This window comes from Chloracidobacterium sp., from assembly GCA_016715795.1.
Classification (GTDB): Bacteria; Acidobacteriota; Blastocatellia; order Pyrinomonadales; family Pyrinomonadaceae; genus OLB17.
On sequence record JADJXP010000001.1, the window covers coordinates 229,907 to 287,577 of the forward strand.

Here is a 57,671-nt window from a genome sequence, read left to right on the forward strand (position 1 = left end):
CCACGACGGTCGATAGCAATCCGCACCTCGACGACCTTCATAACGCCGACTGGAAAGAGATACTACCGCTGTCGGATCTGAACGGCGATTCGCAGAATCGGTTTGAGATCGATGGCACCGGTCGCGTCACGCATCTGCGGTTCAAGATCTACCCCGACGGCGGCGTCGCGCGGCTGCGTGTTCATGGACATGTGATGCCCGACTGGGAGGCCCTGCGAAGGCGCGACAGCGAGATCGACCTCGCGGCGGCCGAGAACGGCGGCGATGTCACGCACGCGTCGGACGAATTCTTTGGCCACCGCCAGAACCTCATCATGCCCGGCCTCGCCCGCGATATGAGCGACGGCTGGGAATCGCGACGCCGACGCGGCCCCGGCCACGATTGGTGCGTTGTTCGACTCGGAAACGCCGGGAGCATCACGCGCGTCGAGGTCGATACGTCTTATTTTCGCGGCAATTATCCCGAAAGCTGCACGCTAGAGGGCGGTAACGGCAGCGAATGGCGCGAGCTCCTGCCGATGACGTCTCTGCAAGCACACACGCGGCATGTATTCAATGACGTGGCCGATCTCGGTGCCGTGACGCATTGTCGATTTAACATTTACCCCGACGGCGGCGTCAGTCGCCTGCGCCTGTTTGGACGGATCGCTTGAGCTTTCACGTTTACAAGAATCTGGCCGAACTGAACGAGCTTGCAAACGAGGCGGCTGAGGCAGCATTTCTCGATTGCTGCGGTTCTCGCGAGTGGGCGGCTCGAATGACGGCATCGCGGCCGTTCGCTATGCTTGAAGACCTGTTCGAAACAGGTGAGCGGACATGGTTCTCGCTCCCGATCAACGACCACCTCGAAGCCTTTGCCGCCCACCCAAAGATCGGTTCGACAAAAGCCGCAGCATCCCAAAAGAAACGCGCCGCCGACTGGTCAGCGGGCGAACAGTCAGGGGCAGCAGACGCGACCGACGATGTGAAACAGCAACTCGCCGAGGCCAACCGCTTGTATCAAGAGAAGTTCGGATTTATATTTATTGTCTGTGCTACCGGAAGATCGGCCGACGAGATGCTGGCAATTTGCCGGGCACGCACACGCAATTCTGTCGAAACCGAATTGAAGCTCGCCGCGATCGAGCAATGGCAGATAACCGAGATACGGCTTAATAAGCTATTGGAAAAATGAGCGCAATCACGACACACGTACTCGACACGACATCGGGCAAGCCCGGCGCAGGAATTCCGGCCGTGCTTGAGCGAAAAACGCACACTTCCGGCTGGCAGGCAATTGCCGAGGGAATTACCGATGTGGACGGCCGCATCAACGACTTTCTCTCAACGCGCGAGGCCTTTTTGCCTGGACACTATCGGCTGATATTCGAGATCGGGCCGTATTTCCTGCTGCAGAATATCGAGTGCTTCTTTCCGCAGGTGACAGTGAGTTTTGTCGTCAAGGACACTGTCCAGCACTATCACGTGCCGCTGCTGATGAGCCCATTCGGCTACTCGACCTATCGCGGAAGCTAATGTATGGCGGCTCGCATCGTCAAGGACAATTACGGCAAATCGCGCGTCCGCCTGCTCAAGGTCGATAAGCGTTCGCCCCGTCACGAGATCCAAAGTCTCACGCTAGCGATCGCGCTAGAGGGCGACTTTGACGCGATCCACACCGACGGCGATAACAGCCTCTGCCTGCCGACAGACACGATGAAAAATACCGTCTACGCCCTCGCCGGCCAGACGGATGAGATCGAATCGCCCGAGCAGTTCGGCCTGCGGCTCGCACGGCATTTCCTGTCGAATTGCGACCACGTTAGCCGGGCACGGATCGATATCAACGAACACTCGTGGAAGCGGATGAAGTTCAACGACGCCGAGCACGACCACTCGTTCATCCGCGGCTCAAAAGAGAAACGGACGGCAAAGATCGATGTCACCCGCGACGCCGAAAGGATCGAATCGGGCGTCGAGGACCTTGTCGTTCTCAAGTCGGCACAGTCGGGTTTTGTCGGGTTTATCAAGGATTCCTACACGACGCTGCCCGAGGTCGGCGATCGCATTTTGGCGACATCGATCAAGGCAAATTGGCGATATGGCAAGGTTGAGGACGCAACTGATGACGTTTTTCAGGGCATCCGGCGAACGATACTGAGGGTTTTTGCCGATCACGACAGCCTTTCGGTTCAGCACACGCTTTATGCCATCGGCGATGCTGTGTTGACCGAATTCGCGCAGATCTACGAGATCGCATTTTCGCTGCCAAATATCCATTGCCTGCCCGTCGACGTCTCAAAATTCGGTGTCGAGGACAAGAACTGCATCTTTATCCCGACTGACGAACCACACGGCCTGATCGAGGCGCGAATGACCCGATAATCTATGAAAACCTCGCTCTCCGAAGCCTCGTTCGGCAAATTCTCCTCCGATCTGCGCACGACGTTGGCCGAATTCGCTCTTCGCTATCCAGGCGAATCGGGCAGGCGTCAGCCCGTCCACACGGTTTACGGCGGGGCACATCTGTTCAAGTCAGATACGACGGTAAAACTCGGACAGCTTGCGGTGCGATCGTTCGAGGCATTTGCGCCGGATGCCGATGTTTTTGGTGGAGCCCTCGATCTGCCGGTCGCGTTGCGTGAGACCATTCATGCGCGGGTTCGCGATAAGCTCGGCCGCGAGGCCGTCGAGGATTTTCGCATCGACTTTGAGGACGGCTATGGCACGCGCAGTGATGCTGAAGAGGACGGGCACACCGTTGCTGCCGCCGAGGAAGTCGCAAAGGGCATGGCCGACGGCACGCTGCCGCCGTTCATCGGTATTCGGATAAAGACGTTTAGTGAGGAGCTGCACGCACGGGCTATTCGCACACTCGATATTTTCCTGACAACGCTGCTCGACCGAACCAGTGGCAAGCTGCCCGACAATTTTGTCATCACGCAGCCAAAGATCGTCACGCCAGCACAGGTCACGACACTGGTCGATATCCTTGACGAGATTGAGCCAAAGCTTGGCCTCGCGGCGGGCACACTCAAAATGGAAATGATGATCGAGACGACGCAATCGATCATCGCTGCTGACGGCTCTTCAGGCTTGCCAAAGATGCTCGATGCCGCTCGCGGCCGCTGCGTGGCGGCGCATTTTGGAACGTACGACTACACCGCCAGTTGCTCGATCACGGCCGCGTATCAAGACATGCTGCATCCGGCGTGCGATTTTGCCCGCCACATGATGCAGGTCGCATTCGGCGGCACCGGCGTATGGCTTTCGGACGGTGCGACAAACATAATGCCCGTCGCCCCGCATCGCGGCGATAATCTCTCGGCCGAGCAGATCGCGGAGAACAACGGCGTCGTTCACCGCGCGTGGCGACTGCACTACGACCATTGCCGCCATTCGCTCGCAAACGCCTATTACCAGGGCTGGGACCTGCATCCCGGACAACTGCCGACACGTTACGCGGCGGTGTTCACCTTCTTTCTCGAAGGGCTCGACGCCGCCAGCGAACGCCTGCGTAACTTTGTCGAGAAAGCCGCCCAGGCGACGCTCGTCGGCGATGTTTTTGACGACGCCGCGACGGGCCAGGGCTTGTTGAATTACTTCCTCCGGGCGATCAACTGCGGTGCGATCTCAGAGGCCGAGGCTACGACGCGAACGAGCATCACATTGGACGAACTTCGCTCCGGCTCCTTCGTAAAGATATTAAGGAACCGGCAAGGGTGACCTTATGGATTTCTATTTCCTGCTATTTTCGCTCTTCTTTCCGCGGATCGTGATGATGGTGTATCTCTTCATGTTCCCCGAGCTGTTCCCTGCCAACGCCGTCCCGCAATGGGCCGATATTTTTCTCGGTATCTTTATGCCGCGCGTCCTGATTCTGATCTACATCTATCAGAACCTCGGCTACGAGAACATCTGGTTCGTCGCGCACCTTGCTGTCGCGATAATTGTCTATCTCGGCAGCGGCCGCAAGGCACGCGCACGCAGGCGGCGGGATGAGGCCTGATCGGCCTTGCAGCCTGATTCAGTCCTTTACGAGCTTCCTGAAACCCGTGTGCAGCGAAAATATCTCTGACGCCTGCAGCATGCCGTCGATGTCAAAGAGGAGAAATTCGATCGTCACGCTGCCGCTATAACGGATCTTGTTGCCTAGAAACAGGTTGCGCGTCTCGCGACGACTCCCGCCCGACGCCAATGAACGCAATTTAACGATACCGATACGCGAGTCCGCACCCTGGCGCAGAAAGCGGTCAAGCTTCTCAGCCCTCACAAGCTGCCTCAGGTCGCTGTACTGCTGCTGCGGCTGCGGCCGGTCGTCATCACCATCCGCGCTGTGTTCGTCCTGGCCGCCGACCTTCTCATTGGCTACGGCCAGTGACTGTAATTGGGCCTTTACGGTCCGGCCGCCTTCTATCAATGCGGCTATCATCTCCTGCTGCGCCGACGTGAGCTTATTTGCCCATGCCAGAAATCGGGTTACCTCAACGAGCGCCTGATTGATCTCAGAGACACGGAGCAGAATCGATTCCCGCCCCTCGCTCTCAAGGTCGTATTCCGGGACAAATGCCTTTGGATAAAGGACCCTTAGCCGGCTGTTCCCTTTCTTTAGCTCGCTCGCTATCGCCGCACCGAGCGCTTCGTCATCGACCGTATCAACGCTTTCGGTTATCGCCGTCTCGGTCCGGAACAGCGACAGCAGCTCGCCGACCGAACCGGCAAATGCGGTCGCGATCGTCGGAATACTGAGGCCCGCAGTGATCGGATCAAAGGCCTCTATCTTGATATCGCCCGCATTGGCTTGCCGCTGTGCCTCATCCTCAACTTTTTTTCGCCACGCCTCAAAGTTCTTTAGCGCGGTATCCGATTGGCTGCGGTAAACGCGGTATTTCGCCAGCGCCGTAAAATCTGTCTCATTGTGAATGACGATCCCTGCGTACTGCGACGTGATCGGACGAATGATCGGCTCGATCTGCACGGACAAGGCCTTGAGTGCCTCGTAGCTGAGCGACACGGTCTCGGCACTCGGCTTTGGGTCGTCGGTGAAGGTCGTCTTTGATTCCGGCACCTTGAGGCCCGTCACCTTGGGCAGTGCCTCCATGACCTCCTTCAGCCGCTGGTTGGCAAGCTCGCTCTTCGCCTTCTCGAATTCCTGCTGTTTCTTGAGCAGGTCGATCTGTTGCTGCAGTGCCGCCATCTGAGCGTCAGGTGAAAGCGGCGTGGGCGATGGCGTTTGAGAGAGAACGCAGGTTATCGGAGCAATGGTGATCGATAGGGAAAGGACAATTTTTCGAAACATCTGGCGACCTCCGATATCATGGAAAATACACCTTTACTCGTTGAGTATAACATGTGCGTCCGCACCGATCGTGACCTACGACCTCTTGTCCAGCAGGCCGACAAAACGCTCGAACAGGTATTCAGAATCATGCGGCCCCGGCGCCGATTCAGGATGGTACTGCACGGAGAAGATCGGCAGTGTCTTGTGCCGCAACCCCGCGACCGTATGGTCGTTGAGATTGATATGCGTCACCTCAACCTCGGCCGGGAGCGAGTCGGCATCGACGGCAAACCCGTGATTGTGCGCGGTGATCTCGATTCGCCCGGTTGTGAGGTCCTTGATCGGCTGGTTGCCGCCGCGATGGCCGAATTTAAGCTTAAAGGTGCTGCCCCCAAATGCTTCACCCAACAGCTGGTGCCCCAGGCAGATACCGAATATCGGCGTCTGTGAAGCCGCGAGTTTCTTTATTTCGCCGACGACATCCGCCATCGCAGCGGGATCGCCGGGTCCATTTGAGAGAAAGATGCCGTCAGGTTTGAGCGCTAGAACGGCGTCAGCCGACGTATTTGTAGGCACGACCGTCACGCGACAGCCGAACCTGGCAAACTCGCGCAAGCTATTCGTCTTCACGCCAAAATCGAATGTGACGATATGGTATTTCTCGTCGCCGGCGGCCGGATAGCAATAATCCCCTTCGACCGTTACAGAACTCGCCAACTCCCGAGCCGCCATTTCTGGCGACGCTAAAACCTTTTCCAGCAATACTTTAGGGTCAGCATTATCAGTTGAGATGCCCGCCCGCATCGCCCCCTTGTCGCGGATGTGCCGCACCAGGGCACGTGTGTCGATATGCTCGATGCCGACGATGTTGTTGTCGCGAAGATAATCCTGCAGCGACCCTGTCGAGCGAAAATTCGATGCGATCCGGCTCGCCTCGCGTACGACGAATCCCTCAACCCACGGCCGACGCGATTCGACGTCTTCGTCGTTGACGCCGTAGTTGCCGATCAACGGATACGTCATCGCGACGATCTGACCGGCGTAGCTCGGATCGGTCAGGATCTCCTGATAGCCGGTCATTGAGGTATTAAAGACCATCTCGCCGAATGACTCACCGGCTGCGCCGAATGAGCGGCCCCTAAACGCGCGGCCGTCTTCAAGCACCAATATCGCGCTCTTCATCGTCGTCAATTCTAACGCATAGAAGGCGAACTTCGTATCTGGACAGGATCGTTAGTGGAGGTCCGGCTGACCGCTCTTGATCTGAGGAGTGACGGACACGCTCGCGTCGTATTCGCCGTGTTCGAGAAAGCCCATATCCTGCGGCTTCCAATAGCGAAAAAAAGCTTTGCCGTAGATGTATTTTTCGGGCACGAGGCCCCAATACCTCGAGTCGGACGAGTTATCACGGTTATCGCCCATCACAAAATAATGATGCTCATCTACCTTCCTGACAGGATAGCTCGGGAGTGATCGGTTGTGTTCAGAATCGAGATATGGCTCCTTCAGTTCGACGCCATTGATCAGCACCTTGCCGCTGCGGACCTCGACCATCTCGCCCGGCAGCCCGATCACGCGCTTGACGTAGGATTTCTCAGGGTCGTTAGGATACCAAAAAACAACGATATCGCCGCGCTCGATATGGCCCCAACTGACCGATTGGATCTGGTAGTAGACCAGCTTATTGACAAGCAGCCGTTCGCCGTCCTGAAGCTGCGGCAGCATCGATGTGCCCTCGACAACTACGGGCTGGACAAAGAAAACACCGAAAAGGATAAAGACCACCACGATCAGGAATATGTCGCGAAAAAGCTTTAGCCCCTCGGAAAACAGACCCTGACGCGATTCGCGCTTTAACGACACAACCTCGATACCGGCGTCATCCGTCGGCGAGACAAAGCCGAAGTCAGAATGGTCTTTCTTGCCAAAATCCAACATAATCAAGACCGCGGGCGTCCTGCCGCCCTAATGTTAATAATCGGATTTAATCGAGAAGTTTGTCAAAAGAAATCTCTTAATGAACGATCACGTCCGCTCGCAATTCGCCTCGATCAGCCATCTGACTTATCTCAACAGCGCCGCCGTCTCACCATTACCCAGGAGCGCTGTCGAGGCTATCCAATGGCAGCTGAATGACGTATCGACCGCCGGCGGCCTCGGTTATCAGGGCTGGATCGATACCAAGAAACGTGCCCGCGGCCTGCTCTCCAACATGCTTGGCGTGCGTTCCGATCAGGTCGCATTTATGCGCAACACGTCGGACGGTCTTGCGACCATCGCGAATGGCCTTACATGGCGGCCGGGTGACAATATTGTCAGCTTTGCGGGGGAATTTCCGGCCAACTATTACGCCTGGCGTCGTATCCGCGACGAACAGGGCATCGAGCTTCGCCTCACTCCCGAACGCAACGGCCGCATCGATCTTGACGACTTGATCTCGATGATCGACAGCAACACAAAGGTCGTAGCGATCAGCTCGGTGCAGTACGCCTCCGGCTTTCGTGCCGACCTCGAACGTATCGGCCGCGCGGCCCGTGCGGTCGATGCCCTGTTTTGCGTTGATGTCATTCAGGGCCTCGGCGCGCGTCGTTACGACCTGCCCGCCCAGTTCGTCGATGCCGCCGGCGGGGCCAGCCACAAATGGCTCTGTGCTCCCGAAGGCTGCGGCTTTCTCTATCTATCCGACCGTGCCCGCGAACGTGTCAAACCGACGCTCGTCGGCTGGATCAGTGTGGAAACGCCTTGGGATTTTGACGACCGCGAACAGCCATTCAAACCGACCGCCCTCGCATGGGAAAGCGGTACAGGCTGCTCGTCGCTCTTCTATGGCCTCGAGCAAAGCCTAAAGCTCCTCACCGAAAGCGGCCTTGACAGTATCGAGCAATACATCGGCACCTTGACCGACGAGCTCTGTGCCGGCCTCGCCGCCAAGCCCTACGACATCGTCAGCTCTCGCGAACCCGGCGAGCGATCCGCCATCGTCTGCATCCGCCACCGCAACGGCCTCAGTCCGGACGAGGTCACCACTCATCTTGAAGAACAGGGCATTGTCGTCTCGCCCCGGGCCGACCGAGTTCGCATAGCCACGCATTACTACAATGATGCGGGAGATATCGATCGATTCTTGGAAGCCCTGCCTCAGACCAACTGACGGACATCACCGATCCAACAGAGATGATTCGAGTATTTTGTTTGACTGACGTTGTTAAAAAACTTCGCGTCGGCCGTCACGAATTGGATATCCAGTGCTAAAGCCAAAGTCAGATACATCCAGTCGTAAACCGTTTGACGTGTTTCCATCGCACATTTCACGGCTTCCTCGACCAGTGGTTGATGAGAGTGTAAAACTAATTCCCTATCTATGTCTGATTCTCTGAGGATTCTCAACACCTGACTCTCGTCAAGCTCACCTCTCGAATACTTCTTCCAAAGGATATTCCCGATCTCGGCGAGAATAAGTTGAGGGGCGTGGAGGTCAAATGAGTCATCGGTCAAATACTCTGCTTCTTGAGCAAAATCTGTTTCGGCGACATACCACTTTATTAGAACGCTCGCATCGATAACGATTCTCATCGGTCGCGATCCTCACGCAGAAGGAGCGCGGAATCAGTCTGCTGTCGCCCAGACCGTGCGATCGACTCACGTATCCTTCTCGCCACTTCACGTCTGCTCAATGTGGACGTTCTTGTTGAAGCCTCGGTGAGTATGCTCTTCACCTCGGCCTGCAATGACCTGTTTTCCCGGTTTGCGCGCGCCTTCAATCGTTCGATCACCGATGGTTCCAGACCTCTGACTAATACATCAGGCATGAATACTTCCTCCACTCAAGAATGCTATCAGATTGATAGCAAGCATTCAATTACTATTCTTTGAGTAGTTTTTCGGAGGTAAAGCCGTCCAGATTGAGCCGCGTCATGCCGCCGGCGTCAGAGAACGTCGCGAGATGTGCCCGCCGTTTTTGGCTAAACCGAAAATAAACAAGCCCAACGATCACGCCGCCGATCAACGCCACACCGATGCCGATCGTGATCACAAGCACCGTCGAGATAAAGATATCGGTCGTCGTCAGAACGAACGCCCGCTCGGCTGAGATGCGAAACGGATTGTTCCCGAGCCATTGTATCTGCTTCTCGTATCTGACCTGATCGAGCAACGCCTCGGCCTGTCCGCGATCGGCAGCATCGAACACCATCGCGTTATAATTGCCGATCCGCCGATATGCCGTGGAATCATCGCCTGCGAGAAAGCCGCTGAACTTGGCATCGGCGTCAGATGACCCTTGCGGCGATGTAAACTCAACAATGAGCAGCCGGCCCGCGGGATATGCCGCGGTCACGGCCTCGGTCCCCGCCGTCCAGTCGATCAGATCGAGCACGGGCCGCTCGCCGAGTGACGCCTTTAGTTCAGCCGTAGTATGTGCAAAGACAGTTGTCGGCCGCACAGCTTCCCAGTCGGGCAGGTGTTTTACGAGCACGGGAATGCCGTCGACCTCAGAAACCTCGAGGCTTCGTGACGCCGGCCCGTTCGCATCTTGAGCAAATGTCGAGGCGGCCGCCAAACACAGCAGCAACACAGCCCCTTTCACCTTGAGTGATCCCGCGAACATACCTATTTAGACACCTGCGCCACGATAGAAGTGTCGATTCTACCATTACAGACGCCAAAAACGACCTATCCGCAAGCGCACGAAATGGTATACGAATTAACGCACGTGCCGCATGCGAGGCGCTAAACGAATCTGTCCTTTGATGAACGGCGAAGATATGAATATGCCTGAAATAATCGCATCTTTTGCGGCTGCAAGGCGTGAATTACTGCATCGTTCATGTTGTTGATGAGTGTGGCACGGCGTTTGAAGTTATCCTGGCGGGGAGGGAAATAAAATGACTACAGAGACCTTAAACTTTCCGGTGTTCCGCAGCGAGCAGGGTGTGAGTTCGGACGAGGTCAAATTCTTTCTCGACGGTTCGATCGCCGACGTCGAAAAGGCCGATGACAAACAATTGGCACGTGCTGCCTCAAATGGCGACATCGGCTCCTTCGAGGAGCTCTACAAGCGGCACCACAGGCGTGTCTATTCGATCTGCCTCAGGATGCTGCAAAACACCAGCGAGGCCGAAGACCTGACGCAGGACGTTTTCATCCAGCTCTATCGCAAGATCGGCTCGTTCCGCGGCGACTCGGCATTCACGACGTGGCTCCACCGCATGACCGTCAACCAGGTGCTGATGCACTTTCGCAAACGGTCGGTCAAGCTTGAAAAAACGACCGAAGAAGGCGAAACGCCCGACCAGGTCGTGACCGGCACCGGCGACCCGCACAAGATGCAGATCGTCGATAAGATCGCCCTCGATAACGCGATCGAGCAGTTGCCGACCGGCTACAAGAGCGTCTTTGTCCTGCACGACGTTCAGGGCTTTGAACACGAAGAGGTCGCCCGAATTCTCGGCTGCTCCGTCGGCACCTCAAAGAGCCAGCTTCACAAGGCCCGGCTCAAGCTGCAGAAGCTGCTCAAAAAGAAGGCCAACCCACGCCTCGTCAGCGTTGACGCGTAGCGTCGGCAGCCGGTCCGCTTCAGCAGCCCGCCGGTGTCCGTAGCCCGCCCGTAAGGAAGGGCGCCGACACCCGCGGCTCAGCCCGGCAGAAAAATATTCAGGATCATAACCAAAAAGGCTTTCCCATCCGGGAAGCCTTTTTCGTTTCGTCGGATGGCGTACAGCATGCCTGCAACTCCCGCCGGACCGTAGGCCCTGCCCGTCCTGTCACCGAAGGTGACAAATCCAATAGCGCAGGGTGACACCCTACGAAACCGACGCCCAAATTGACCCGTCCCTGTGTGGGACGAATAACCACCCGAGCGCAGTTACTCCCTTACAGGGAGCGAAAACGCTTGCACCATAAACCTGGGGTTTCTGGCACACAATCCGTGCCAGTGTTGCGGAAACGCCGCAACCGGCACCCCAGGCTACTAAAGTCGTCCACTTCAGGGACCCGGCACCAGCCCGTGTAGCGGGCGACATATATGCAGCCCCACGTGAAGCGTTTTTCGCGTAACGTGGGGAAGAGGTAACCACCGGATCGAGCGTGCGTAGCATGCGGCATATGCCGTGTGTTCCACACACTCGCGAACCTATAAACGCCCAACCCCACGTTCGCACATGGGGCTACCAATATGCCGTCTGCTCCGCAGACTCAAGAATTGCTGGCCTAACCCGCTTTGCCTTCAACGTCGGTGTCAAGATGCAAGCACCCGCCCGCGTCGCGGGCGGCATATATGATTGAGCCCAGAGACTGATGAAATAGCATCTGGAAAAAACCGTCGAGGACGGTGTAATATTTGTAGTCCACATCGCGAGATGTGGGATTCGTCCAAATATACCACTGAGCCGTCGACGACGGCGGCATAAAGTCACTATGGCACGCACGCACACAAATCTATTGAGTCACATTGTTTTCAGCACGCAAGGTTTTCTCCCGTTGATCCCAATTGAGATCCGCGCGGAGTTGTTTGCATATATCGGCGGACTCGTCCGGGAGCTAAAAGGCAAAGCGATAATCGTCAACGGCGTAGTCGATCATGTGCATCTGCTGATCCTGTTGCCGCCAACCGTATCTATCTCCGACGCAATGCGGTTCGTTAAAGCCAATTCATCACGCTGGATGAAAGAGCGGTTCGGGATCAAGTTCGCGTGGCAAAAGGGCTTCGGCGCATTTAGCGTGTCGCGGTCGAACGTCGATGCCGTCGCCAAATACATCAAGGACCAGGAACGCCACCACCATGAATTTGACTTCAAAACCGAATTCGTCTCGCTCTTGGACAAACACTGCGTGGATTACGATGAACGATATTTATGGGATTGATATGCCGCCGTTTTCAACGGCTAACACCATTGGCTTGACCTTCTCCCACAGTTCGCACTGTGGGCTACAAATACATCGTCGGCTCCGCCGACTTTAAAAAAGATAACTTACCCGGCGCGTTTTGGTTGCTCCGCTTCGGCGGCCTCGGCAGCGTCGTCGTCCGCAGGTCAGCACGTTTCCCAGAGGCATGCTCAATAGCCGCCTGAAGACCAGCCTTAAGATCCTCGAAAAATTCGTTGTGTGATTCGTCGGTCACTTACCTACGACCTCAGCCGGTTCCGGTTTACCAGCCTTTGTGACCGGTTCGAGGCGGTCGGCGAATTTCTTTTGATATTCGATGTAATGGTCGATAAGCCGCTTTGTGTCGTGGTCAAATCGGGCAGAGATCTTGTGCCTCACCTCGCGGATCCAAGCAATGCCGGGGTCTTCTTTTTCACGTTTCATACCAGGTCACGCAGGCACAAGTTCGGTCGCCGCAGGCAGGCGGCCGAGGACTATTTCGTTCATGGCGAGCTTTGTGCTGGCGTGGTCGATGTCGATGCCGACCAGGTTGCCCGCTTCGTCATAATCGAGCACTACGCCGTCAGACACCTCGCGGCTCTCGGCACTCGGCCTGTGCGAAAGATCGATATAGAGCGAATCGGTTTCCGGATAATAATTGATCTTCATTCGCTAAAGCTCCTGTCAGGAAACGCATTGTGGATCGTTAGTCCGTCGTCAAGGGTCACAACCCTCAAAACCCGGCCGTCTAACTCGTCAATCCTCGCCCAATAGCGTATCCGTTCGTCATCCTGCCGTTCGACACGGATCGCGTTCTCAATAAAAAATATACACCATTCCTTTTTGAGATAGTCTCGCTTTCGCAGCACCTCATTCTCGAAATAGGCGGTGAATTTGTATTCCGGCACAGTAGATGTTTATCACATTCGCCGAGTTAGTCGAAAGCCCAAGCGACGCGCGGGCAGGGTGCCCGCGTTCCGACGGAGGTGGCGGATACGGCGGAGATGGTGCGGGACAATACTCAGGTCGGACGCGGCCGAGTCGAGGGAGAATGGGACGTGAAATCTTAACGACGATAATCGAAATTAACGGGACAAGCGGGTGGTCTTAATCACACTGAATTTGTTGATACAGTTGCTGGAAAGTGTCGATACAAATGCGGGTTCTGTCGATACAATTTTAGGTCTTAGGTCTTAGGCCTGCCTAGCGCTACTGCCAACTGGCTCTCGACTGTCTCGCGGATCTCATTCAATGCCTCGGGCGAGTCGGCTTCGAAGCGGAGGACGAGGATGGCTTGGGTGTTTGAGGCTCGGACGAGGCCCCAGCCGTGGTCGAAGAGTATGCGTGCGCCGTCGATGGTTATCACCTCGTGCGTGGCCGTAAAGTGTTTGGCTACGCGATTTACGACGTCGAATTTGGCTTCGTCGGGGCAATCGACGCGGAGCTCGGGCGTCGAGAATGTGGGCGGCAGATCGGCGAGGAGTTCTGATAGAGGTTTGTCGGTCTTTGAGAGGATCTCGAGCACGCGGCAGGCAGCGTAGGTAGCGTCGTCAAAGCCGTAAAACCTGTCAGCAAAGAAGATATGGCCGCTCATCTCGCCGGCGAGGGCGGCATTCGTCTCCTTCATCTTTGCCTTGATGAGCGAGTGGCCGGCCTTCCACATTATGGCGTTGCCACCGTGCGAAGCGATGTCATCAAACAGCCGCTGCGAGCATTTCACCTCGGCGATGATCGTCGCTCCGGGTGTGTTTTGTAGGATCGCCCGCGAGAAAAGCACCATCAGTTCGTCGCCCCAGATGATGCGGCCAGTCTCGTCAACGACGCCGATGCGGTCGCCGTCACCATCGAACGCAATGCCCAGATCGGCTTTTGTTTCCAATACTTTAGCGATCGTGTCGGCGAGGTTCTCTTCGACCGTCGGGTCGGGGTGATGGTTGGGAAATGTCGAGTCGGGCTCGGTGTAGAGCTTGACCATCTCGACGCCCAACGCCTCAAAAACCGGCACCGCCGTGACGCCCCCCATGCCGTTGCCGGCATCGACGACGGCCTTGATTCGCCGGTCGCCGAGCGTGATCCGCGAAACGATATCGCGGCAGTATTCGGCGAGGACGTCGATGGTTTCAGCCTTCCCGAGTTGTTGGGGATCGGGCACGCTCGCTACCGCTCGTGTTTCCGCCTGTGCTATCTCTTTTATTTGTTGTATTTGCGAGCCAAAGAGGGCGGCTTTGCCGAGGCAGATCTTGAAGCCGTTGTGGTCGGGCGGATTATGTGAGCCGGTGATCATCACGCCGCCGTCCACGTCGCGTGTGAAGACCGTGTGATACAGCACCGGCGTCGGCACCATCCCGATCAGCACCGCGTCGCAGCCGACAGCGTTAAAACCGGCCGTCAGCAGCTCACAAAACCGCGGGCTGCTCTCGCGTGCGTCGTATCCGATGGCGATGCGCGTTGCTCTATTCTGCCGAAAAAACGTGCCGATCGCGCGGCCCAGGACGGCAACCGTTTCGTCCGTCAGATGCCTCCCGACGATGCCGCGAATGTCGTATTCTCTGAATATATGCGGGTCCATTGGTCGAGCTATATTCTCACAGCAAAGCCCGCCGTGAGGCAAATGCCCGTTTTTGCTATACTTCTGTGTTTACAGTTGGCAACAGACGGTGCCTCGCGCGCATCGAATTTTGTGCCTTTCAGTTCCCGGCTAGTATGAAGCGTTCTATCGGTTTATTCGCCATTTTGCTCTCGCTCGCGGTAGCTGCGGCCGCCCAGCAACCGTCGCCGACGCCGCCGGGTGACGATACAGGAGCGACCAAGGTCTTTGAGGTCCGTCTGCCTGTGACCGTAACGGACAAGAAACAGTTGATAACGGGCCTGGGTCGTAGCGACTTTCTTGTTTTTGAGGACGGCCAGCCTCAGGAGGTCACATTCTTCTCGGACGAAAAGACCAATCCACCCGTTTACGTCGGCGTCCTGATGGACACCTCTCCATCGACCGCCGGCAAGCTTGGATTCTCAAAGGAAGCCGCGGCAAACTTTCTATACTCGGTCGTCCGCCTTCGCAAAGACAAGGCCGCGTTCATGACCTTTGACCACGAGATCAACCTCGTCCAGGACTTTACCGATAAGCTTGATCTGCTGCAGCGGGCTGTCGACAAGGTCAAGAAGACCGGCTCGCAAACGGCCCTCTACGATGCTGTTTGGCAGTTTGCTGATGAGAAGCTCCGGAATGTTCCGGGCCGACGCGTGATCGTCGTGATCACTGACGGAGATGACACATTCAGCCGAGCCGACCTGAAGGATGCGATCGACCTTGCCCAACGGACTGAAACGACGATCTTTGGCATCTCCACCAAGGCCGGTTTTCTCGGCACTGTTCCCGGCGTTGATGCCGGCACGGTAAAGGACCGCGGCGACCGAACGCTCACGGAACTTTGCGAGCAGACAGGCGGAGAAGCCTTTTTTACCGGTGACATGCTCGCCCTCGAAAAAGCATTCAAGAAGATCTCTGACGAGCTTCGGACACAGTATCTGATCACGTACAAACCGGGTGACCAGAGCTATGACGGACGCACAAGAAAAATTGAGGTCCGTCTCGCCGACAAAGACAAGGCCGGCAAGTATAAGTTACGAACCAAAACGAGTTACCGGGCCATTCGCGACAGTCTGAAGTAGATTTTGCCATGCGTTTTTGGATTCAAGCCGCAATTTTTGGTCTTGTCGTGATAATAACGGCCGTCGGCTTTTTGCCGGTAGCCGATGCAAGACGCTCACAGCTAGACGTGCCGATAAACTGGGCAACTTCGCCCTCGCCGACGCCGCCTCCGATCGACGATGACGAGGTCATTAAGATCGATGCCGAGGTTGTGAATGTACTGTTCACCGCACAGGACAATAATAGGCGATTATTGACAACACTCAGGCAGGAAGATGTCAGGTTGCTAGAGAATGACCAACCTCAGGAGATCACCACGTTCTCGCGTCAGGTTGACTTGCCGTTAAGCCTCGCGATCCTGATCGACGTTAGCGCATCGCAGGAGCGCACGCTGCCGGAGGAAAAGGCTGCCGCGATCTCGTTTCTCGAGACCGTGATCCGGCCGTCGAAGGATGAGGTCTGCGTGATCTCATTTACCGGCGACGCAACGCTCGAGCAGGGCATGACGAATAACCTCGCCCGACTTCGCCGATCGATCGACAGTGTCCGGTTTGTTCCGCCATCAGGATATATTGGCGGCGGCGTCCTGGCTGGCGGCACGCCACCTATCTCGGGTGATAATCAAATGGCGCAGGGGTCTACGGCGATCTGGGATGCGATCTGGGTAACTTCTGATGAGATACTGGGGCCCGCACCGGAACGCACGCGGCGCGCGATCATTCTTCTCTCTGACGGAGTCAATACTTACGGAAAGAAGAAACTGGACGATGCGGTGCAGGCCGCCCTTCGATCCGAGGCGACGATATATTCAGTCGGTATCGGTGATGATTTCTATAGCGGCGTAGATAAGGGCACTCTGCGGAAGATCTCAGAGCGAACCGGCGGCCGAGCCTACTTTCCCCGTGATGAGCGTGAGCTCAGGGATGCCTTCCGGCAGATCCAGGATGAAATGCGGTCGCAGTATCTCATAGCCTACGAACCCTCAAATCAGCAGCGTGACGGTTCATATCGCCGTATTCAGGTTCAGATCGCGAATCCTCAGCTGGTGAAGGAGAAGGTAAAGCTCACCCATCGACAAGGCTATTTTGCGCAAACGGCAACAAAGAAATAGACGCTTAGTACCCATAGACCTCGAGCTTTCGGAACACACCGTTCTTTAGCTTCACGACATAGATTACGCCGTATTCAGCGTCAGGCAACTGGCGGAAGATCTCCTTTTGGGCGAATAAATTAGCAAGGAATGGAATCGTATTGCTGTGTCCGGCAATAAGGAAATGGCGGCGTTTGCTGGCGATGATATTCGTTACAAGTTCTACATGTTGGGCGGGGTCGTAGGTTTGTATCACCTTTTTTCGACGAGCGGCAACCTCCTCGATCGTCCGCCGGGCCCTCGCCGTCGACGTTGCAAACAGCACATATGGCCTATACCTTCTCACGGCCGCCTCAAGCCGCACGGCCCTGTCACGTCCCGCCGGTGAAAGGTCAGGATCGGGGTCGTCTGCGATCGTTGTGTCCTTCTCCGCGTGCCGGACGAGCACGATCGTCTTTGTTTGGCCATGGGCCAACCCGGCCAACAATAGCAGGAGAAGCGAGAAGGCCAGAAAGGCAAATATTTGAGCTTTCATAAGGCTTTTTGTTGTTGCGAAGCTGGAAGCAAATTTATCAAATTGGCCCGGCTTCTGCTAAACTCGCACAAACCACAAATCGGGACACGGGAGCGATCAAGATGAGCGAACAGGAAACAGGAAAACTGTCGGGTGACGACTACGAACGCGATATGGCGACTGACCTCGACGACAAGACGCCGGACAAACCACGCGGCATGGCCCTCCACACTAAGATCCTTCTTGGCCTCTTGGTGGGCGTCATTGCAGGAGTCTTAGCCAATCAGATATGGGGTGGTTCTCACCCAAACGTGATGTGGACAATAGCGAATATCACGCAGCCCATCGGCACGCTCTTTCTTAATCTCCTTTTGATGATCGTTGTTCCGCTGGTGTTCTCGTCGCTTATCGTCGGGATCGCTGGTATAGGCGACATTCGAAAACTCGGCCGCATTGGCATCAAATCGTTTGCATACTGCCTCATCATTTCTGCGATCTCGGTCGTGATCGGCCTCGGGTTGGCAAATACTATCCGGCCCGGCGAACGTCTCGCACCCGAAGTCAAGGCACAACTCGAACAGAGATACTCCAGCGACGCGGCGTCGCGTACCGAGGCACAGAAGAAAGCCGATGAGGCTGCAAAAAGTGATTCGCCGCTGATGCAAGCAGTAAAGACGATCGTACCCAAGAGTGTATTCAACTCGATCGCAGGTGAGAATCCGAACATGCTGCATATTATGTTCTTTGCACTTATGATCGGAGTGGCGATCACGCTGCTGCCGGCACCGGTATCCTCGCCGTTCGTCGCGGTGATGGATTCAGTCTTTGCAATAACATCAAAGATCATCGACATCATCATGAAGTTCGCTCCATACGCGGTAGCGTGCTTGATCTTCAGTAATATCGCGGTATTCGGACTTGAGTTGCTGCGATCGCTCGGGTGGTTCGTAGCGACGGTCCTGCTCGGCCTGGGACTGCACTTTTTTGGTGTCTATTCTCTTTCTGTCTGGTTCCTGTCGCGGATCAGTCCGATCGAATTCTTCAAGCGCGTCCGCACGGTGATCGTAACTGCGTTCTCAACCTCGTCTTCTAATGCGACACTGCCGACGGCACTGCGAGTGTCAAACGAGAACCTCGGTGTTCCCAAGGAGATAAATAGCTTTGTTCTCACTGTTGGGGCGACCGCAAACCAGAACGGCACGGCACTCTACGAGGGCGTGACAGTGCTCTTCATCGCACAGTTGGCCGGCGTTCCGCTGACGCTCAGCGTGCAACTCATGGTCGTTTATATGGCAATTCTCGGTGGTATCGGAACGGCGGGCGTTCCGTCGGGCTCGATCCCATTCATCATCGGCATTCTCGCCATGATAGGTATCGACCCGGCCCTGATCGCAATTATCCTCGGCGTGGACAGGATCCTCGATATGTGCCGCACGACGTTGAACGTAGTTGGCGACATTACGGCCGCAACGTTTGTCGCCAGGAGCGAAGGCCACGAATTACTTCGAACGTCTGAGAGTGCAGGGATCGGTTAAGGTATGTTTCCAATTGGTGATGACAATTCTGACCGGAGGATCACGCCAGTCGTCAATTGGGCGATAATTGCGGTCAATGTTCTGGTCTTTCTTTTGCTGCAGCAACTCGGGAGCAACGACGGATTCTCATACGCGTTCTCGCTTGTTCCGAGGGAGATCACTACCGGTACTGATCTGACGGGTGTCCAAGTCATTCGTGACTCATTCGGCAACATCGGCCAGGTGACGCATTATGCCACGCCGCTGCCCGTATACTTCAATTTCCTAAGCTCGATGTTCATGCATGGCGACATCATGCACATTTTCGGGAACATGATGTTTCTGTTCGTGTTCGGCGACAATCTTGAGGATGTGCTCGGGCACATTCGCTATTTGCTGTTCTATCTCGTGTGCGGTGTTGGTGCAGCCATTGCGCAGATCGCAATGGACACGAGTTCGATAATACCGATGCTCGGCGCATCAGGGGCTATATCAGGAGTTCTTGGCGGCTATCTCTTGCTGTTTCCGCGAAACGAGGTTCGAGCGATCGTCTTTAATTTCCTAACAACAATACCAGCCTATGTGGCCCTCGGCGTGTGGATCGTTTATCAACTTGTCGTCGGATATCTCACACCCGCAGGAACCGGCGGCGTCGCATATGCCGCCCATATCGGCGGATTTGTCGCAGGATTAGCTCTGATCAAGATTTTTGCGATCGGCCGGCGGCGAGCATCACTTCCCGGCCAGCAGCCTTGAGATGAATTCGCGGTCGTCGAACCCGCCAAATATACCGAATCTGACAACAACCAAATCATGTGACGGAATGATGTAAAGCCGTTGGTTCCCTGCTCCGGCAGCCATATAGACGTCGGGAATCTCGCTTACCTTCTTCATGCCGATATCACCCGAGATGCCCGGGCGAGAACCGCCCGACGGCCCGATCCCGTCAGCGTTCAGCCAAAAGGTCAACCCGTAGGCGGGATTCGCATTGGAGCCGATCAGGAGTTCATCGAGTAATTTTGCACTGACGATCTGCTTTCCTTTCCATTTGCCGCGATCCCGAAGCAGCACGCCGAACTTTGCCCATTCGCTCGCCCGCAAGACCAGGCCCTGCGGCAGCAGCGGTTGATCATCGAACGATCTCCAGTGCGAAACATTCATGCCTATCGGGTCAAGGATACGGCGTTTGAGATATGTCATAACCGTCTCCTTTCGCGACAGCAGCTTCCGAGTCATCACCTCCCCAAAGATCTGAAATGGCACAGGGCCATACTCAAAATGTGTGCCTGGTTCGTATGTCGCCGGTGACGCGATCGAATCGGCGTAAGTGGGAACAACCATGATCTGCCCTGCATCAATGCCGCTTGTCAGTGATAGAAGTTGGCGGATCGTTACCTTTGATCTACGGGCATCGTTCTTCCATTCGGTGATCGTATCCGCAACTTTCTCGTCATAACCCGAGATCAGCTTGTCGTCGATCGCGGCTGCACACATCACCCCTGAGAACGATTTCGTCCCACTCGCCAGCATCCATGGAATATCCTTGACAAGATCGAGAGCCGCATCCTCAAATACGACCTTCTCGCCCTTGATCACGAGCATCGATACGCCTTGGTTCTCGCGTGAATATTCTGCCGCGAGCCGAAATCTCTCGGCGTCGGGCACCATCGCCTGCCCGGCGACACCGCGAACGAGCAACAACGCAGAGAGCAATAAAAACACGGCCTTCTGACGGCTTTTCATCATTTACTGTCGCTGAAACTCGGGCGTGCCGAGCACCAGGCTCACAACCTTAAATACTTCTGGATCACCGCTCGGTTCGAGTAGCCGAACCTGTCGATTTCGACCGCCCTGCTGTCCACCCCGCATATTATCTACGGTCAACCCATCGTCCAACTCGGCCGGTGCTTTGACCTCCGGTAATGGTTGTGCGACCTGTTTGAGCAACGTTGCCCGCGTTGTCTGCGAGATGTCCCCATCAAGCAATTGTTCGATAGCTACGTCAAGCATCCGTCGCTTGTCTTTCGGATCGAACCCCCTGAGATCGACGCGAGTTCCGGGAATTCGGTTGCTTGCGATCGCAACGGCGAAATTTAACCTCTCGAGCAAAGCACCCGTATTCACCCAATCCTCAGCAGTGTCCGGATACCCGGTCGGGGCCTGATAGCCGTACGGCACCTCGCCTAGCTTCGTAAGCATTCCCAGCATTGCAGGGCCGCCGACAGTCTCAGCACCGAGCGCCCGGATCGAACTCACAGCAAGCTCAAACGGTGACTTGATCTTCGCTCTGTAGTTTTCAGGGGCAAAAAAATCCTTGTCCGTAAACAACGCCCTCAACGTTACCTTGATATCGCCCTTCGACTTGCTGAAGGCCTCCGCCACCCGGCCGACGAGTGCCTCGCTCGGGGTGTCGCTCACAAACTTCACTGCCAGTTTTCGCGCGATGAACTTCGCCGTTGATGGATGGGCAACTAGGATATCGATGACCTTCAGGCCATCTCCGACACCGCCTTCGTCCACTCTCTCGCCAAGGACAGTCTTTGCCCCGCCCTCGTGCCAGTTGCGGTTGAAATAGAATTCACCGCTCTCGATATCGTCAGGCACGCCCGCCATTCGCTGTAGGCGTGCGATCCGGCGGTTCTCCGTTCCGTTGATCTCGTTTGCAGCCGCGCTCCGATAACCGCGCGGGTCAGCGATCGTCCAGCCGGTAAAGCATTTGGCAACTTCGACGATGTCCTTCTGCGTATAGCCGCCGTCAACGCCAAGTGTATGGAGTTCCATCAGCTCGCGGGCATAATTCTCATTAATTCCGCGACGCTGTCGCGCCTGTCCGGGTTGTTGATCGCTCCGCATCTGCCGAATTCGTCCCTCGATCTCAGAATCAGTGGCACCGGTCTGTCGACGGATACGCTCTCGCATCTGCGGAGTCAACTGTCCGCCATTCCGCATAAACTGCTGTAACCGCTGTCCTTCGCGACCCTGACCACGAACTTGAGCGTTTGGCGACATCGATTCGAAATTATCGAGATAGAACAGCATCGCCGGGTGCTGTGCGGTACCGACGACAAGGTCTTTGAAATTGCCAAGGGCGTTCTTCCGAATGACGTCGCGTTCGTAGCTTGGAATATACCAACGGACAGCCGCCTTGCCGGCAAACACGTTAAAGTGGTTCTGCCAAAAATCGACCATCACCTCCTGAAGCTGCCGCTCGGAATACACGGCCCGCAGCACCCTGTTTGTCGAGATCTGTGGCAGCAGCGTATTCGCCGGTCTCAGATCGTATTTCTGGTAATACTCGCGAAGTTTTCGCTGGCGATCACGCCTCTCGGCCTCACCCATCTCGTCAACGTTCTGGGCGGGCTGTTGCCCGCGATTACCGCCTAATTGCCGCAACAGGGCGCCCGGATTCGGATATTTCGCAAAAAGTTCAGAGGTCGACAGGTTAAATGCCTCGAGATCTCTAACCTTGGCCTCCAAGACATCATCCTTGATCGACGCCGGATCGAGCTGTTGATCGATGAATTTCTGCAGGCCGATAGCCCTCACCTTATCAACCTCACCCGGTCGGGCACCGAAACCAAGCCGATTTAGCACATGAATGATCTTCTGTTCCTCCGTGAGCTTCGTATAGGCCCGTTTTTCGCCCTTTACCGAGATCACGGGAGCCAGTAAAACCGTCATGAGACCGGCGGCCGCAAGTTTGCGCGTCACCCTGTTATGCTTGTTCATAAAATCTGCCTCTCTAATAATAGCTATCAGATTAGATGCCGCGCATTATGTATTTGTCGAAGAAATCCGCACTCGTCGGATATGTTACTTGGGCAACAAGCCGACGATGTCTCTCATCGAATGTCTCGATATTTGGTTAACTTTACGCTAGAATTCGACAGAGGAACCACTCAATGCTGACAGATAGATCGCGATATTTGCTCCCGTTTTTCGTCCTCTTGGCAGTCGTCATGTCGGCGTATGGCCAGGATCAGGCATTCAGTGATCCGCTGGCCGACTACACGTTCCTCCTGCCGGATGAAAAATGGAAGATAACGGTCAAACCGTCCGCCACGGATGCCGGTGTAGAGTATGTGTTCGGAGACCGGCGCAACGGCCACCTCGAAGTTCGCAAACAGTCAATGGCTCGCGACGGCCTGCTCACTGATCTTGTTCGTGACGAGGAACAAAAGCTGATGTTCCGCCTCGGATTCGTCGCCGGAAAGGAAGAGAACTTCGCAGGTAAACTAAAAGGCACGATCTACAACTTCGAATATGTCGCGGCAGGCCGCACGATGGCCGGGAGATTCTATTTCCTGCGCTCGGGTAACGCATCCGTTTATTTGCTTCGCTTCACCGGATTGAAAGACTCAATGCGGTCCCTGCGAGGCCAGACGGACTCGATCGCCCGCACGTTTTCCGTTAAATAGCGGTTATTTCTTCAGCCAGCCAAACAGGGCGTCCACAGTGATATCACGGTTGGTCTCATAAATGACCTTGGGCAGTGGAATGTTCATCGGACAAACCTGCATGCAGTTCTGCGCGTTCCCGCAGTTTGTTATCCCATCATCGCCCATCAGGCCATTCAGGCGTTCGGTCTTCGTGATCTTGCCCGTGGGATGCATATTAAACAGCCTTGCCTGCGCAATTGCCTGCGGGCCAATGTATTGCTCACCGCTATATTGAGGACAGGCTTCAAGACAGCAGCCGCACGTCATGCATCGCGAATAGACATAACGTTCCTGGGCAGTCTCATTCGGGATATGCGGCCCCGGACCGAGATCATATGTGCCGTCCAATTCTATCCAAGCCTCGACCTGCTTGAGATGGTCAAACATTCTCGACCGGTCTACCTTAAGGTCTCGCACATTCGGAAACTTTGACATCGGCTGCAAGGTCACGGTGTCGCTATTCGATCGAAGCAGCAGATCGTCTATCAACGCAGAGCACGACTGGCGCACGCGGCCATCGATCACCATAGTGCAGATACCGCAGACCTGCTCGAGGCACGACATGTCCCAGACCGGCGGTGTTGTTTGTTTCCCGTCGGCGGTCACCGGATTCTTGCGAATGTCCATGAGTGCTGAAATGATGTTTAGGTTTCGCCTATACGGTATTTCGAAGGTTTCCCAGCGCGTCGGCCCGCCCTCGCGCTCCCGTCGTTGGATCTTGAATTTGATCTTCGCGGGAGGGTTGTCAAGCCGCGCCTTTTCGTGATGAACAGCTGTCATTTCTTACCCTTGGAATAATCGCGTTTTCGCGGCTCGATCAGCGAGATGTCGACCGGTTCATAGCTCAACACAGGAGCCTCGACTGCATACTCCGCGATCGTCGTCTTTAGGAAATTCTCGTCATCGCGATCCGGAAAATCAGGCTTGTAATGTGCGCCGCGCGATTCGTTGCGGTTCAGTGCTCCGAGTGCAATGACGCGCGCCAGTTCGAACATGTTCTTTAGCTGCCTCGCATGTGGCACCGCCTGTGTCGCCCAGAGATTAGAATCATTGATCGAGATCTTTTGAAAGCGCTCCTGCAGTTCACGGATCTTATCGTCTGTCGCCTGCAGCCGGTCGTTGTAGCGAACTACGGTTGCATTGTCGGTCATCACCTTGCCGAGTTCTTCGTGCAGCTTGTACTGATTCTCACCACCTTCGCTGCTGATGATGGCGTCGTTGATCTCTTGTTGGCGCTTTAGCTCCGAGTCATGAATGCCGTTGCTTTCCGTAGTCCCGCGTTCGACGTTTTTCGCATACTCAATGGCCGAAGGCGCCGAAACGAAGCCGCCGTAAACACAGGAAACAAGCGAGTTGGCCCCAAGCCGATTCGCGCCGTGTATCGAATAATCGCATTCACCCGCGGCGAAGAGTCCGGGGATATTTGTCCGCTGTTCAAAATCGACCCACAATCCGCCCATGGAATAATGCACGCCGGGAAAAATACGCATTGGCACAAATCGCGGGTCGTCACCGACGAACATCTCGTAGATCTCAAGAATTGCACCAAGCCGTTCGGTCAGCGTCTGGGCCGGAATATGTGTCAGATCCAGATAGACCTGATTTTCGCCCCCGACTCCATGGCCCTCGATACAGACCTGGAATATCTCGCGCGTCGCGATGTCACGCGGAACCAGATTGCCATACGCAGGATATTTTTCCTCCAGGAAATACCAACGCTCGCTCTCGGGAATATCACGCGGATTTCGCGCATCGCCGTCGGCCTTCGGTACCCAAACGCGGCCGCCCTCGCCGCGGGCCGATTCACTCATCAGCCTCAGCTTGTCCTCACCGGGAATCGACGTCGGGTGCACCTGAATGAACTCGCCATTTGCGTATCTTGCTCCCTGTTGATAACAGGCTGATGTTGCCGAGCCGGTACACGTCATCGAATTGGTCGATTTACCGAAGATCAGTCCGGGTCCGCCTGTCGCCATTATGACCGCATCAGCCGAGAATGACTTCAATTCCAGCGACTGCAAGTTCATCGCTACGAGGCCTCGACAGACCTGATTATCATCGAGCACTAGCGAGACCATCTCCCAGCCTTCGTATTTCGTGACCTTGCCGGCAACCTCCCATCGGCGAACCTGTTCGTCCAGCGCGTAGAGAAGCTGTTGTCCCGTCGACGCCCCCGAAAACGCCGTGCGATGATGCAGCGTCCCGCCAAAGCGGCGAAAATCCATCAAACCTTCTTTCGTCCGCGAAAATGGGACGCCCATTCGATCAAATAGGTAAATGATCTCGGGCGCCATGTCGCACATTCGCTTGACAGGTGGCTGGTTCGCGAGAAAATCGCCACCATATACGGTGTCGTCTAGATGCTTCGCCGGCGAATCACCCTCGCCCTTGGTATTTACCGCGCCGTTTATGCCGCCTTGAGCGCAGACCGAGTGCGACCGTTTTACAGGCACGACCGAGATCAGGTCAACGTCGTGGCCCGCCTCGGCGATCTTCATCGCCGCCGCCAGACCGGCGAGGCCGCCGCCGACGATAGCTATTTTTAGACCTCTTGCCATAACAAAAAAACTCTACCGCACTCCGGGCTGCGGCCGATCAAACGTCGGACGCGGCGTCTCACATAAAGCCTGCGGCAACAGGCCGCAGGGCCGGACAAATGCAAAAGCCGCATTCACGCCCGTAACGCCAAGGACCAAGGCCAATGTAAGAGATGCATACATTGTAAGCTTCTGCGCTTTTTCGCCTATCACCAACCCCCAATCGACGACGAAAAGGAACACACCATATGCCAGATGCCATGCTGTTGCAAGCACGCCCAAGATATACACCACCAACACCCATGTGATCTGGAATTCGTCCGAAACTATCCCAAACGCACGATGCGCATTGCCCGCCACCGGCGTCATGTTCAGCCCCGGTATCAGGCCAAACCGGAAGTTCAGAATGTGAAAGAAAAGAAAGAAGAATAAATATATCCCGGTCAGCCGCTGCAAAAGATAAAACCAGTTCCTCGCATAGCCATACGCGAGGACATTGGGCTTGGATTCCGACGAGATGAGAATGCCGTAAACCGAATGAAAGATCAAAGGCAGGAAGATGCCGCCGATCTCGATCAGGAGAAGATACGGCATCTCATGGATGTCGGCAACGTGCTCGTTAAAGACCTTGCCGCCATTCAATACAGTTGAATTCGTATAGAGGTGGACGAAGTAGAACAGTCCCAACGGCGCAATACCGCTGATCTGATGTAGCTTGCGCAACAGAAACGTTCTGGAGAATTCGATCGCCATCTACTTGATCCGAGTCTCTGAGGTCTTTTCTAAAGTCTAAAGGCAAACGGCAAAGTTCGCCAAGCTTACACCTGAAATTTTTATGATAAGTCTCGTTTCAGATAAGATAAAATGAAAAATAATGAAGCGACTTAACAGAAGAGCTTATTAGAAATGCACATCGAAACGCTAAAAGTTTTCTGCGACCTAGTGGACCTCGAGAGCTTCTCGCTCGCCGCAGAACGGAATTTCGTCACCCAATCGGCCGTCAGCCAGCAGATCCGTTCTCTCGAAGAGAGGTTCAAACGCCGCCTTCTGGAGCGTATACGAGGCCGTCGCGAGGTAAAACTCACGGCCGCAGGTGAGGTCTTTTATCGCGAATCGCGAAATGTGCTCGACGCCTATGACCAGATGCAGGAAAGCTTGAGAGGCGTCGTCGGCAAGGTCGGCGGGACCGTCAAGGTCGCGACCGTTTACAGTGTGGGCCTCCACGAACTGCCGGCCAAGGTCCGCGAATTCCTGCGACGGTTTCCGGCTGCAAAGATCGATCTTGAATATCTGCGCAGCACGCGCGTCGTTCGCGAGGTGCTAAGTGGCGGCGTCGAATTGGGTGTCCTGGCCCTGCCCGAGCCGCGCCGGGGCCTGACCGTCACGCCAATGCCGGATAATCTGCTCGTCCTGATCGCGCCGCCTGACCACAAGCTCGCCTCACGAAAAAAGGCCAAGGTAACGGAATTGAATGGTGAGAACTTTGTCCATTTTGAGCGGGACGTGCCGACGCGCAAGGCGATGGACAATATCTTCAAGGCCAACAACGTCGAGGTCAGAAAGGTTGCCGAATTCGATAACATCGAGACGATCAAGCGGGCCGTCGAAGTCGGCTTCGGCCTCGCGATCGTTCCCGAACCCGCCGTTATCGAAGCAAAAAAGGCGGGCACCCTCGCCGTCATCCCGCTCGCAGAAAAATACTGGGTCCGCTCCGTCGGCGTCATCCACCGCACCGACCGCGAACTCTCCCTCGCCGCCAAAAAATTCCTTCAGTTACTCGAAAACACGGATCGCTAGCTTCTCCTGGGCGTACACAGGACGCGGAAATTACGATAGCTACACGTGAAGCCCCTGGGCGAAACGCGCAGGCCGGAACGGCAAACGAATCGAGCGTAGCGACACAGGTATTTCTACGCCCGATCGTCATGCCCGTTACTGTGGTTCTAGTGGATTGGGCGATCACCGATGCCGGCGGCGGCGACGTAGGTCATGGGCGTGGTGGGCTTCATTTCGTTGAGTGTCGCGCGGATCTTGCCGGCGAGGCCTTCGGCCTCCATGTAATCGCGGCCGAGCAGGCGTCGGAAGCGGCGGTCGCGGGCTTCGCCCGTGAGTTCCCTCAGCAGGCCGCCGAGAAATGCCGTAACGATCTCGGGGGCAAACTGTTTGCCGGAATTCATCCTCATATCGTCGATGACCTCTTTCGCCGGACGGCGTGCTTTATACGGCCGGTCGGTCGTCATCGCGTCGAACGAATCGGCGAGCGTCACGATCTTGGCAACATACGGTATCTCGCGGTCATAGAGTCCGTCGGGATAACCGCGGCCATCGACGCGTTCGTGATGATATTTCGCCGCAAGCGGCACATCGGCATACGGGTGATGGATGGGCTGAAGTATCTCGTAGCCGACCACGGGATGTTTGTTGAGTTCGGCCGATTCCTTTGCGTTGATGCGATACGGAGCATTGATGATCCTTCGCTCTACGGTGAGCTTGCCGACGTCGTGAAGATAGCCGCCGACCGCCGCGCCCTCGGTCTCTTCCTTGCCCCAGCCAAGCTCGGAAGCGATGATCTCCGAAAAGCGGCCCACGCGGACCGAATGCCCTTCGGTGTATTTGTCCTTACAGTCGATCGCCGCGGCAAAGGCCTTCACCGTATCGTTGTAGGTCGAACGCATCTCGTCAAACAGCCGCCGGTTCTCGTCGGCCTGCCGCTCGATCTCGGCCATCAGGTTGCGCTGGGCTATCGCCACGCCGATGTGATGGCCCATGGCGCAGATGATGTCCTTCTCGTAGTTTGTGTAAGGCAGACCAGTCGCCTTTTCGCCAAGAAAGATAGCTCCGACGATCTCGTCGCGAACGACAAGCGGCACGAACAGTTCGAGCCGCCGTCCGCCAAAGCTCACGTCGTATATCTGAAAAAATGGCAGGACCTGCGCGTCGCGGATCTCGATCGGATGTAGACCGCAGGAGAGGAACTGCCGCTCATCCTCAGGCGTCAGCGTTAGGCTCAGCGGAAAATCATCGCCAAGACTACGAACGGCGAGCATGTTCAGTTCGTGGCCAAAACGCGAATATCGAGCTACCGCACCGCGCATGATCCCAAGAGCGCCCGACAGTAAATGCAGTGATGTGCGTATCGTTTCCTGAAAACTGTTCTTATTCGTGACCTCCTGGCCTAGTTCGGCCAATGCCCCGAACGCATGGATCAATTTGTGGTCATGCTCTGCCATAATTACGCCGCCTCACGCCAGTGTCACATGCCTTGTCACGCCCAGCATTTCAAACAGTTCGATGGTTTCTTCGCTTACATCGGAGCAAATTATCCTTGCCCCTCGCGCCGCCGCAACATCGGCGATTCCGAGAAGTATCGATATGCCGATGCTGTTCACCAATTCGGTCTCGCCAAAATCAAGAACGATCTCTCTTGCACCCGCGTCGAGCTTTCGTCGGCACTCGTATTCGATGTGCTCGCCGGTGAGCTTGTTAAGATAATCGCCCGCCTTAATGATCGGCCGTTCCACTGCGGCATTGACCGCGGCGCCGCTTAATGAATCAGAAAGCACGTAAATTCTTCCCTTTTTTGTTTTAACCTGAGCGCGCTGAAGAGCTACTTGAGGTATATGTTTAACATAATCAGATGTCAAACACAATAACTTAAGCGCTTTTGGCACGAACTAGTACTGATGTGGAACTCGGCCAAATTCATCGAGCAGCGGCTTGAGCCGTTCGATAGCTGCGTCGTGGGCAGTTCCATTAGTCGCGAGAATACCGTTACGATTTTGCAGGTCACGTCGGTCATATTTGAACGACTCGCCAAATAGATCCGTAAATCGCCCGCCGGCTTCCTCGAGGATGATCTGTGGAGCGCATGTATCCCAGAGCTTTGTCCGCGGGCTAGGGTGAATGTATATGTCGCAGGTCCGGTTCGCTATCAATCCGACCTTAAGCCCGACCGATCCGCGATTGTGGATCTTTTCAAAACCGAAGGCATCAATAATCTTGCCCATGCGGGAACTCGGATGATTGCGCGACATTGCCAAGGTAAGTCGCGCCAGATCGGCAGTCGACGATGCGGTCAAACGCTGTGGGGCCTCGTCACCTCTCACAAGGAATGCCCCTGTTCCCTTGGCAGCATACATGAGACTACGATGAAACGGCATGTAGACAACGCCGACCACCGGAACGCCAGTCTCCGCGAGGCCGATCTGCACTGAGAAATCTCCGTCTCGCTTGACAAAGCCCGCCGTTCCGTCGAGCGGGTCGATTATCCATACGCGCTTGCTGGCGAGCCGTCGTGCAGTGTCATCAGGTTCCTCTTCCGACAACACGGCATCGAGCGGAAAATCTTTCGCGAGAGCGTCGACGATGATCTTGCTCGCACGCCGGTCTGCCTCAGTGACAGGCTCCACTCGATCGTCAGCCCCGATCTTTTCTTCAGCGACAAACTCAGTCGCGTAATAGGCCATTATTTCGAGGCCGACCGTAAGAGCGAGTGACATCGCCCGCTCTAGCTCATCCTTTAACATCGATTTAACTCTATCACGCACAAACAACAATAAGAGGCTGCCAATCATGACAGCCTCTGTATCTCAGTCTCTTAACTGGAGTTAGAATGTTCGCCTTGTCGGCTGAGCGGCCCTGCCAGGGCTTCCGAGCAGTCGGACCGCGACCGTGGTGCTGCGACCGGCACGGAATACCTCAAAGTTGACCGTATCGCCGATCTGCTTTCGGTCAAGCAAGCGATAGAGATCATCAATATTGTTAAGCTTCTGTCCTTCGCCCGAAAGGATGATATCGCCGATCTGACCATCCGACGTTACGCTGCGTAACCCGGCACGATCCGCTGATCCGCCCGGCTGGATCTGCAGAACGAGGAGCCCCTGATCTACGGGCAGTCGATAACCGCGTTGCTTGAGGTCCTCGACACTTGGAAGGGTCGCTCCTAGTTTTGGGCGCCGGACCTCACCGAACTGGATAAGCTGCGGGATGATCCGTTTCGCGGTGGCCGCCGGAATTGCAAATCCGACACCGACCGAACCGCCCGCGGGAGATAGTATCTGCGAGTTGATACCGATCATCTTGCCAAATTTGTCGAGCAAAGGTCCACCCGAATTTCCCGGATTGATCGAGGCATCTGTCTGAATAGCAGCATCTATCGGCCGTCCGTTCCTGGCTCGTATCGGACGCTGAAGGCCGGAAATAACGCCCGTCGTAAGGGTTCGGTCGAGTCCAAACGGGTTGCCGATCGCCAAGACCTTTTGGCCAACGATAAGCTTATCCGAATCACCTATCGGCACGATCGTCATGCCGGCCGGCGGGTCGATCTTGATCACCGCAAGGTCCGTATCAGGATCGCCACCTACGACCGTTGCCGGATAGACCTTATCACCGCCAAAGCTTACCGTCAGCTTTTGGGCACCCTCGATAACGTGATAATTGGTCACGATATGGCCATTTGCATCAATCACGGAGCCCGACCCATTACCCTTGCCTTCCTGCTCATTGCCAAACCAGTCCTGCGAATAGGATGTTGTGTTGATAAATGCTACACCGGGCGAGATCGTCCGATAGACCTCGATGCTGTTCTGTTCGTCGCTCACGGTCGATGGGTCAGAGATCGACCGCTCAACGTCCTCGGCGAACGCGGGCGGGGCGGCCTGCTCACTGAACCAATACGTGCCGTAGCTATAGAGAAACGCCGAAATACCGACCGCCACAAGGGCGCTGGAAAGTGCGAGCAGCAGCAATTGCCGGCTCGATAGTTGATAAACCGATTGTCTGGACATAATGACCTACCTTCCGAAACTGTAAAATACCAGATTTTTGATGCTTCAAAAATCCGCGCGGGTTGCGTATTGAGTTACGAAGGTCGGTGGGCCGGTGTTTCGAGAAAACGTCAGATCATAAGGGCCCGGGCCGCATCGTGAAGAGCGGTATTTGAGACAACACCAAAGGCTGCAAGCCCCGTAAAGAGATGGATCGCCATAAGCCCAAGATACACAGCCAATGCGATCACGAGCCCGTATCTCGCCAACGGCCGGCTTCCCCAGCGGATGAGAACAACGCCGGCCACCAAGCCGATGGCTATCTTCACGATCAGAAAAGGCCCATTGCCGATGTCCAGCAAGCTCGCCATCAATTGATTGCCCTCAGTCGCGACGCCGCTCCGGACCCAGACGATCGTGAGCAAGGCATCCAGAAGGTTCAGGGCGAAGAGCAAAAACGTTGGGGCGATCAGCTGCATATTTTCTCCTGCAAAATCTTGTTTAACGTTGCTTCTAAACTGGTCGACCCCCGGTTTTTACGCCGGGGGCCGCCTCCAAAGGAGCTGTGAAATTATGTTGTCGCTCAAATATATGTCTAATCTCGACGGATTTCAATAAATTGACATAACATTCCTAGCAACCTATTCTTCTGTCTTCGTGTCAAAAGCGGCGCACGGCCATTCATCCTAGCCGTCCGCTCTTTGATCCCGTAACCTGAGGAGATAAAAACCAATGAAACAATGGTCATATTCTAAGAACATCGTCGCGATGCTTTCGCTGCTTTTGTTGTGCGGCGTCGGCATCGTTTCTGCCCAAAAACCTGTGATCAAGAGAAAGCCGGTCGTACGGAAATCAGTGGCAAAACCGGTCACACCCGTTTACTCGGTCGATACAGGCACAGTAATACGCGTACGCATCGAAAAAACGATCAGCTCAAAGACGGCGAAGGTCGGTAATACATTTTTTGTGACGGTTACGGAACCGGTCTATGCGAACAACGGAGTGGTCGTCATCCCGACCGGCAGCCGGATCACGGGCCGCGTCGACGCTGTCAAGCCCGCCGCGAAAGGCGGCAAACCGGGCGAGATCGATGCCAGCTTTATCTCCGTAAAGCTGCCAAACGGCCGTGTCCGCACCATCAATGGCTCACTGACCGAACTCACCGAAGGCAAGTCTTCGAGCGATGACGAGGGAACCGTGAGCGGCGACAAGATGAAGCACCGCAAGATCATCTTTATCGGCAGCGGTGCGGCCGGTGGTGCTGTGCTCGGTGCAATGGTCGGCGGCGGGAAAGCTACTGCGATCGGAGCAGCGATCGGCGCCGGCGCCGGATTTCTCGGCGAAAGACTCTTAAAGGGCCCCGAAGCCGAGGTCAAATCAGGCACCGAATTCGGCGTCTACCTCAATCAACCGGTCTCGCTTCCCAGATTCGTTGAGGTTATGCCATAGTAAGTAACCTTGGTTCAAACAAAAGGGCGGGGACATCGATCCCCGCCCTTTCTAATACTGGAGCCGGTGAAGGGACTTGAACCCCCGACCTGATGATTACAAATCAACTGCTCTACCAGCTGAGCTACACCGGCCTGATGTAAATGCGGACGGCGTTGGGGGCCGAAACCGCAAGCGTTGATACTAGCAAATAGGCGTTTCTACGTGCAAACTCCGCAGGTGAGAGGGTTAGGCCTTCAGCGAGTATGTGTAAAAACTTGTTGACCAAAGCTCGATGAACATTCTACAATGATCTTGGCCCATTGGGTTTTTGAACGACCTTAGTACCGCGGCCCGTTCGGGCGATCTAAGCGGTGAAACCAAACACCAGGGAGATGACCGTGAACCTTCAAAAAACCGTGACCTTCCGTTTCGTATTGATCTGCCTTTCGCTGCTTTGTTTTCCCGCCATATTGGCGGCACAGAATCCGAAGGGCAACCCGACACTTATTATCGACAAGGCAAAGCCCCGCATGGCGACCGCCGACGGCAATAATCTCTATTGCGCCGGCTATATCCAGACGAGCGCCATCAGTACTGTGAACAGTATTGTCGGCGGCCAACATGAGGCCGATGGATACTTCTATGCCGAGAATGATTTTGTCTATATAAATATGGGCCGAGACAAGGGTGTCAGCGTTGGCGATATGTTCGCCGTCGTCCGCCCGCGCGGTTCTGTCAAGAGCGCGTGGACCGATAAAGGGAACATCGGCTATTGGGTCCAGGAACTCGGGGCTCTCGAGGTAGTGAATGTCAAAGACACCGTATCGGTCGCCCGCGTCGCCTCGTCATGCGATAATTTCCTACTTGGCGATCTCGTCCAGCTTATCGAGAAGCGAGCCAGTCCGAAGCACGATCCTCAACCAGTATTGAATCTCTGGGCCGATCCGTCGGGTAAGGCAACCGGTCGCATCCTGATGTCTCGCGACGGTGCCGAGATGCTCTCGCGCGACTTTATCGCCTACGTCGATCTCGGGGCCGAAGACAGCGTCGAGGTCGGCAACAAGCTCACGATCTTTCGCCCGCTCGACGACGGTAACCTGATGAAACGGACGCAGAAGGAATATCCGACCGGCCGCGATTACGGCTTCCAAAGCGACGAATACAAGGGCGGCAAGTTCTCAAATCAGTCGTCACGAAAGACCGGCGAACTGGCCCAAGGGAGCCACATTACCACCCGCGAAGCCAAGCAGGGCCGCCCGCCGCTCCGAAAGATCGTTGGCGAGGCTGTGGTGCTGAATGTTAAAGAACGAACAGCGACCGTCGTCATCACGCGCACGGGACAGGAGATCCACACCGGCGATTGGGTCGAGCTGCAGTAGAAAAGGACGCTAGAGTTCAGCAAAGGAAATGTCACTGGGGCGACGGTGACATTTCTTTTTTTATCTGGACAATGAACGAACGGACCGCTGTTGCCTCAGCCGAATCGGGGAAGATGCGGAGGAACTCCTCATAGTTTGCGATGGCTTCCTTCCAACGCTCTTGCCGCTCGTATATCAGGCCCAGCAGTTGGTAAATAACGATCGTATCCGGCGCTCCGGAGAGCTGTTTGAGTGACTGCTTGAGGTTCTTCGCGGAATCCGTGTAAGCTGCATCCTCAAGCTCAAAATCACCGCCGCCGCCGTAGCCCTCGGCCTTTTCCTTGTAGAGCAGCCCAAGCCCGGCGTATGCCTCCGGCTGAAATCCCCGGCCCTCGGTGATCGCACGTTTGAACGACGCGATGGCCTTTTCCTCTTCGCCGCCTTCCTTGTAGATGCGGCCAAGAACTGCCGAGGCCTCGGCATATCCGGGACGGTACTTGCGGGCCTGAGCAATTGCCTTTTGGGCCTCATCGAGGTCGCCCATATCGGCAAGGGTGCGGGCAAGGGCAAGGTATGCCTCGGGATAAGCGGGCCTCAGGCGGATCGCTTTGCGATAGGCGTCCTCGGCCTTTTCGCGATCGACGAGGGTCAGCCGTTCTGCCTCCTGGAAAGCCAATTCGGCGTCGTCGGTCGTCTTTACAAGCCCAATCGGCAGATCACCCCGCCTCGCCGCCGTTATCGGCTGTGTTCTCTCCTTAAAGCCGTCAGCCCGCACACGCAAGCTGTGAGCCCCCGTTGCGATCGTTTTGATATCGAGCCGGCCCGATGCGTCTGTCTTTCCAAATCGAACGCCGTCAACCCAAACAACCGCATTCGGCTCGGTAATGACCCTGATCGAGCGGAATTGTACCGACTGGCCGTGCGCATACGAACAAGCCGCAGCGATGAGACCGATCATCAATAAGTTGCGTAGCATATTCCGTTTTGACGGCCGCCGGGATCTATTAGTTGTGCGCATTACCCTATACGAGAAAACTCGTCCACCTCATTGCCTGCCTTCCTCGCCGTAAATAGCACCTTGATCAATGGCGGTGCGATCAGAGTCGTGGCTACCGCCATAAAGAGGACTGATGCAAAAAATGTCTGGCCGATAACGCCAAGGCCGAGTCCGATCTGCGCGACGACGATGCCTACCTCGCCTCTTGGGACCATTCCGATACCGATCTGTGCCATCTCGCGGCGGCTCAGGCCCCAGCCGCCGAGCCCGCAGCCGACAAATTTCGTCGCCACAGCTACCAATGTCAGCACGGCCGCAAAGGCAACGACGGACGCATCTCGAAACACCGTCAGGCTCAACTGCATTCCGATATTTACTAGAAAGAACGGGATGAGAAACTCAGATACGCCGCTGGTCAGCCGGTGCATCTTTTCATTCTCCTCAGTGGCCTCGGCGAGGGCCATGCCCGCGAGAAAAGCGCCGATGATAGCCGCGATGCCGACGTAGATCGACGCTACAGATAGGCCGAGGCACAGGATCAGTCCGAGGGTAAAGAACGGCTTGCCAAGCCGGAGCCGTTCGATGAATGGGGCCAACCTGTTAATTACACGTGAACCGACCAACGCAACAAATCCCGTGAATAGCACGGCCGCGGCCGCCGTCTTGGCGAGCCCCGCGTAGCTCACGCTTCCCTGGCTGACCGTCGAGACGAGTGAAAGAATGATAAGGCCGAGAATGTCATCGATCACGGCCGCACCGAGTATTACCCTCGCCGTCGGTTCGTCGAGCAGGCCCATCGACCCGAGCACACGTGCCGTGATGCCGACCGATGTCGCGACTAGGGCAGCCCCGATGAACATTGATTCGGCAAATGAGCCACCCCATGCTACGGCGAGAAAATAGCCGGCAACGAACGGGAGGACCACGCCCAACACGCCGACCATCGCCGCTCGCATACCGACGCTGAAGATCGCCTGCGGTTTTGTTTCGAGGCCAACGTTAAAGAGAAGGAAGATGACGCCGATCTCGGCGAGGACACCGATGACCTCACCTGGAGCGACCCATCCCAGCAGCGACGGGCCGATAATGACGCCCGCAATTATCTCGCCTACCACTGCCGGCTGCCTGATCCGCTCAAAGATCTCGGCCATCACCTTCGCCGAGGCAAGGATAATGAAAAGATCGAGCAGCACGGCTGCGTTCTCAATGCTGGCGGCCAGAAATATCGGCATAATGTAAAGCTGATCCGTTAATTTTATCAGAAATCAACGACCTTGATTTTTCCCGGCACCCGACTATAATCAATAATTCGTGGCTGGGTAGCTCAGCTGGTTAGAGCGCGGGATTCATAACCCCGAGGTCGGGAGTTCAAGTCTCCCCCCCGCCACCACCGTTCACTTAATCCGTAGCTTCTAGTTCTTCCTCAAGCCGTTGCCGTTCGTAGAGATCGGCGTATTCGCCGTCTGCGGCAAGCAACTCGTCGTGGGTGCCGCGTTCGATGATGCGGCCATCGGCGAGGACGCAGATCAGGTCGGCGTCCTTGATGGTCGAGACGCGATGCGAGACGATGAGCGTCGTGCGGCCCGATCGAACGTCGCGCAGATTGTGAAGGATCTTTTCCTCGGTGTAGGTGTCGACGGCGCTTAGCGAATCGTCAAGGATCAATATCCGCGGATCGCGCATCACCGCACGAGCGATGGCCGTTCGCTGTTTCTGCCCGCCGGACAATGTAATGCCGCGCTCGCCTACGAGTTGTTCATAACCGTCGGGGAAGGTCTCGATATCGTCCGCGAGGCCGGCGATCGCCGCGGCGAACGCGACCGTCATGTCAGTGCCACCTGCGGTAGCGGGTGGTTGAGTATCCGTTTTGCTCACCATCATGTTACTTCCACTCTGCGTTAAACCACCCGCTACCGCGGGTGGTACTGACACGCCGAACGCTATATTGTTCGCCAGTGTATCGCTAAACAAGAAAGTCTCCTGTGGGACAAAGCCGATCGCGCGTCTCAATTGTGCCAGCGGATATTCGCGCACGCTCCGGCCGTCGATCAATACGCTGCCATCAGGAGCGTCCATCATCCGCGGGATGAGTGACACAAGCGTCGATTTGCCGCTTCCGGTCTTGCCGACGAACGCCACGGTCCGGCCGGCCGGAATGACGAGGTCGATATCCTTTAGAACATCTCTTGAGCCAATTGCAGTTCGGAAGGGTGGCTTGCCCCCGCCGCCTTGTTGTTCCGAAAGGGCGGGGGCAAGCCCGCCTTCCTGACCACCATTCGACGACGCACCGTGGTTTCCATTCGCAGCATATGAAAATGTCAGATCGCGAAACTCGACCGAGCCGCTGATCGGCCGCTGTTCGATCACGCCTTCGTCGTCGCGGATCGCCGGTACGGCCTCGAGTATCGCATTGAATCGCTTAAGCGACGCCGTTCCGCGCTGATAAAGGTTGACGACATAGCCGAGCGCGATCAGATACCAGATCATTCGCTGCAGATAAAGGATGAACGCCGTAAAGTCGCCCGCCGTGATCTCGGCGCGAACCGCCATCGGCACACCGACGGCAACGATGATGACAAAGCCGAGTCCGATGAAGAAGAACAGCATCGGCCGCATAGCGGCGGCATATTTTACGAGCCGCAGGTTTTGCGTTGCATATTCGCGGTTCAGCACCTGAAAACGCTCGATCTCGGCATCTTCCTGAGCGTAGGCACGCACGACGCGCACGCCGGTCAGATTCTCTTGCGCACGGGCGGTGATATCGGAGAAAAATTCCTGTATCTTCTCAAAGCGGGTGTGTATCTGGCCGCCGAGATACTTGACCGTAAGCGAGACCAGCGGCGCGGGATCAGCATCAGCAGCGTGAGCTTTGTTGAGATGCTGAGCAATATCGGCAGCGAGATGCACAGGGCGAAGATCGCCTGAAAGCTGTAAAGGATCATCGGGCCGACGATCTGGCGAACGGCGGCCAGGTCATTTGTTGCCCGTGCCATCAGGTCGCCGACGCGGTTCTGGCGGAAATATTCGAGTGGTTGATCGACAAGCGCCGCGTAAAAATCCTGCCGCATGTCGAATTCGATATGCCGCGACGTGTTGATCAGCAGCCGACGCTGCAGGAACAGAAAGACGCCGCTTCCAAGATTGATCGCCAGGATCACCAGCGGATAGTAAACGACCTTGTCCCAAGTCACGCCTGCGTGCAGATCGTCCACCGCCCGCCCGACCATGTAGGGCACGAACAGCCCGAACGACATCGACGCCAGAATGCAGCCGATGCCGACAAGGACGGTACCCTTGTAGGGTTTGAAATAACGGGCAAATTTGCGTAGCTGCTCCATTAAAAGGTCAACCACATAGAGACATAGAACACATCGGAAATGCTTTTATGTTCTATGTGCTCTATGTTCCTATGTGGTTCAGATCCTCGTGTAGGTAGAGATCGCAGTCGCGATCAGCTTGCCTTCCTCGTTATGCACCTCGGCCGAGACGGTAAAGATGCGTTTTCCGGCGCGGACGACGCGAGCCGTGCAGGCAATGGTCCCGCTCACGTGCGGCCGCACATAATGGACGGTAAGGTCGATCGTCGTCGTGGCCTCATCAATGCCGAGCCGCGTGCGCACGGCGAATGCCATTGCCGTATCGATCAGCGTCGCCGTCACGCCGCCGTGCAGCACGCCGTTCGCCTGTTTGAGGTCGTCGCGCATGTCGATGGCGACGGTGGCCTCGTCGGGCCGAAGCTCCAACAGCCGCATCCCTATCATCTGCGAGAGCGGCATGCTGCTGAGGGCCTTTTCCGCCAGCGAGCGCAGTTCGGGGCTTATCTCTTTCATGATCGTCATTTGGTTACACGCCGGTAGCCGGCCGGGACTTGGAATACTGCATCGTCAACGTCAAGTTTTACATTTCGCAGCTCATAAACGAACAGCGTCTCGCCGTCCTCGCTAAATTCCTGCCGCACCATCAGGCCCGACGTTTCGTCGATTGACACGACAATGCCGGCGTCGCGGGCCTTGTATCGGATGACGCCGTCCTTGCGGTCAAGTTCGTCATAGCGAAAGGGCATGCCGCGCTGAAAAAAGTCTCTCGCGACGTCGTTTGCCACAGGCGGGCGGCCCGAGCCGGACGGTGTCATCTTATACGTCCGGGCGGTGTGATCGATGGTGTAGATCGCGTCGGTGCCGAGACTCGTGGTCGCGAGCTTGCCGCCGCGATAGAGGTCGAGGCGCGAATACTCGCCCTTGCGAGCTACAAAGTAGTGCGTCTGTGTGCCGAGCGTGGTCACCACGACGTCGGCCTGATAGACGTCGGGCTCGCTCGTCGGGAATGGAAACCTCTTTGACTCCTCGGCCGGTGTCGGCGCATTGACATTCTCGGCGGGCGGCGTCGCTGTGCAGCCTTGCAAAATGCCGGCACACAACAACGACAGGAGCAGGAGCACACGCGAATTTGACAAAGACATCCAGGTGAATCGATTCTAGCATAACGCCCGATATGGACAATTTGGCGAGATTACAGAGGCGTTTTGTGCTTGGCGGGCTGGCGATATTGCCGTTTGCGCCGATGCTCTATATTCAGGGCCGCGTCACGCGGTGGAAGGTCGGCCTGCTGCCTGATGCCGGCGGCCCGACGCACGGCACGACGGGCGAAGGCACAGACGCCGCACGCCTGCTCGTCATCGGCGAATCGACCGTTGCCGGATTAGGGGCACGCACACACGAAAAGGCGCTCGCCGGGCAGTTTGCCAAATGCCTCGCCGGGCATATCGGCCGCGCGGTCGAGTGGCATGTAGTGGGGCGCAATGGCGTGACGGCCCGCCGCGTGATCGACGAGCTGATGCCGCTGGTGCCTGACATCGATTTTGACCACATACTGATCGGCATCGGCGGCAACGACGTGATGCGGCTCACCAGCCCGCGCGTCTGGCGGCGTGATATGACCGAGCTGCTCGGCATGCTTCGCGTGCGATGCCCCGAGGCGGCGATCTTTATCTCAAACTGCCCGATGATCATAATGTCGCCCGCCATTCCCGAGCCCGCCAAGTCCGTGCTCTGGCGGCTCTCGCAGATGCACAACGAGAACATCATCGAATTCACACGCCCGATGCGCCGCGTAGTGTATTATCCTCAGCCGCCCGACATCACGCTCGAAGGCTTTTTTGCCGACGGCATTCACCCCTCAGAAAAAGGCTACGCCGACTGGGCCGCCGCCATGATGCGTTACTTCACGGAGAATCACAAATGGTGAACGCGGCCGAGCTGCGCGACCTCGTTGCTGAGCGGGCCGAATGGCTGCTGGTTCGCGAGACGGCGGGCACATTCCCGCTGCTAAGCGGTGAGATCGAAGTGGCCGAAGGGGACGGCAAGGCTCATTTTGGCTTTATTGACGAGGGCGGCTTTCACTCGTGGCGGCTGAATGGTTTCGAACTCGATGGCAACGAAGTCTTGGTCGATGTTGCCGGCTCATTCAATCGCAACCGCGAAACCATAAGGCTGATCCCACGCACGGCGGCGTCAGAGATCACAGCAGAGATCGAGATCGCGAGGCTGAAAAGGGCAAACGAGATCGCCGAACTGATCCGAACCAATTACGCAACGGCCAATCTGCGTCGCGTCTCGCTCAATGTCGAAAACGGGCGCCTCGCTCAGATCGAACTCGACCTCGACAACACACACATGGCGGCAGTCGCCGATGTAACCGCGACACTGACGCCTGAGAGCATGCTGACTGCTGCCATTACATGGGCGGACAAGCTCTCGCTTCGTAAAAAAAGGCCGATCAACGACCTCTGGATCATCTGCGAGAAACGCCGCTCGCGGCTCGCACAAAAACTGCATGCACTTTTGACCGAACGATGGCGGGCAAAGCTCACGATCTTCGAGATCGATCGCCGAACCGAACCCGCACGGATAAAGGAATTACCAAAACGCCGCATTCGCGACCTTTGGCGTGAAAAGCCGCAGAAACTCATCTTGCCCGCCCGCTTCGAGCCGAGCAAGACTTCGCAAAGGATCATCAACCTCGTCCCCGACTCCATCGACATCGTTTACGCCCGTAACGGCGAGACGCTCAGGTTCAAAGGGCTGCCGTTCGCTCGTGTCCGGACGATCATGGGCGTCGAAAAAGCTTGGTTCGGCGTTGGCCGGGCGATGCGGGCCTTGAACAATGAAGACTGGGACGATCTTGTTACCTTTGTCGACGGGTTGCGTTTGATCCGCTCATTCGACAGCCCAAACAAGCGCCACGAATTATATCGCACGGCCGCCGAGGCATGGCTGGAATCGATCCTTCGCTACAACATCAGATTGCTTGACGCAAACCTGATCCTGTCACCGATCTACAACCAATTCCGCTTCTCAAACGACAAGATCGACCTGCTCGCGATGCGTCGTGACGGCCGGCTAGTGATCATCGAGCTAAAAACACAGCCCGACCGCGAGATGGTCTTCCAATCGATCGATTACTGGCGAAAGATCGAATTGCAGCGCCGCCGCGGCATCCTTGCAGCCGCCGACCTATTTGACGGGCGCGAGATCGCCGACCGGCCGACGATCGTCTATCTGGCGGCACCTGCGTGGAGTTTTCACCGCGATTTTGAGTATTTCGCTCGATGCGTCTCGCCCGACATCGAACTGTGGCGCTTCGACCTGCACCAGGATTGGCGAAACGATATTCGCGTCGTCGCCCGGCACAGCGTTGCCGATGGTTGAACGGGTGCCCTTACCCCGTACAGGCTTCCGCAACAAACCGGTAGCCGACGCCGCGGACGGTTTGGAGTATCTGCGGATCGGCGGGGTCATCTTCGATATGGCGGCGCAGCCGGACGATAAAATTGTCGATGGCACGCGTGTCGGTGTCCACGTTTAGCTGCCAGACGTCGGTGAGTATCTGTGCACGCGATACGGCGCGGCCCTCCTGCGAGATAAGGTAACCGAGCAGGCGCGATTCCATCAGCGTGAGCCGGATCACGGCGTCGCCGTGGCGGAGTTCGAGATTGTCGAGATCGATGGTGCGGCCGTTTACGGTGTAAATGGCGTCAGCCGGCGGCGTGCCGGCCTCGGTGGCGGCCCATTGGCGGCGGCGCACGAGCGCCCTCACGCGGGCGATAAAGATAGCGAGGTCAAAGGGCTTTGCAAGATAATCGTCCGTCCCGGCCTCAAAGCCTTTGAGCACGTCTTCGGGCCGTCCTAACGCGGTGAGCATCAGCACGGGCGTGTGATCGCCCCGGCTGCGCATCTCGGCGGCCACCTCAAAGCCGTCCTTGTGCGGAAGCATCACGTCGAGCACGACGGCGTCGTATCTATTCGCCCGGAGCACGTCGAGGGCCGACTGCCCGTCCTCGGCAACCTCGGCCTCAAAGCCCTCGGCCTCGAGATTGAATCGCAATCCCTCGGCCAGATGCTGCTCGTCCTCTACGATGAGTATCTTCATACCTTTGGCAGCGTGACGATGAACGTGCTGCCTTTGCCCACTCCTTTGCTCTGGGTCGAAACGCGGCCGCCGTGCTTCTCTACGATCGAACGCACGATAGCCAGGCCGAGGCCAGTTCCCTTTACGCCGACGCCATCAGCGTGCGGCACGCGATAAAATCGCTTGAATACGCGCTTCAGATCGCCCCGAGCCAGCCCCACGCCGTTATCGCGAATGTAGATCTCAAAATTCGTCGGCGTAAACCGCAGCTTTACCGAGATGCGCGGGGCATCGGGCGAGTACTTGACGGCATTTTCGAGCAGGTTAGCAAACGCCGTCTGCAGCTCCGCGCGGTCGCCCGCCAACGTGCCGTCACGCAGCGGCAGCGCGAACTTTATCGCCGTCTCATCCAGATGATGGCGGCTCCGCACGATGCCGATCGTCTCGCCCAATAGCTCACCTATCGCGATCTCAGACAGATGCAGCTCGCGCCCTTTTTCACGCGCCCGGCTCGCCTGCAGCACCTGCTCGACCGTGCCCAGCAGACGGTCGCTGTCGGTGAGCATCACGTCGTAGAATTCGCGCTGCTTTTCGGGCCCCACGTCGCGCGTCTTGAGCGTTTCGAGATAAAGCCGGATCGACGCGATCGGAGTCTTGAGCTCGTGGGTCACGGCGTTGAGAAATGCGTCGTGCTGCTCATTGCGGCGTATCTCACGCACGAGAAAGATCGTATTCAGAATGAGCCCCGTGATAATGATCGCAAACAAGATCACGCCAAAAACAAGCAGCGCGACCTCACGAAGATTCAGCAGTATCCAGCCGATATTGAGCGCGATGGCAATAGCGGACAGGCAAATGCCCAGGACGAGGAAAAAGATCGCTGTCTTGCGCCGACGCACAAGGTCAATTAGAAGTGAAAAAGCAAAAAAGTGAAAAGGTGAAAAAGCAAAACCCGCAGGTCCGGACTTTTCACCCTTTCACTCTTTCACTCGTCGCTTTTTCTAAGCCGCTTTTTTCAGTTCTCGCTCGCCGCCGTCAGCCTTCAGGTCATAGGCGTAAACGTCGCTGATAAGGCCGACCTTTTCGAGCAGGCGAAGCTGCACCCAGTTGATGTCGAATTCACTAGGCGCCAGCCCGTGGCGCGCCGAACGCGGGAAGGCGTGATGATTGTTGTGCCAGCCCTCGCCAAATGTCAGAGCGGCGATGAGGCCGTTGTTTCGCGAGTCGTCGCGGGTCTCAAACCGCCGGCTGCCCCACAGATGCGTCGCCGAATTCACCAGCCACGTAAAATGCCAGCCGACGACCGTCCGCAGAATGACCGCCCACAGCACCATTGTCACGCCGCCGATGGCAAAGAGGACCGCTCCGGCGATGATCGGCGTGACCCAATAGAACTTGTCGATAAATACGATGTATCGATCGCGGATAAGATCGGGCGAGTATTTCTCAATCGCCGACCTCGGCTGCACCTGCGCCGTGCCCTTGAATATCCAGCCGATGTGTGACCAGTAGGTACCGTGCCGCGGGCTGTGTGGGTCGCGCGCCTGATCGGTGAACGCATGATGTATGCGGTGCGTCGTCACCCACGAGATCGGGCCCGACTGCACGGCAAGTGTTCCGCACGTCGCAAGAAAGCGTTCCATCCACCTCGACGTCTTAAACCCGCGGTGCGTCATCAGCCGATGATAGCCGATCCCTATTCCCCAGCTGCCCGCTATCCACCACGTGATGACCGCTGCCGCCAGGTTCTGCCAACTGAAGAAGAAAAGCGCGACCACCGCGAGGGCGTGAAACAACGCCACAAAAATGATCGTGTTCCAATGCAGTCTTCCGGCTGCGTGAGGTTCAAAGGTAACGACGTTTTGCATACAATTATTCGGTAGAATTTGAGAGTATGGCCAACAGAAGCGGCCGTATCTCATTACCGTAACAGCTTTTAGCGTCGTCGAATGTAAGAGTTTTGTAAGAGTATTTGTCGCCGCGCAGCTAACCGGAGCATCTCGCCTGCGACTGCACGGCCGTGATCGCGACGGCATCGACGATGTCCTCGGCCTTGCAGCCGCGTGAGAGGTCGTTGCAGGGTTTGTCGAGTCCTTGCAGGATAGGGCCGATGGCCGTGCCGCCGGTGAGGCGTTCGGTGAGTTTGTAGGCGATGTTGCCGGCATTGAGATCGGGAAAGATCATCACATTCGCCTTGCCGGCAACAGGCGAGCCGGGAGCTTTTGAATCGCCGACAGACTTGACCAAAGCAGCATCGGCTTGAAGTTCGCCGTCGATGGCAAGTTCGGGCATCCTAGCGCGAACGGTCTTCGTCGCCTCGACAACTTTATCTATCAATTGATGCTTGGCGCTTCCTTTCGTCGAAAATGACAGCATCGCGACACGCGGCTCGGCCTCTAGTAGAGCCTTGCACGAGTCCGCCGACGCGATCGCGATCTCGGCAAGCTGCCCGGCATCGGGATCGACGACGACGCCGCAGTCGGCGTAGATCATCGCGCCTTTCTCGCCAAAAGCCTTGTCCGGCACGACCATCAGAAAGAACGACGAGACAGTCTTCATGCCCGCACGCGGCCCGACACAACGCAGTGCCGCCGCCACCGTTTGAGCGGTCGTATTCGTCGCACCAGCCACCGAACCGTCGGCTTTTCCCTCGCGAACGAGCAGATTGGCGTAATAAAGCGGATCTTTCACGGCCTGTTCGGCCTCCTCAAGTGTCACGCCTTTTGCTCGGCGAAGCTGATGATACAGCTCGGCCATCTTGCCCAGATCATGATGCGACGCACGGGTGTCGAGCACGTCAACGCCGTTCAGATTCGCTCCGGCTTGGGCCGCCAGCTCACGCACCTTTTCTTCGTTACCAATGACGGTGATCTTTGCGATCCGGTCGCGAGCACAGACAGCGGCAGCCTCGATGGTTCGGATATCGTCGCCCTCGGGCAGAATAATGTGCTGCGGGTTGGCCGCGGCTCGCTGACGGATGTTTTCGAGGATCATGAACGAATCGAATTTAGCATACAACGCACCCTAGCGAAACTTGCACAAAGCACGGGTTTGTCCTTAGACTGAGGAGAAATCAACACGATGGGTAAGAAACGCGAACTAAAACGGATCGAACGCCGCGAGCGATCGGAACTAAAAGGCCGCCTCCGCAGCTTTCTGATGTTCCTTCCGAACATGGTCACGCTGCTCGCACGTCTCTTAAAGGACGGCCGCGTCCCGACGGCCGAAAAAGCGCTTTTTGTCGCCGCCATCGTTTATGTCATCTCACCGCTCGATTTTATTCCTGATGTTTTCCCATTTATCGGCCAGGTCGATGACATTTATGTTGTTGCGTTAACACTTCTTAGGCTGATAAACCGCTCGGACGAGACGGTAGTTCGCCAACTGTGGCCGGGCGGCGGCGATATCGTCGCGTTGGCCGATTCTATTGCCAATATCGCCCCAAAATTCCTGCCGCGACGCATTTCTCGCGTCATTACATCGCGTGTCGAGCTCGCCCCGGCGGGCAACATCCTCCGCGGCGTAACAAAACGCGACGAAGCGGTCGTTCGCGAGATCGTCGGCGAAGACGACTTGAACGTCGCTTCACGCTCCGCGATGACCAACTAGTTTTTACACAAATACCAGCAAAAACGGCACTTTTTTGTGGATTCCGGGCGCTTTTCTAACTTTATCCATTCAAGCTCGTAGTACTCAGAAAATTGAAATTCGGCGCAAGCCATGGGCTTTTCTGGTTATAATATCGTCAACCAGAGAGGCCGGATTCGGATTTTTATGTTTGAACGCTATACGGAGAGATCACGTCGGGTGATCTTTTTCGCACGTTACGAGGCTCTCCAGTACGGTTCACAGGTAATTGCGCCCGAGCACATTTTGCTTGGCTTGATGCGCGAGGATAAGACGCTGTCCGCGCGTTTTTTCCCGTTTCGTCACGTCCTCACCGTCGATACCATCCGCCGCGATATCGAGGAACGCATCACACGCCGCGACCGTATCCCGCAATCCTCCGAGCTTCACCTGTCGGCAGCGACCAAGCAGATACTCTTCTACGCGAATGACGAGAGCCGTCAGCTTCGCAATCGTCACATCGGCCCCGAGCACCTTCTGCTCGGCATCGTCCGCGAAGAAAAGTCCATCGCCGCCGAGATACTCTTTGGCTACGGCCTCAGGCTGCAGGACGTCCGCGACGAAATGACGCGCCAGAGCGGCATTCCCGGCGTGCTGGCGGCAACCAAGGAGAACTCAAAGACGCCGAGCCTTGCGGAGTTCACTCGCGACCTCACGGTTGAGGCCGCCGAGGGCCGGCTCGATCCGCTGATCGGCCGAGAGGCCGAGTTGGCTCGTATCACAGAGATCCTCTGCCGCCGGACAAAGAACAATCCCGTCCTCATCGGCGAATCCGGCGTCGGCAAGACCGCCCTCGTGGAGGGTCTCGCCCAACGCATCGTCGATCGTCGCGTGCCAACCTTTCTCGACAACAAACGCATCCTGATGCTTGACCTCTCGCTGGTCGTTGCGGGCACAAAGTACCGCGGGCAGTTTGAGGAGCGGCTCAAAAAAATAATGACCGAGCTCAAGGAGGCCCGCGAGGCGATCGTCTTCATCGACGAGCTTCATACACTGGTCGGCGCCGGCTCGGCCGAGGGCACGCTCGACGCGGCAAATATCCTCAAGCCGGCTCTCTCTCGCGGTGACATCCAGGTAATCGGTGCGACGACGCCGGGCGAATACCGCAAATCCATAGAAAAGGACCGCGCGCTCGAACGCCGCTTTCAAAGCGTCAAGATCGAGCCGGCGACTGAGGACGAGGCGATCCAGATCATCACCGGTGTCGTCGAGCGGTATGAGGCATTCCATCAGTTGCGATACACAAAAGATGCTCTGCATGCCGCAGTCACGCAATCGAACCGCTACATCGCCGACCGCTTCCTGCCGGACAAAGCCATCGACGTGCTCGATGAGGCCGGCGCGCGAGCAAAATTGAGATTCCAACAAGAGCAGCAAGGCGAGCCGTCGTGGAAAGAGACCGTCGAGAATTGGAAACGCGCATCGGCCAACGAGGATCAGCTGATCTCCTACGAGCTACGCAGCCTCGAAGACAGCTTCTTCGCCGTCGAGGTAACGAAGGACGACGTCGACGAGGTGATCGCACGCTGGACAGGCGTTCCCGTCGCGTCGGTCAAACAGCAAGAGGCCGAGAAACTGCTCCAGATCGAAAACGCGCTTCAGACGCGTATCATCTCGCAGCGGCCGGCGATCTCTGCCCTCGCGCGGGCGATCCGCCGCTCGCGTGCGGGCCTCAAGAATCCGCAGCGGCCTGTCGGCTCATTTCTCTTCCTCGGCCCGACCGGCGTCGGCAAGACCGAGGTCGCACGCTCGATATCCGAATATTTATTTGGCTCGGAACGCGCGCTTATTCGCTTTGACATGAGCGAGTTTATGGAGAAGCATTCGGTGTCAAAATTCATCGGCTCGCCGCCGGGCTACGTCGGCCACGAAGAGGGCGGCCAGCTCACCGAAAAGCTCCGCCGCACACCGTATTCCGTCGTGCTGTTTGACGAAGTCGAAAAGGCTCACCCTGACCTGTTCAATATTCTCCTTCAGGTTTTCGAGGACGGCATCCTGACCGACGCAATGGGCCAGACCGTGGATTGCAAGCACGCGATCTTTATAATGACGTCGAATCTCGGCGCACGCGTCATCCAAAAACGCGCCAGCCTCGGCTTTCAGGCCACCGCCGACGCCTCACGCACGGCGCTCGAGGAGCAGGTGATGCAAAAGGTCCGCGAGACCTTCCAGCCCGAATTCATCAATCGCCTCGACGAGATCATCATCTTTGACGAGCTTACAAACGAAGACCTCCACAAGATCCTCGACCTCCAGATCACACGCCTGAATACGGTCGTCGCGTCGCGCGGCCTAAATGTCGTCCTAACCGAAAAGGCCCAGAAATGGCTCATCGACAAGGCATGCCATGACCGCAAATATGGCGCCCGTCCCCTAAAGCGAGCTCTCCAAAAACACCTCGAAGACGAGCTCTCCGAAGCCCTCATCCAGGGCCACATCGCCGACGACACCACCGTCGAAGTCGATGCCGCCACCGATCGCCTCAGCTTACGCGAACTCCGCCCCGCAGTAGCAGTAGGCACAACACAATAGCCAAATCACCAGGCAAATTAGCCGCGGATTACGCGGATAAAACGGATCAGGACAAATAAGAGAAATGCCTTGCTAATATCATTTAATATCCGCGTTCATCCTTTTGATCCGCGGCTAAATTTTTCTTCTCCTCACCTCGTGCCGCGTGTAACCCTCACCGAGTTTGCAATATCAAAAGCAATAGCTCCGTCGCGAGTCAACTCCACCTCATTGAACAACACCGTCCCGTCGGCCTTGAGCCCGTAGTGCACGCAGAATGGCGCGGCGCGCAGCGTCCAGTGTGCCATTCCCTTTTTCTTGACCAGTGGAAATGCATTCTGCTGCGTAGCCTCGACCGCGCGAAACCCGACCATCCCGCGCCCCTTGTCAAACATCAGTTCCACCGCCTCAGGCGACCCCAAAGCCTCCACCGCCGGCCCATTCAACAAAAATATCCCCTTCCGCCCCAAAGTCACCCTCGGCCTCGACCGGTCAACCCCATTCGGCCTCCCCTGAAAAACCTCCCAACGCTCGATCATGTGTATTTAGCTTCTCCTTATGTGTGATTCTTATCTGACTTCTGAATTCTGACTTCTCACTTCTCATAGCTTATATCATAGATGCAACGTGCTGTCAACTATCACCGGATTGTTGCTGTCCCTGAAAGGGACAAAGACAATAGCCCGGGGTGTAGGCCGCGTCGGCCGGAACCCTGGGTTACCGTTCCCTCAGCGATCCCGACCCTGAAGGGGTCGAACCTCTGACTCCCCTTCAGGGAGCGAATGACGTGGCTCACTGTTCCCGGGGGTTTCCCAAAACCTGCACCCCAGGCTATTATCTTTGTCACCTTCAGCGACCCACAGGCGCAGCAGCCTCTGCCCGCACGCCATTCAACCCCGGAGCCCGGCTCCCGTCGCGTCTCTTCAGCGACGGGAGCAACGGGCGACAAGTCGGTTCGCAGGCCGCAAGCCGCGTGATCTTCTACTGCCTACTGACTTCTGAGTTCTGAATTCTGACTTCTTTTCGCCACCGCCACCCCAAAACCCTCCAACCGCTTCCGCGTCCTGAGCCGACTGGTCGTGCTCAGGACGCGGAAGCGGTTGGAGAAAGAACCGTGCCGGCTCCTAAAGGTCTATGATCGTCTCGTCACCCGCAATGCTGCGGACCTTTAGTCGCAGAGGTTTCTTCTTGGAGGCGATCTTGCCGTCCCAGAAGTCTTTTGTTTTTTTGCCGTCGAGGATAACGAAGCTGTTCTTATCTATCTTTATCTCTGAGTCGGACTTCCACGAGGCTTCTTTGTTGGTGCAGTCGAGCGATACCATCTCGATAAGTTCGAGGCCGTTGTCGCTGATCTCGATCTTTGTAAAACCGCCTTCTGGCTCTTCTTCGACTTCTCCGACCTCGGCAACTTCAACCAGCAGATGGCGTTTCTTTTGCATCTGAAGCTCGCGTTTCTGGTTGTATTCGTCGATCTTTTGCATCAGGCGGTCTGAGACAAAGCTCGTGAACTCAACCTCATAGCCGTCTTTAGTCTTTCGCAGTTCATATTCCGCTATGTCGTTGAGAACAATGTTGTCGAGGACCTCTTTCAGGTCGCGAAGTTCGATCGTGATATCGAGATCATTCTGCTTTGCGATGAACTCTTCGAGGGCAGACCGGTCATCGATATCGATATAATAGACGACCACCTTTCGGACGCCGTCGGGCAGGTCGGGCATAGCTTCGACAATGATGCGGTTCATCGTCACGTTATCGAGAACCTTTGTCGAATGGTCAAGCAGGTTCGGCACATATACCGGTATCATGCCCAGCTTGCTGTCTTCGATCGCCCCTTCCCAAAAACTGTCGAGCTTGTCTTCATTACGCAAACCGTGGATAAGTTCCTTTAGCTTATCCATAGTCTGCGCCGGATTGCGGAATAACGAAACGCCGTCTTGGATGTCAAGGACAGTGAAATCGGCGTTTCGTTCCAGTAGCCCGTCGCGCGCGGTTTGAATTGAATTTGTGCCGGTATCCACATGAATAAACGACCGACCAAGATCATCGGCGACTTTTGAAGCAACGCCGCTTCCCCCAAAAAAGTCAGCAACGACCGTCTTGCGCCCATCCTCGCGTATTTCATTGGACGATGCTTTTACAATGCGTTCGACTAATTCCGGAGGTTTCTGTGTGGCGTAGCCGGTTCTTTCTGGATGGTTACCGCGAAGAAATGGGATATCGCTCCAAACGTCGCTCAATGCTTGCCCGTCCTCAATTATCTCGTCGAGATAACGCTTGTACGGCTCTTGGCCAGTGGCTTGTCCGCGCGTTTCCCAAACCCATTCTTTACCATCCTCATCTTTATGAATCTTCCGCCGGAGAGATTTGATTCGAGCGTCTCGGTCATGTTCGATCGCAACCGCCGACATATCAATCCGCTTATCGACGGCCAAGCCATATAGGAACAATGTGTCATGTTTCGCATTAAACTTATTGGAAATGTGCATCTCTCGTCCGGGATAATGCCATACGATCTCATTCATAAAGTTATCTTCACCAAAAACCTCATCCATCAATATCTTCACATAATGTCCAATATGCCAATCTAAATGAACGTAGATACTCGCCGTTTCGCTCATTACGGAGCGGATCGCGACGAGGTTTTCGTACATCCAGTTTAGGTATTGTTCCTTATGCCAGATGTCACCATACATCTTTTCTTCAAACGCCTTTAGTTCGTCGTCCTCAAGTTCCTCGCCTGCGGCCAACGCCTCGGCAATCTTTGGGTTTTTCCGCAGGTATATCTTTTTTGCGTAATCGGCTCCGCTCGCAAACGGCGGATCGATATAAACGAGATCGACCTTTATCCCCTGATCCTTGAGATATGCACAAGCCGAGACGCATTCGCCGCGAATGACCAGATTATCGCCGCCGCCGTTTACCTTTTCGATCTCTTCGACTTCATACAGCGGCATCCCGCGACGGATTCGCTCCTCGACCTTATCGGCATCGCGATAGGCAAGCATGCGCCTCGTGCGGACAAAGTTATTCAGTATCGCCTGTCCGTCGATGGTATTAGGAAAATAGGGAACGTACTTTATGGGCATATTGTCATGAATTGCCTCCAGCTTTAGCTGGAGGTCAGCGGGCAGAATGGTTCGGGCTTTAGCCCAACGTTTTTGGCTAAAGCCCAGAAACTTCTTTTCAAACAATCCACGCTCTAAAGTGCGTGGCAACTCATTAGACCGAGGCCGCTACGCGGCGAAAAACTGGTCGATCTTGTTGCTCAACTTCACCAGATTTTCATTCGCATCATCAGCATCGGTCAAATAAAGATAATCAAATTTCTTATAATCGAACTTCTCGTTGTTCAGTTTCAAAAACTCTGTCTCGACAAATTTTCGTCTCAAAATAAAAGCCTTTTGATCCGCGAAACCCGAGCCCTTTGTTTCGAGTATCAACACTCGAAATATCTTGTCGTCCTGTCGCTCAATGATAAGGAAGTCGGGTGTGTAAAGGCCGATCCGCTTTCTATCCTTGGCCTCTCCCGAATAACAAACGATACGGAAATCCGTAACGTCTCTATCGCCATTAAAGTAAACTTCCAGGTTCCTATCGCGCACCGACTGAAGGCCGAGGATAGTTTCAAGAAAGTCTTTCTCAAAGCCGCTGTCGAACTTGTACGGAAGATAATGGAATGTTCGGTCCTTGTTCGTGACCGGCATCGAATAACCATTAGGAACGTTTGGCAGCATATTTTCGAGCCCTTGCGAACGCAGCAACTCGACAGCTTTGTCATAATCCGACCGACGTTTAGCTATTTCTTCCTCAACGCTCACGCCCTTTGCATCAAGGGCCAGGATCTCATCAACATCCTTTTCGATAGGCAGATAGTTTCTTGGTTTGGCGATCTCCGACAACTTTTCAACGAGTAACATCTGGGCGCTTGCCGGGATGATCTCTTCGCGAGTCAAAAGATCGCGGTGGCTATGAAACGCGAGCCTGATATGCGAATTTATTGCCGCTATATCGTGAAGGTCATTGAAAAACCGCTGTCCGTCCGTTTCGACGGTGACGCTCTCGAATATTTCCCGAAGCTGGTCGGTAAAGGGCCGCAACTCATCCAATGAGACGGCTTGGAAACCGTCCCGAAAGATCGAAAATCGCCAGCGATCAAAATTTGCGGCCGCGCCTTTCCATTGTGAAACAACCGATGTTGTCACACCTTCGCCGTCAGCAAGGTTTCGAGTGGCGATGATCGCGGCGTTATGAAAATCCTTGGCGTCTATCGCCGCTATCTTAGCGGCAGGGTCGGCATCAGACTCCGTAACCACGGTCTCGTATTCGACATTGAGTTGATAAAACTCGACCTTTGGTAGTTTCAAATGGTCTATCCGTGAATAACGCTCAAGCGAATCTCCAACTTTTACCTTTCCGGCGGAATTGAGTTCGGCAATTGAGGTCTTTTGCTTCTTGCCAAGCTCGTCGTTTAGGGTCTTTGCATTGTCATGGCTAAGCCATACGAGCGCCGTCTGCTCGGTGTCGTTCCCGACTTGCCGCAAACAGCGACAACTCGTCTGCAAGACCATGTTCTTTGGGCAATCGCCGGACTGAGAGAGAATAACGCCCGTCAAGCTGCGGCAATCCCAGCCCTCTTTACCGATCTGGGCGAGTAGGACTATCTGCTTTTTCGACGACGGATCGTCGAGCATCTTGAATTCCAGTGCGGCGTCGGGCGGCGTCGGATGTTTCTTGTTCCCGATATGGAATCTAAGGATCGATTCCGGATCGATGCCCATCTCGCCGGTCAGAAAAGGAAAGACCTCATCTTCAAGCCGGTCGATCAGTCCACAATAGATCGCAAGCTTTGCCATGGTTCCGTCCTCATATCTCGTTTTGCCGTATTTCTCACAAAACTCTTTGACACCCTTTTCAACTATCTGTAGCGAGTTTAGCCCCTGCTCCTCAAATTTGATCTGCGGCGTTTTCAGGAAGGTTCGAACCGCGTCAATGAGCGGATAGTAATAGATCGTGTTGGTTATCTGTTCGGACTGTAGGGTTATCTTGTCGTCAAGGACGATCTTTTCGCGTTTTTCCAAATATGGCGTGCCGGAATAACCAAGGACGCTGTTGGTATTCCCTGTTTCATTCCATCCGTTTACCACCTGACGAAGCTTGATGTCTGAGTCAGTTGCGTGGTGGACCTCATCAATGTGTATCTGTAGGTTTGGGATTTTTCCGATGAAAGAACGCAACTCATTGGCAAGTTCATCCTTCTCCGTTTCACCCTCGAGGAAGAGATGGCCTTGCTTGTCGATCTTGAGCCGGTCAAGGATTACTTTTTCCGCATTGACGACCATGACTAAGCCCATCAAGTCGTCGAATGGTTGGTGTCTCGCTATCTTCTGAACATTTGGGTTCTTCGCCTTATTGCTCTTGGTCGCAGATTTGGCCTCGTCAAGGACTTCGAACTTTATTTGGCGTTTCAAATTGGACGCCGCCGGTTCTGGGATCACCCAGGACGGGTCGAAACGCTCTATGGTTTTCAGACTCGGCACGATCGAGGATTTCAGCCCCGAAGGCACCAGGACAAGAAAGTTGTGAGCAAACAGCCTGTTCTCGGGTTCGGTCTGAGCAAAATAAAGGTCGAGATACATGATCGCGGCCATCAAGAACGTTTTCCCGGCTCCCATCGGCAACGAAAGCAAATAATCGGCGTATTCGACACCGTAGAAAACCTCTTTTGCAGCTCCCGCAAAATCAAACGTATCGATGCTGTTCGCGACAAGGTTCTCTTCCTTTGACGGCGTCCGCGTCGTATTGCCGGCCTGTTTTCGGACAAACTCATAGATAGAGCGAGCGGCAACAGAATCCGAGAGTTTCTGACGAGCATCCTCCGTTAATTGCAGGTTAGCGAGGTCCAACCCGTGCGAAAAGAATCCTTCGACCAGTAGTTGCCACAGAGGTTTGTTTTCGCCCTTGAGTTTCAGGAAGAGATACACTTCAATCGCTTCGACCTGCGGTTCCCGAAGAAAGCCACGGGCTCGAATGTATGAAATGACCTCTTTGACCTTGCAATCGGGACTATCGATCCACGATTTGGCCTTTTGGAAAATGATCTCGTTGAGCATTAGGGAATTTAACTAGGGCATTATACAACCGAACGCCCTTTAACGAACAACGAACAATGAACAGTGAACCCTGAATGGAAGTGGAGAACGGGGAAATGGGTTGTGGGGAATCGAGAATTGGGAATGAGGACAAGGGTGACATCAACGGATAACGGATAGTGAATAACGGACAGTTGCGGAGAGGGACAAGGGAGAGACGCGGAGAGGTGGGGCCGGGAAATGAGAAGTGAGAAATGAGAATTGAAAAAGACGTGGGGCAGATTTTGTCGATACAGTGCGGTGTTTTTGTCGATACAAAACGATAAAAGCGGGCCTTTTGTCGATACAGAAAATGGCAAAATGGACCTTCAGCCGATCGGGCATTTACTTTCGACCGACCAGGGGTGTTTGGCGTGGACAGAGGGCAAAAACGGCGGACAGTGACCGGCGAATTTGCTCCGTGTCGTTTTTTCTATGTTAACCGTTCACCATTCACCGTTCACCACTGACAAAGCAACCTCGCAAAACGGCGCAGAATCATAGAGGCAAGTCATTATTCGGCTTTGAAATGCACCCTCTGTTGGGTATCCTAATAGTTCGCTTTTTGGGGCGGCGGCAGATGTGGCTTTTCGAGGCCTTTTGCGTGCCCTGCGGGCGGGCGGTCCAAGCGGTTTTGTATGGTAAAGTTCAGCGTTCCGGCCCTGTGTCTATTGCTCTTATCGGTGTTTGCGGCCGCGCCCGTCTCGGCCGCCTCTGACGAGCGGCCGCCGGCCCGCGCCGCAGCCGCACAGCAGGTCGTCGAGAGCGTCGATATCCAGGGAAACCGACGCCTCCGCGACGAAGACCTCTTGTATTACGTCAAGACCCGCGCGGGCGACGTCTTCGATCCTGCAGCCCTCGAACGCGACCTTAAGGAGCTGCTCTCGCTAAACTTTTTTGATAAGACCGCCACGCGCGTCCTCGTCGAGGACGGCATCCGCGGCGGCGTCAACGTCATCTTCTCGGTCCGCGAACTGCCCATCATACGCGATCTGCAATTCAAGGGATCAAAGGCCATCAGCGAATCGGACATCCTCAAGAACTTTCGCGAAAAACGCGTCGGCATCTCAAAGGAATCCGTTTATGACCCTGTAAAAGCCCGCGGCGCAACGCGCGTCCTGCGCGAGCTGCTGGCCGCAAAAGGCTATCCGAACGCCACGATCACCGTCCAGGAAGAAGAGGTCTCGGCCACCTCGATCGCCCTGATATTCAATATCGATCAGGGCAATCGCTCGCGTATCGTCAAGATCGAGTTTGAGGGCAATGACCACTTCAGCGACGGCGAACTGCGTGGCTCGATGCAATACGTCAAGCCGACCGGCCTCATCTCGCGTGTCAAAGGGATGGACATCCTTCATCTCGAAAAGCTCCAGGCCGACCTCCAGCGCAACGTCCGCGCCCATATGTGGTCAAAGGGCTATTTTCAGGCCCGCATCGGCGAACCGCGCGTCGAGGGCCTAGGCTATAAACGCACGGGATTCCCCATTCTAAAAGCGTTTCCCTTGCCGCTCGTCACGTCAAAGGACGACACGCTGCGTATCATCGTCCCCGTCACCGAGGGTAAGGTCTTTCGCGTCGGCGAGCTAAAGGTCGAGGGCAATTCTATCTTTTCCGAGCAGCAGATCCTCGGCTACGTCGGCCTCAAACAAGGCGAGATCGCCGACGGCAAACGCCTGCAGGACGCAGTCTTTGAAGACCTAAAGAAAGTTTACGGCTCGCAGGGATTCGTGCAGTACACGGCCGAGTTTGACCCGCAGTTCAAGGACAATCCCGCAAAACCCGACGAAGGCATCGTTGACATCACTATCACCATCGAGGAGGGCAAACAGTTCCAACTGCGGCGACTCGAGTTTACGGGAAATACGTTCACGCGCGACAAGGTGCTGCGGCGCGAATTCTTACTAAACGAAGGTGATACATATAACCAGAACTTCCTCGAGATATCGCTGGCTAGACTGAATCAGACGCAGTATTTTGACCCGATCGACAAGGACCAGGACGTTGAGATCCGGACCGATGAAGAAAAAGGTGATGTTGACCTCGTCGTTAAGGTTAAAGAAAAAGGCCGACAGCAAATCTCATTCAACGGTGGCCTCGCCGGTATCGGCGGATCGTTCTTTGGGCTGGAATACTCGACAAACAACCTCGCCGGCCGCGGTGAGGTGCTCTCATTCAGCCTCGGCTATGGCAATCGGCAGCGGAGCATTCAATTCAGTTATCAAGAACCGTATTTTCGTGACCGCCCGATAGCTGTTGGACTTTCGGTATTTGCCAGCAGATATAAGTTCTTTGGCGAGGGCACATTCCTGACTCAGAATCCGGACGTGCTCAACGACCTATTCAATCCCTTAGGCTCGGTCGTGACGGATGAGGCCAACCTGTTTACGCAGAGCACCTATGGTGCGAATGTTTTCGCAACAGCACCGTTGTCTGAGTTCTTTTTTAAGAAACGTCGCTTCACACAATTCTCTCGTATCGGCCTGACGTACCAGTTCACGGCCACGAGCATCGAAGATCCCGAAGTAAATTCGCTCGGCGACCCCGCTGCGACGATACCGGTCATTTACCGTCAGCCAAACATTC

The 57,671-nt window shown here is 55.7% G+C and carries 55 protein-coding genes and 2 tRNA genes (2 of these 57 running past the window's edge); 23 read left to right on the forward strand and 34 right to left on the reverse strand.

The genetic code is table 11. From position 1 onward, the window contains the following. The 6 genes in view from alc to IPM59_01165 are tightly spaced (at most 20 nt apart) and all read left to right on the forward strand, a layout consistent with a single transcriptional unit that may run on beyond the window. Positions 1-653: the 3' portion of an allantoicase gene (gene alc, locus IPM59_01140; protein ID MBK9214199.1), read on the forward strand. It extends 313 nt beyond the left edge of the window; only the last 653 of its 966 coding nucleotides appear in the window; the start codon falls outside the window, past its left edge; the stop codon is at positions 651-653. A 20-nt stretch (positions 654-673) separates the two neighbouring features. Next, entirely contained in the window at positions 674-1,174 is a 501-nt protein-coding gene (gene uraD, locus IPM59_01145) for a 2-oxo-4-hydroxy-4-carboxy-5-ureidoimidazoline decarboxylase (protein MBK9214200.1), read from the forward strand. Continuing rightward, on the forward strand, positions 1,171-1,515 hold the full coding sequence (gene uraH / locus IPM59_01150) for a hydroxyisourate hydrolase (protein MBK9214201.1): 345 nt from the start codon (positions 1,171-1,173) through the stop codon (positions 1,513-1,515). Before uraD ends, uraH begins: the two co-directional genes overlap by 4 nt. Positions 1,516-1,518: 3 nt before the next feature. Then, the gene (pucL, locus tag IPM59_01155; protein ID MBK9214202.1) at positions 1,519-2,364 is read left to right on the forward strand and encodes a urate oxidase; all 846 of its coding nucleotides are present in this window, start codon (positions 1,519-1,521) and stop codon (positions 2,362-2,364) included. A 3-nt stretch (positions 2,365-2,367) separates the two neighbouring features. Beyond that, positions 2,368-3,705, forward strand: a complete 1,338-nt coding sequence (locus tag IPM59_01160) for a phosphoenolpyruvate kinase (protein MBK9214203.1) — start codon at positions 2,368-2,370, stop codon at positions 3,703-3,705. A gap of 4 nt (positions 3,706-3,709) precedes the next feature. After that, on the forward strand, positions 3,710-3,988 hold the full coding sequence (locus IPM59_01165) for a hypothetical protein (protein ID MBK9214204.1): 279 nt from the start codon (positions 3,710-3,712) through the stop codon (positions 3,986-3,988). 18 nt (positions 3,989-4,006) lie between these two features. Here the strand turns inward: IPM59_01165 and IPM59_01170 are convergent, their stop codons facing one another. The 3 genes from IPM59_01170 to lepB all read right to left on the reverse strand — a co-directional run bounded on the left by IPM59_01170 (position 4,007) and on the right by lepB (position 7,198). Beyond that, positions 4,007-5,278 (reverse strand): hypothetical protein, encoded by a 1,272-nt coding sequence (locus IPM59_01170; protein MBK9214205.1) that lies wholly within the window; start codon positions 5,276-5,278, stop codon positions 4,007-4,009. 75 nt (positions 5,279-5,353) lie between these two features. Beyond that, on the reverse strand, positions 5,354-6,442 hold the full coding sequence (gene carA, locus IPM59_01175; protein MBK9214206.1) for a glutamine-hydrolyzing carbamoyl-phosphate synthase small subunit: 1,089 nt from the start codon (positions 6,440-6,442) through the stop codon (positions 5,354-5,356). 51 nt (positions 6,443-6,493) lie between these two features. Further along, positions 6,494-7,198 (reverse strand): signal peptidase I, encoded by a 705-nt coding sequence (gene lepB / locus IPM59_01180; GenBank protein MBK9214207.1) that lies wholly within the window; start codon positions 7,196-7,198, stop codon positions 6,494-6,496. A gap of 79 nt (positions 7,199-7,277) precedes the next feature. Here lepB and IPM59_01185 point away from each other — a divergent pair, with 79 nt between their 5' ends. After that, positions 7,278-8,411, forward strand: a complete 1,134-nt coding sequence (locus tag IPM59_01185; protein ID MBK9214208.1) for an aminotransferase class V-fold PLP-dependent enzyme — start codon at positions 7,278-7,280, stop codon at positions 8,409-8,411. Here the strand turns inward: IPM59_01185 and IPM59_01190 are convergent. After that, complete coding sequence (locus IPM59_01190; GenBank protein MBK9214209.1) at positions 8,399-8,833, reverse strand: type II toxin-antitoxin system VapC family toxin; 435 nt, start codon at positions 8,831-8,833, stop codon at positions 8,399-8,401. The two genes, IPM59_01185 and IPM59_01190, sit on opposite strands and share 13 nt — an antisense overlap. 289 nt (positions 8,834-9,122) lie before the next feature. Continuing rightward, positions 9,123-9,866 carry a hypothetical protein gene (locus IPM59_01195; GenBank protein MBK9214210.1) on the reverse strand — a complete coding sequence of 248 codons (744 nt, stop codon included), beginning with the start codon at positions 9,864-9,866 and terminating at the stop codon, positions 9,123-9,125. A gap of 277 nt (positions 9,867-10,143) precedes the next feature. On the opposite strand from IPM59_01195, the gene IPM59_01200 reads away from it, so the two are divergent. Together IPM59_01200 and tnpA are read left to right on the forward strand one after the other, a co-directional pair. After that, positions 10,144-10,815, forward strand: a complete 672-nt coding sequence (locus IPM59_01200; GenBank protein ID MBK9214211.1) for an RNA polymerase sigma factor — start codon at positions 10,144-10,146, stop codon at positions 10,813-10,815. 859 nt (positions 10,816-11,674) lie between these two features. Further along, positions 11,675-12,121 (forward strand): IS200/IS605 family transposase, encoded by a 447-nt coding sequence (tnpA, locus tag IPM59_01205; GenBank protein ID MBK9214212.1) that lies wholly within the window; start codon positions 11,675-11,677, stop codon positions 12,119-12,121. 252 nt (positions 12,122-12,373) lie between these two features. Here tnpA and IPM59_01210 read toward each other — a convergent pair whose 3' ends face one another. The 4 genes from IPM59_01210 to IPM59_01225 all read right to left on the reverse strand — a co-directional run bounded on the left by IPM59_01210 (position 12,374) and on the right by IPM59_01225 (position 14,690). Further along, positions 12,374-12,565 (reverse strand): hypothetical protein, encoded by a 192-nt coding sequence (locus IPM59_01210; protein ID MBK9214213.1) that lies wholly within the window; start codon positions 12,563-12,565, stop codon positions 12,374-12,376. A 6-nt stretch (positions 12,566-12,571) separates the two neighbouring features. Further along, positions 12,572-12,790, reverse strand: coding sequence for a DUF2283 domain-containing protein (locus tag IPM59_01215; GenBank protein MBK9214214.1), 219 nt, complete (start codon positions 12,788-12,790; stop codon positions 12,572-12,574). Next, positions 12,787-13,029 (reverse strand): hypothetical protein, encoded by a 243-nt coding sequence (locus IPM59_01220; protein ID MBK9214215.1) that lies wholly within the window; start codon positions 13,027-13,029, stop codon positions 12,787-12,789. Before IPM59_01220 ends, IPM59_01215 begins: the two co-directional genes overlap by 4 nt. Positions 13,030-13,307: 278 nt before the next feature. Beyond that, entirely contained in the window at positions 13,308-14,690 is a 1,383-nt protein-coding gene (locus IPM59_01225; GenBank protein ID MBK9214216.1) for a phosphomannomutase/phosphoglucomutase, read from the reverse strand. A gap of 134 nt (positions 14,691-14,824) precedes the next feature. On the opposite strand from IPM59_01225, the gene IPM59_01230 reads away from it, so the two are divergent. Both IPM59_01230 and IPM59_01235 read left to right on the forward strand, forming a co-directional pair. Continuing rightward, entirely contained in the window at positions 14,825-15,790 is a 966-nt protein-coding gene (locus tag IPM59_01230; GenBank protein ID MBK9214217.1) for a VWA domain-containing protein, read from the forward strand. 8 nt (positions 15,791-15,798) lie between these two features. After that, entirely contained in the window at positions 15,799-16,881 is a 1,083-nt protein-coding gene (locus IPM59_01235) for a VWA domain-containing protein (protein MBK9214218.1), read from the forward strand. Between the two features lie 4 nt (positions 16,882-16,885). Here the strand turns inward: IPM59_01235 and IPM59_01240 are convergent, their stop codons facing one another. Beyond that, positions 16,886-17,395, reverse strand: coding sequence for a histidine phosphatase family protein (locus IPM59_01240; GenBank protein MBK9214219.1), 510 nt, complete (start codon positions 17,393-17,395; stop codon positions 16,886-16,888). A gap of 101 nt (positions 17,396-17,496) precedes the next feature. On the opposite strand from IPM59_01240, the gene IPM59_01245 reads away from it, so the two are divergent. Continuing rightward, positions 17,497-18,909, forward strand: coding sequence for a dicarboxylate/amino acid:cation symporter (locus IPM59_01245; protein MBK9214220.1), 1,413 nt, complete (start codon positions 17,497-17,499; stop codon positions 18,907-18,909). A 3-nt stretch (positions 18,910-18,912) separates the two neighbouring features. Next, positions 18,913-19,644 (forward strand): rhomboid family intramembrane serine protease, encoded by a 732-nt coding sequence (locus tag IPM59_01250; protein ID MBK9214221.1) that lies wholly within the window; start codon positions 18,913-18,915, stop codon positions 19,642-19,644. Here the strand turns inward: IPM59_01250 and IPM59_01255 are convergent. Both IPM59_01255 and IPM59_01260 read right to left on the reverse strand, forming a co-directional pair. Continuing rightward, positions 19,621-20,634, reverse strand: coding sequence for a serine hydrolase (locus IPM59_01255; GenBank protein ID MBK9214222.1), 1,014 nt, complete (start codon positions 20,632-20,634; stop codon positions 19,621-19,623). The genes IPM59_01250 and IPM59_01255 overlap by 24 nt on opposite strands. Further along, on the reverse strand, positions 20,635-22,617 hold the full coding sequence (locus IPM59_01260; GenBank protein MBK9214223.1) for a DUF1800 domain-containing protein: 1,983 nt from the start codon (positions 22,615-22,617) through the stop codon (positions 20,635-20,637). It lies immediately after the preceding gene. A 173-nt stretch (positions 22,618-22,790) separates the two neighbouring features. Here IPM59_01260 and IPM59_01265 point away from each other — a divergent pair, with 173 nt between their 5' ends. Then, on the forward strand, positions 22,791-23,306 hold the full coding sequence (locus tag IPM59_01265; protein ID MBK9214224.1) for a hypothetical protein: 516 nt from the start codon (positions 22,791-22,793) through the stop codon (positions 23,304-23,306). Positions 23,307-23,309: 3 nt separating this feature from the next. Here IPM59_01265 and sdhB read toward each other — a convergent pair whose 3' ends face one another. Genes sdhB through IPM59_01280 form a run of 3 tightly spaced genes read right to left on the reverse strand, consistent with a single transcriptional unit; the run spans position 23,310 to position 26,617 of the window. Further along, positions 23,310-24,107 (reverse strand): succinate dehydrogenase iron-sulfur subunit, encoded by a 798-nt coding sequence (sdhB, locus tag IPM59_01270; GenBank protein MBK9214225.1) that lies wholly within the window; start codon positions 24,105-24,107, stop codon positions 23,310-23,312. Continuing rightward, positions 24,104-25,885 (reverse strand): succinate dehydrogenase flavoprotein subunit, encoded by a 1,782-nt coding sequence (gene sdhA, locus IPM59_01275; GenBank protein MBK9214226.1) that lies wholly within the window; start codon positions 25,883-25,885, stop codon positions 24,104-24,106. Before sdhA ends, sdhB begins: the two co-directional genes overlap by 4 nt. A gap of 12 nt (positions 25,886-25,897) precedes the next feature. Next, a complete protein-coding gene (locus IPM59_01280) occupies positions 25,898-26,617 on the reverse strand; it encodes a hypothetical protein (GenBank protein ID MBK9214227.1) in 720 nt (239 codons plus the stop codon). A gap of 153 nt (positions 26,618-26,770) precedes the next feature. Between IPM59_01280 and IPM59_01285 the strand changes: the two genes are divergently transcribed. Beyond that, positions 26,771-27,661 (forward strand): LysR family transcriptional regulator, encoded by an 891-nt coding sequence (locus IPM59_01285; protein MBK9214228.1) that lies wholly within the window; start codon positions 26,771-26,773, stop codon positions 27,659-27,661. A gap of 146 nt (positions 27,662-27,807) precedes the next feature. On the opposite strand, the gene IPM59_01290 is transcribed toward IPM59_01285, so the two are convergent. The 5 genes from IPM59_01290 to IPM59_01310 all read right to left on the reverse strand — a co-directional run bounded on the left by IPM59_01290 (position 27,808) and on the right by IPM59_01310 (position 32,108). Beyond that, positions 27,808-29,094, reverse strand: coding sequence for an HD domain-containing protein (locus IPM59_01290; protein ID MBK9214229.1), 1,287 nt, complete (start codon positions 29,092-29,094; stop codon positions 27,808-27,810). Positions 29,095-29,106: 12 nt separating this feature from the next. After that, a complete protein-coding gene (locus IPM59_01295; GenBank protein ID MBK9214230.1) occupies positions 29,107-29,427 on the reverse strand; it encodes an STAS domain-containing protein in 321 nt (106 codons plus the stop codon). Between the two features lie 111 nt (positions 29,428-29,538). Further along, positions 29,539-30,390 (reverse strand): 3'(2'),5'-bisphosphate nucleotidase CysQ, encoded by an 852-nt coding sequence (locus IPM59_01300; GenBank protein ID MBK9214231.1) that lies wholly within the window; start codon positions 30,388-30,390, stop codon positions 29,539-29,541. Positions 30,391-30,471: 81 nt separating this feature from the next. Further along, positions 30,472-31,650: a trypsin-like peptidase domain-containing protein gene (locus tag IPM59_01305; GenBank protein MBK9214232.1), complete on the reverse strand. Its 1,179-nt coding sequence runs from the start codon at positions 31,648-31,650 to the stop codon at positions 30,472-30,474. A 110-nt stretch (positions 31,651-31,760) separates the two neighbouring features. Next, entirely contained in the window at positions 31,761-32,108 is a 348-nt protein-coding gene (locus tag IPM59_01310) for a hypothetical protein (GenBank protein ID MBK9214233.1), read from the reverse strand. Positions 32,109-32,361: 253 nt separating this feature from the next. Between IPM59_01310 and IPM59_01315 the strand changes: the two genes are divergently transcribed. Beyond that, positions 32,362-33,078: a hypothetical protein gene (locus IPM59_01315; GenBank protein ID MBK9214234.1), complete on the forward strand. Its 717-nt coding sequence runs from the start codon at positions 32,362-32,364 to the stop codon at positions 33,076-33,078. Between the two features lie 58 nt (positions 33,079-33,136). On the opposite strand, the gene IPM59_01320 is transcribed toward IPM59_01315, so the two are convergent. After that, a tRNA-Thr gene (locus IPM59_01320) sits at positions 33,137-33,212 on the reverse strand. A 246-nt stretch (positions 33,213-33,458) separates the two neighbouring features. On the opposite strand from IPM59_01320, the gene IPM59_01325 reads away from it, so the two are divergent. Further along, positions 33,459-34,439: a hypothetical protein gene (locus IPM59_01325; protein ID MBK9214235.1), complete on the forward strand. Its 981-nt coding sequence runs from the start codon at positions 33,459-33,461 to the stop codon at positions 34,437-34,439. A gap of 31 nt (positions 34,440-34,470) precedes the next feature. On the opposite strand, the gene IPM59_01330 is transcribed toward IPM59_01325, so the two are convergent. Next, a complete protein-coding gene (locus IPM59_01330; protein ID MBK9214236.1) occupies positions 34,471-35,376 on the reverse strand; it encodes a tetratricopeptide repeat protein in 906 nt (301 codons plus the stop codon). 59 nt (positions 35,377-35,435) lie between these two features. Then, positions 35,436-36,647, reverse strand: a complete 1,212-nt coding sequence (locus IPM59_01335) for a cation:proton antiporter (GenBank protein ID MBK9214237.1) — start codon at positions 36,645-36,647, stop codon at positions 35,436-35,438. 81 nt (positions 36,648-36,728) lie between these two features. Here IPM59_01335 and IPM59_01340 point away from each other — a divergent pair. Next, positions 36,729-36,805: transfer RNA gene (locus IPM59_01340), tRNA-Met, on the forward strand. An 8-nt stretch (positions 36,806-36,813) separates the two neighbouring features. On the opposite strand, the gene IPM59_01345 is transcribed toward IPM59_01340, so the two are convergent. The 4 genes from IPM59_01345 to IPM59_01360 all read right to left on the reverse strand — a co-directional run bounded on the left by IPM59_01345 (position 36,814) and on the right by IPM59_01360 (position 39,874). Next, positions 36,814-37,965: an ABC transporter ATP-binding protein gene (locus IPM59_01345; protein ID MBK9214238.1), complete on the reverse strand. Its 1,152-nt coding sequence runs from the start codon at positions 37,963-37,965 to the stop codon at positions 36,814-36,816. A 182-nt stretch (positions 37,966-38,147) separates the two neighbouring features. Further along, positions 38,148-38,753 carry a hypothetical protein gene (locus IPM59_01350; GenBank protein ID MBK9214239.1) on the reverse strand — a complete coding sequence of 202 codons (606 nt, stop codon included), beginning with the start codon at positions 38,751-38,753 and terminating at the stop codon, positions 38,148-38,150. Between the two features lie 78 nt (positions 38,754-38,831). After that, positions 38,832-39,245, reverse strand: a complete 414-nt coding sequence (locus IPM59_01355) for a PaaI family thioesterase (protein ID MBK9214240.1) — start codon at positions 39,243-39,245, stop codon at positions 38,832-38,834. 5 nt (positions 39,246-39,250) lie between these two features. After that, a complete protein-coding gene (locus IPM59_01360; protein ID MBK9214241.1) occupies positions 39,251-39,874 on the reverse strand; it encodes a hypothetical protein in 624 nt (207 codons plus the stop codon). Positions 39,875-39,906: 32 nt separating this feature from the next. On the opposite strand from IPM59_01360, the gene IPM59_01365 reads away from it, so the two are divergent. Together IPM59_01365 and IPM59_01370 are read left to right on the forward strand one after the other, a co-directional pair. After that, positions 39,907-40,659, forward strand: coding sequence for an SGNH/GDSL hydrolase family protein (locus tag IPM59_01365; GenBank protein ID MBK9214242.1), 753 nt, complete (start codon positions 39,907-39,909; stop codon positions 40,657-40,659). Further along, positions 40,653-42,122 carry a hypothetical protein gene (locus IPM59_01370; GenBank protein MBK9214243.1) on the forward strand — a complete coding sequence of 490 codons (1,470 nt, stop codon included), beginning with the start codon at positions 40,653-40,655 and terminating at the stop codon, positions 42,120-42,122. The genes IPM59_01365 and IPM59_01370 overlap by 7 nt, the downstream gene beginning before the upstream one ends. 10 nt (positions 42,123-42,132) lie before the next feature. Here IPM59_01370 and IPM59_01375 read toward each other — a convergent pair whose 3' ends face one another. The 4 genes from IPM59_01375 to pta all read right to left on the reverse strand — a co-directional run bounded on the left by IPM59_01375 (position 42,133) and on the right by pta (position 45,816). Continuing rightward, positions 42,133-42,843 carry a response regulator transcription factor gene (locus IPM59_01375; protein MBK9214244.1) on the reverse strand — a complete coding sequence of 237 codons (711 nt, stop codon included), beginning with the start codon at positions 42,841-42,843 and terminating at the stop codon, positions 42,133-42,135. After that, positions 42,840-43,730, reverse strand: a complete 891-nt coding sequence (locus IPM59_01380) for a HAMP domain-containing histidine kinase (protein MBK9214245.1) — start codon at positions 43,728-43,730, stop codon at positions 42,840-42,842. Before IPM59_01380 ends, IPM59_01375 begins: the two co-directional genes overlap by 4 nt. Positions 43,731-43,823: 93 nt before the next feature. Then, a complete protein-coding gene (locus IPM59_01385; protein MBK9214246.1) occupies positions 43,824-44,690 on the reverse strand; it encodes a fatty acid desaturase in 867 nt (288 codons plus the stop codon). Between the two features lie 118 nt (positions 44,691-44,808). Continuing rightward, on the reverse strand, positions 44,809-45,816 hold the full coding sequence (pta, locus tag IPM59_01390; GenBank protein ID MBK9214247.1) for a phosphate acetyltransferase: 1,008 nt from the start codon (positions 45,814-45,816) through the stop codon (positions 44,809-44,811). An 87-nt stretch (positions 45,817-45,903) separates the two neighbouring features. On the opposite strand from pta, the gene IPM59_01395 reads away from it, so the two are divergent. Next, complete coding sequence (locus IPM59_01395; GenBank protein ID MBK9214248.1) at positions 45,904-46,431, forward strand: DUF1232 domain-containing protein; 528 nt, start codon at positions 45,904-45,906, stop codon at positions 46,429-46,431. Positions 46,432-46,596: 165 nt separating this feature from the next. Beyond that, the gene (locus IPM59_01400) at positions 46,597-48,981 is read left to right on the forward strand and encodes an ATP-dependent Clp protease ATP-binding subunit (protein ID MBK9214249.1); all 2,385 of its coding nucleotides are present in this window, start codon (positions 46,597-46,599) and stop codon (positions 48,979-48,981) included. Between the two features lie 131 nt (positions 48,982-49,112). Here IPM59_01400 and IPM59_01405 read toward each other — a convergent pair whose 3' ends face one another. The 3 genes from IPM59_01405 to IPM59_01415 form a co-directional block, all read right to left on the reverse strand. Further along, positions 49,113-49,499: a hypothetical protein gene (locus IPM59_01405; GenBank protein ID MBK9214250.1), complete on the reverse strand. Its 387-nt coding sequence runs from the start codon at positions 49,497-49,499 to the stop codon at positions 49,113-49,115. Positions 49,500-50,084: 585 nt separating this feature from the next. Further along, positions 50,085-52,046, reverse strand: a complete 1,962-nt coding sequence (locus IPM59_01410; protein MBK9214251.1) for a site-specific DNA-methyltransferase — start codon at positions 52,044-52,046, stop codon at positions 50,085-50,087. Between the two features lie 147 nt (positions 52,047-52,193). Then, positions 52,194-55,070: a DEAD/DEAH box helicase family protein gene (locus IPM59_01415; protein MBK9214252.1), complete on the reverse strand. Its 2,877-nt coding sequence runs from the start codon at positions 55,068-55,070 to the stop codon at positions 52,194-52,196. Positions 55,071-55,726: 656 nt separating this feature from the next. Here IPM59_01415 and bamA point away from each other — a divergent pair. Continuing rightward, positions 55,727-57,671: the 5' portion of an outer membrane protein assembly factor BamA gene (gene bamA, locus IPM59_01420; GenBank protein MBK9214253.1), read on the forward strand. 1,133 nt of this gene lie beyond the right edge of the window; the window shows 1,945 of its 3,078 coding nt (coding positions 1-1,945); the start codon lies at positions 55,727-55,729; the stop codon falls past the right edge of the window.

Coding starts and splice junctions, on each gene's coding strand:
- IPM59_01265 (MBK9214224.1), top strand. CDS start 22,791: ATGCTGACAGATAGATCGCGATATTTGCTCCCGTTTTTCGTCCTCTTG.
- IPM59_01160 (MBK9214203.1), top strand. CDS start 2,368: ATGAAAACCTCGCTCTCCGAAGCCTCGTTCGGCAAATTCTCCTCCGAT.
- tnpA (MBK9214212.1), top strand. CDS start 11,675: ATGGCACGCACGCACACAAATCTATTGAGTCACATTGTTTTCAGCACG.
- IPM59_01375 (MBK9214244.1), bottom strand. CDS start 42,843: ATGAAGATACTCATCGTAGAGGACGAGCAGCATCTGGCCGAGGGATTG.
- sdhA (MBK9214226.1), bottom strand. CDS start 25,885: ATGGCAAGAGGTCTAAAAATAGCTATCGTCGGCGGCGGCCTCGCCGGT.
- IPM59_01215 (MBK9214214.1), bottom strand. CDS start 12,790: ATGAAGATCAATTATTATCCGGAAACCGATTCGCTCTATATCGATCTT.
- IPM59_01185 (MBK9214208.1), top strand. CDS start 7,278: ATGAACGATCACGTCCGCTCGCAATTCGCCTCGATCAGCCATCTGACT.
- IPM59_01360 (MBK9214241.1), bottom strand. CDS start 39,874: ATGTCTTTGTCAAATTCGCGTGTGCTCCTGCTCCTGTCGTTGTTGTGT.
- IPM59_01165 (MBK9214204.1), top strand. CDS start 3,710: ATGGATTTCTATTTCCTGCTATTTTCGCTCTTCTTTCCGCGGATCGTG.
- IPM59_01260 (MBK9214223.1), bottom strand. CDS start 22,617: ATGAACAAGCATAACAGGGTGACGCGCAAACTTGCGGCCGCCGGTCTC.
- IPM59_01365 (MBK9214242.1), top strand. CDS start 39,907: ATGGACAATTTGGCGAGATTACAGAGGCGTTTTGTGCTTGGCGGGCTG.
- IPM59_01245 (MBK9214220.1), top strand. CDS start 17,497: ATGAGCGAACAGGAAACAGGAAAACTGTCGGGTGACGACTACGAACGC.
- IPM59_01190 (MBK9214209.1), bottom strand. CDS start 8,833: ATGAGAATCGTTATCGATGCGAGCGTTCTAATAAAGTGGTATGTCGCC.
- IPM59_01210 (MBK9214213.1), bottom strand. CDS start 12,565: ATGAAACGTGAAAAAGAAGACCCCGGCATTGCTTGGATCCGCGAGGTG.
- IPM59_01310 (MBK9214233.1), bottom strand. CDS start 32,108: ATGCAGCTGATCGCCCCAACGTTTTTGCTCTTCGCCCTGAACCTTCTG.
- IPM59_01300 (MBK9214231.1), bottom strand. CDS start 30,390: ATGTTAAAGGATGAGCTAGAGCGGGCGATGTCACTCGCTCTTACGGTC.
- uraH (MBK9214201.1), top strand. CDS start 1,171: ATGAGCGCAATCACGACACACGTACTCGACACGACATCGGGCAAGCCC.
- lepB (MBK9214207.1), bottom strand. CDS start 7,198: ATGTTGGATTTTGGCAAGAAAGACCATTCTGACTTCGGCTTTGTCTCG.
- pucL (MBK9214202.1), top strand. CDS start 1,519: ATGGCGGCTCGCATCGTCAAGGACAATTACGGCAAATCGCGCGTCCGC.
- IPM59_01280 (MBK9214227.1), bottom strand. CDS start 26,617: ATGGCGATCGAATTCTCCAGAACGTTTCTGTTGCGCAAGCTACATCAG.
- IPM59_01225 (MBK9214216.1), bottom strand. CDS start 14,690: ATGGACCCGCATATATTCAGAGAATACGACATTCGCGGCATCGTCGGG.
- IPM59_01200 (MBK9214211.1), top strand. CDS start 10,144: ATGACTACAGAGACCTTAAACTTTCCGGTGTTCCGCAGCGAGCAGGGT.
- IPM59_01235 (MBK9214218.1), top strand. CDS start 15,799: ATGCGTTTTTGGATTCAAGCCGCAATTTTTGGTCTTGTCGTGATAATA.
- IPM59_01230 (MBK9214217.1), top strand. CDS start 14,825: ATGAAGCGTTCTATCGGTTTATTCGCCATTTTGCTCTCGCTCGCGGTA.
- IPM59_01410 (MBK9214251.1), bottom strand. CDS start 52,046: ATGCCCATAAAGTACGTTCCCTATTTTCCTAATACCATCGACGGACAG.
- IPM59_01240 (MBK9214219.1), bottom strand. CDS start 17,395: ATGAAAGCTCAAATATTTGCCTTTCTGGCCTTCTCGCTTCTCCTGCTA.
- carA (MBK9214206.1), bottom strand. CDS start 6,442: ATGAAGAGCGCGATATTGGTGCTTGAAGACGGCCGCGCGTTTAGGGGC.
- IPM59_01285 (MBK9214228.1), top strand. CDS start 26,771: ATGCACATCGAAACGCTAAAAGTTTTCTGCGACCTAGTGGACCTCGAG.
- IPM59_01330 (MBK9214236.1), bottom strand. CDS start 35,376: ATGATCGGTCTCATCGCTGCGGCTTGTTCGTATGCGCACGGCCAGTCG.
- IPM59_01305 (MBK9214232.1), bottom strand. CDS start 31,650: ATGTCCAGACAATCGGTTTATCAACTATCGAGCCGGCAATTGCTGCTG.
- IPM59_01290 (MBK9214229.1), bottom strand. CDS start 29,094: ATGGCAGAGCATGACCACAAATTGATCCATGCGTTCGGGGCATTGGCC.
- pta (MBK9214247.1), bottom strand. CDS start 45,816: ATGATCCTCGAAAACATCCGTCAGCGAGCCGCGGCCAACCCGCAGCAC.
- IPM59_01415 (MBK9214252.1), bottom strand. CDS start 55,070: ATGCTCAACGAGATCATTTTCCAAAAGGCCAAATCGTGGATCGATAGT.
- IPM59_01255 (MBK9214222.1), bottom strand. CDS start 20,634: ATGATGAAAAGCCGTCAGAAGGCCGTGTTTTTATTGCTCTCTGCGTTG.
- IPM59_01170 (MBK9214205.1), bottom strand. CDS start 5,278: ATGTTTCGAAAAATTGTCCTTTCCCTATCGATCACCATTGCTCCGATA.
- IPM59_01385 (MBK9214246.1), bottom strand. CDS start 44,690: ATGCAAAACGTCGTTACCTTTGAACCTCACGCAGCCGGAAGACTGCAT.
- IPM59_01405 (MBK9214250.1), bottom strand. CDS start 49,499: ATGATCGAGCGTTGGGAGGTTTTTCAGGGGAGGCCGAATGGGGTTGAC.
- IPM59_01400 (MBK9214249.1), top strand. CDS start 46,597: ATGTTTGAACGCTATACGGAGAGATCACGTCGGGTGATCTTTTTCGCA.
- IPM59_01355 (MBK9214240.1), bottom strand. CDS start 39,245: ATGAAAGAGATAAGCCCCGAACTGCGCTCGCTGGCGGAAAAGGCCCTC.
- IPM59_01250 (MBK9214221.1), top strand. CDS start 18,913: ATGTTTCCAATTGGTGATGACAATTCTGACCGGAGGATCACGCCAGTC.
- IPM59_01315 (MBK9214234.1), top strand. CDS start 32,362: ATGAAACAATGGTCATATTCTAAGAACATCGTCGCGATGCTTTCGCTG.
- IPM59_01395 (MBK9214248.1), top strand. CDS start 45,904: ATGGGTAAGAAACGCGAACTAAAACGGATCGAACGCCGCGAGCGATCG.
- IPM59_01350 (MBK9214239.1), bottom strand. CDS start 38,753: ATGGAGCAGCTACGCAAATTTGCCCGTTATTTCAAACCCTACAAGGGT.
- sdhB (MBK9214225.1), bottom strand. CDS start 24,107: ATGACAGCTGTTCATCACGAAAAGGCGCGGCTTGACAACCCTCCCGCG.
- IPM59_01335 (MBK9214237.1), bottom strand. CDS start 36,647: ATGCCGATATTTCTGGCCGCCAGCATTGAGAACGCAGCCGTGCTGCTC.
- IPM59_01195 (MBK9214210.1), bottom strand. CDS start 9,866: ATGTTCGCGGGATCACTCAAGGTGAAAGGGGCTGTGTTGCTGCTGTGT.
- IPM59_01370 (MBK9214243.1), top strand. CDS start 40,653: ATGGTGAACGCGGCCGAGCTGCGCGACCTCGTTGCTGAGCGGGCCGAA.
- IPM59_01345 (MBK9214238.1), bottom strand. CDS start 37,965: ATGGCGGTTCGCGCCGAGATCACGGCGGGCGACTTTACGGCGTTCATC.